The following is a 57,517-nucleotide window of genomic DNA, read 5'->3' on the forward strand; positions in this document are numbered from 1 at the left end:
TTGAATATACGTAATGTCTAATTGTTTGGCATCCAACTGTGGATCAGAAGGATTCTATCCCAATAGTTTTGCAACGATCGAATTCGTATCCATTGTTTCTTTATTAATTTCGACCAAGCAAGTGTCATCATCCATAGCTGGTTCATATCCGATTCTAACCTTCTCAATTGAATACTTGTTCTTAGTATCAAGAATATACTCTATTAATTTCTGAGCTTTTAACTTTGTTTCTGAATTTTCTCCGCTGAACAATTCCTCTTCAGGAAAATTAATTACAAGATCTCCAAATTCCTCATCGAATGAAAATACAATCATCACATCGTTAAAGGTATGACCCAAGCTAAGCTCAGACAATAAAAGATTCCCTGATCCCTTAGGAGAAAAAATCTCTTCAAAGCTCTCTATTTGCTGAAATTCAATATCGTTTTCACTACGGTTATCATAAAAGTGAGAACTTTTGATCCGATCCACCTGAATGTTCAAATCATTTTTAATGAATTGATCCAGATTATTTTTGTTAAAATCAATTAAAATGATTTCTAAACTTTCCAAATTCACAACCTCCATCATTGATCGATAAATCCTTTGAATGAACCATCTTGGTTAAGCCTTGCTCCGCGACAATCAGGTAAATTCTTTTCGAGGAAAGTAATACCTCTATTATTTGTGATTTTCTTAAATTCATCTGGAGCATCAAGTATATCCTGTAAATGCTTTTGAGCTACTTGATTAATTTGTTCAGGCCCACCTCTAACTCTTCCCCATATCTCTGGGTTTCGCCCTGCATGTTTCTGCAAAGCATGTCCTACAACGGTTTCTCCACCTTTTTTGGGAGCAGTAGCAGAACTAATAACGGTATCTCTGTTAAATATCACAGGGTTTACACCATTCAAGTTATCTAGCTTAGACTTTGGAAACTTCAATCCTCCAGTCGGAACCTTATACCCCTTATTATACGTTCCTGTAAAAGCCAACACGAGCTTAGCAGCTGTAAACCTCCTATAGAAACTGCTGCTTGCCATGCTGGTATGGATTCTCCAGTTATGGGATGACGACCTTCCTTAAACGCACTAATCTGTTCATCATATATATCCCCACCGCCAGACTCCGGTTGCTTCGGTCCAGCTCTCATTTCTTCATAGGTGCCACCATTTTCCCAATACTTAACAAACTCTTTTTGCCCTGGCATTCCATCCTCTGCTTCACTGGCAGGCATGTTAACTCCAAACAAAGGATTATATACCATTCGTCGTTGCTCTTCTGGGTTACCTGTATTATGGTTCATCATTGTATGGGCAGCAATCTGTCCAGCAACGGCTCCCAAGCTCACCTGTTCCTGATCTGCTTGTTCGAATCTCTCCGCAATCGCGGACAGATCTTGGGATGACTTAACCATACTTTCCAGTGCTCGATCCAGTACAGGACGTGACTGGTGAAAATCATAGAAAAATCGTTCATGCGTTGCTCCCGCCCACTGAGACTGGATGAATCCGATCCGTGCGGTCAGGTCATTACGTATCTCTTCCAACTGCTGTCTACCCTGCTCAATCTGTTTAGATACATGCAGCAGTTGCTCTGGGGTCACTTTAATTTTACTCATATCATTCTCCACTGTTAGAAATAGGATTTCACTATGTTAGCAGAAGCTTGATGTATATACATCCCTCTAACATCCTGATTTTTCCTTTCCCCAAATAAATAACTTTCATTACTTATAACCCTTCAGTCCCATTCCATATGAAAAGAACCTCCAGGTCATCATGGCACGCCTTATGTCAGGAAAAATTTGTTGAATTATCATTCAATCGAGTGGCTAACTCCTCTAATATGTCTTCCGTTCGTTGATAAAGCTTTTCGATGTTATCAACATCTAAATATTGATCCTCTTGGCGTTCCTCTAAAGATGACATATGTTGCATCGTGCCGATGAACAAAGCGATATCCAATCCGGGTTCAGTGTCCGTATGCACTAGAGGCAAGATTTCATTCATGGTGAGTTCTTTGGGTGGATGAACTGAATGATACTTATAGATATAAAGCGCCTTAATCATGGAGGCTAGAGCCCAATCGCAGAGAATCAGGCAGGTTTTGAACTGATTGTGATTACGCATGATGGCGGCGAGTTTGAGATGATACTTAGCATGTTGGTGATAGGCCATTATTGAGGTACGTAGCATATGGTAAGCAGAAATATGTTTGGATCTAGGTTGTGTGGAGATATCATGGTCTTGCAAACGTGGGGTAAAATCTACTTGGTGATTACATTGTGCTTCGGTTATGGACCAATTTCTTGCCATTGTCATCCCTCCAAAGAGTTAATACCAGTATTATACAATAAAATGATACCTATAGTAATCAAATAAATTATTTGTATTCTTCGTTTGGTGTTTACCTTGAGGAAACTTGTCTACACTTTTGAACATAGAGAGGTGAATACCATGAACGAGGACAGAGAAGTTTTGAAGCTGGTCGGAGCCAGAATTCGCGCACTACGCAAAGAAAGAGGGTATTCACAGGAATCCCTCGGAGAAAAAGGTGGATTTCATTTTTCATACATAGGACAGATCGAACGTGGAGAAAAGAATGTTTCTTTGGTCAACTTGGCAAAGATCGCTGAGTCACTTGAAGTAAACTTAATACAACTTTTCGCTTATGTAGACGAGGATTTTCATTTCACAGAATCAGAAGTAGTTATACAGGAGATTGTAGCCATGTTGAGAGACGCCTCCCCTGACAGTATTCAACTAACCAAAAATGTGATACGAGAGATATTGAAATGAATCTGATAAGATTGTTTATGTAATTACATGAGATCTAAATCTTGCATGTTGACATTAAACTATTAAAGATATTTCAATCATTCCTAAAAAAGAAAAGTACAATTCACATAATATGTGAATTGTACTTTTTTTGAAATCCATTAATATAACATCCATTCCTAAAAAAATCATAAATACATGAAATTGAATATCTACACCTTAAAGTATAGGAATCATTTTTATTTTCCTTTTTGAATATATCATTAAAAAGCAAATAAGTTTTACTCCAAATCAATATCAAATTACAAGTTAAGAATGAAACTAACCTCTCTTTTTAAATCGGATTAAAGACTCTCTGAGTTTAATACTTTCATTTTGGCTTGCTCCCCTAATTTTTCTTAATGTATGGATACCACTCAACTCCCAACCCACAGTTCCACCTAACTCAGCTAAAATATTGTCAACTGGAATTTCTATCCCAGCATAAGAAGAGGTGCTCACAACAATCCACATTGCAGCATCTTTATTTGATACATTGTAGATATTATTTAGTACCTGTTCCATATCTGCAAAATATGAAGAGACCATTCCTGGTATACCTTTGTCCCATAGAATAGAAGATCTCTCTTTTAACATTTCTACTAATCCCTCCACCTGTTGTGATGAAGACTTATCATATGTGTCCCATTTATATTGAACATGGGAGCGCAATGTTTGACTTCGCAGAAACTTCAAATCGTCTTGACTTTTTACAAAATCTCCTAAATATAACTCTGGACGATATACATCTGTATAATCAAAAGAATTTAAATATGGAGGCGAAAAAACTGTCAAATCAAACTTCTTCTCCCCCATAATTTTACTATTGAATGAGTTCAATACACTATTATTTATAAAAGTCTGTTCACTAGTCCCTAAAGGGACTAATGTTACATCTCTAATAACCTGTCTAGCATACATCTCAAATCTATTTCTTAATTCGATTGAACTAAAGCCCATCGAACTCCAATCCCTTTTGTAACGTAAACATTTCCCATCTCTTTTAGCATTAGAGCAATCTGCCATAGCTGAGTACAACGCTAACATGAAAGGAGGAAAACCTTCTGATATGGATTGAATTCCTTGTTTCAGTGACTCAAAGCCTCTCAGAACACTGATATTATACAACCATTTTTTTAGTTCAGGACGGTAAGAAAACGTTGAAATATTCTCAAGTGGACTCTCAACTTCATATGGTCTTATAGAGATTATTTCTTTTAGCTGTTTTAGTAAATATTTTTCAGATCTTTTAGTTGATACTGATTTAGCTCTACTTACATATGCAAGAAAAGGATTCACTTCAATAGCTAAGGAATCAATTGAATTTTCAGCAGCAACTAGTGCAGTAGTACCTGAACCAGAAAAAGGATCTAAAATCACCATCTCTTTATTATTTTCTAGTTTATATTCATTAATGGCTCTTTGCACTAATGCAGAACTATATCCTTCTTTAAAAGAATACCAGCGATGTCTTGAGTGTTCCATATTTACATTAAAATTAGGGATGCAATCTTCTGAATAGTCTTGATGTAGTATAGCATTACTCATTTTTTGCGTTACCTCCGAATCTCACTAGCTGTCTCTGATGGTAAAAATAAAACATAATAATCGCCTTTCATGTGTTTACTTTTCTCATCAATAACACTATTAGTACTATGTTCTCTTTCATGTCTTCCATCATAACAAACTAAAACACCCCTAGTAGCTAAAGGGTCTCTACCTAAATACACAAAAATTTGATCCATTCCTTCTTTTATACGTTGTTCATCAAATTTTGTTTTTGCTGCATTAACGCCTAACCACTTTATTTCAATGACAAAAACTTCACCTTGGAAGGTCTGTATCTCAATATCAGTTCTTTCTTGACTTATAGAATGCACTTCAGTTCTGACTCTACCGTCAATTAAGTTTTGTTCAATCCACCTAAACAAAGAGTTTTGTAATATTTTCTCTGTTTGCCTTTCAGCAATTAATACCCTCTTTCTCCTATCATTCCAAAAGAACTCCATTTCCTTTGGAAGTTGAATTTTATGATGATCTTTTATCAATAATGCATATGATGAACCTGATCGACCATATTTAGTCAATCTTGGTTCACGCGCTCCTGGGGCAAGTACATCTACCTTTTTTCTGATGACACCATTAATAATTGTTTGAATTACTGTGCCTTCAACCCTTATAAAGATCCTCTCATTATCCGCGGAAAAATTACTTATCTTATCTAGATCTGCAACTAGGATGTCGGAGATAGGAAGAAAATTATTTTGCAAATCAATTTTAATACACTCTCTACCACTTTGCCTACAATGCATTATATCCTCTGCTACTAACTCCATATCACTATCGAGTTTTTCATGCAGTTCAAAGCCAAAAACAATATTTCCATTTTCTTCATTTATCCTTTTGACTAACTCCATTAATTTATTGAGGAAATTCTTTACTCTTAGTATATCCGTTTTGAATGCGCCAGCAATTAAAGTTGATGCATCACCTATAAGTTCAGACAACAGAACCTTATCATGTCTCGATAACTCCATATCAATCAATCCAATCATTATCGTCATTATATTGTTTACTCATAGAACGCTGTTCAAGAAATTCTATTAAGAAATCAGCCATAAACCTATCAGACATTTCAATTTTATCCATTTTAAACATTGTTTCCATTTTGATAATAACTTGGATCGTGAGATTTGTTTCATAGTTACTTAAATCTAGTTTATGTCCGTAACCTTTATGCCCAAGGCGAGAATAGGTTGGCTCAGCATATACTAAATCCTTAACTCTATTAAAAGCATTTCGATTAGATAGAGATTCACAAATTGCTTCAACAACATTATGTCTCTCAAAGATACTCTCACTGTTTGAGATGAGTTCTTCAACCCACTCTTCCCCTAAACCAGTAATTTCATAATTAGATACTATTTTACCGTTATTCACAACAATATCAGTTATATTAACTAGTCCCCAAAAACCTAGTAAATCGGCAGCATTTTGTATTTTTTGATCGTACGGTCCATGATGATATGTTTCGTAACCGTTGGTTGCAGATATTATATGTCTACAAACCACCAAAGAATCTACAAGATATAAAATTTTCTGCAATTGTAGTCTACCTAGTTTTTGATTATGACTCTTACTAATTTTTAATACTATAGCTACATCACGAACACGCTCAATCAGCTCCTTTGTGATCATAATTTGCAGCCTCCATAATCTCATCTCTTATATTTTTCAAATCCTCAGAATTTTGTTGTACATCTGATAAATTTCCTATTTCAATTAAATCTAGGATATTAACACTTACATGTTTTTTTTCTTTGCTCTCGACTAACTTGTAAGCTAAACCTAACCTTTGTAGGTTAGTAGATGCAATTATGGAATGTCCTTTTTGAATGAATTCTCGGAACATTGTTGCAGCATTATCAATATAACTAACATCTAGTGCTGATTCAGGAGTTTCACAAATAAATGAATTTTTAGATCCAGTCAATTCATAAGCAAGATGTAATAAGGCTAATCTCATAGCAATATCTAAGAAAAATCTCTGTGCCTCAGAGCAATCCTCTGGACTCTCTCTAACTACGTTATTAAAAACAGGGTTAAAAAGAGTAATCCCTAAGAATTTATCTCCACCTTTTCTTTGTTGCAAAGTGACTTTAGAACCTAAGAATTCATAAGCAAATTTACTAAATAACTCTTCTAATCTGTGTATTTTTTTTTCAGCAGAATCTAAATAGCGATCATATTCATTATCTAGGTTAAAGCTTTCTTTCCGAATTAATATCTCGAGCCCTTCGTACTCTCTAACTGCTCGCTGCAATTCCAATTGTAAATCTTGGGTGGAAAAATCAGTTGGATCTAAATTAATTTTAGTTGAATCTTTAGGTTCGTAACTATTGTATTTATCCAGCTCTAATTTTGTCTCAATTTGAGAAATATCATTCTGTAATCTATTGAAGAGGTACCTTATATTATTTAACTCGTTATCAACAATTAACTTGGCTTTTATCTTTTCTTCAAGTTGGGAATGAACCTCAGTAATATCATTCATTGAAATATTATTACTATGTCTCATCCCACATATAGCACATTTCCCTTCTTTCACACGTTCTATTGCTAATTCTTTAAACTCATTGGACTTTGTACCACATGAAGGACAAAGCCCCAAATCCACTAATTTTCTTAAATATAATTGTGATCCCAAAGTTGAATGTTGAAGAGTGTACGAAATTAGTTCAGCCTCAAATGTTCTTTGTTGTTCTGATAGTTCATAAATGATCATCCTTAAGTTAGCTTCTTTTTCAGATAAACTGTTAATTGTTTGTTCATATTCAGTTCTTTTAGTTATTAATTCTTTAAGATCATTAGTTATTTTCATTATTTCATCATGATGCAATATATTTAGTCTTTCGTCATCTGTTGTTATATCTAACTCCATTATTTCATTATTTTCATCATCTAAAGTTTTACTAGTCATCCTAACTTCGTACTCTTTTTCAAGTTTATTGATTTTAACCTTTAAATGTCTCTTTTTACTGTCTAATTCTTTCAATTCCCCTCTTCTTAATCTAAAATCACCTTCGTTAATGACATCACTGTTAAGTAACATTAGTATCCTTACTTGGGCATCTAGATCCCAAGTAATTCCTCTGCGATTCTCAGCCAGATACAATAATCTATGTACTAAAAATCTAAAATCTTCAAAACTGTTGAAATTCCCCTCTTCACATATAATCTGTTCGTAATTTAGATTAGCATTGTTTGCTCCATATACCTTTGTATCGGAACCCTTAATTACCTTCAATTTTATTACAGATGATTTATTTAAATTTCTAACTACAGTAATTTCTGTGTCTCCTAGTTCAAAGACTACTTCAATATGAGCATTTGATCGATCTGGAACCCTCTTGTTAAAAAAGTTGTTTGACCATCTGAAGTTCGTTAGAGGTTCTATGTTTGAATTATCCAATCCCGATGCTAATCCATAAACTAGTGACTGCAATATCGTCGTTTTACCTAACCCATTTCCTCCTAGTAGTATTGTTAATTGTGAATTAGTATTAATTATTACTTCTTCAATATTAAACATCGGTCCATAACCCGTTAGTGTTGCCTTTTTGATATATGGAAGTCGAACTGTCATTTAATTCACCTCATACATTTATTTTATTCTTCATCCTTCAAAAAATTTTCTATACACATTGAATTTTATGAGATTATGTTATCATTATCCAACAATAAACCACCTTTTACCACTATAAAGTACAATTCTAATCTAAAGAGCCTGCTGTACAAACAGGCTCAGTAACAGCTCAAACAATACACTTATTCGCCACCGCCACCATCCTCGCAGGCATCTCATCCCGTAACCGCCATACAAAGCTCATCGGCTTATTCCCCTCATGACTCACATAATCCGCTTCACCCAGGAAAACAAACGGAGACGTATAATTATGCTCCTCCTTATACTCCCGCACGAATAAGGCAATCCGGTTGCCTGTCTCGCGATGATGAACATACCGCTGTGCAGTAGCCGTATGCTCTGATACCCGGCTCTGAGTCTGCCAGTGGAATAACCGCTCGTTGATCGCATAATCCTCATACAGCGTAGATGGTGAGAAATCTTTGTCCGATTTGTTCAATGTAATGAAGAAAATATCCGTCTGCTCATCGGCAAAATACTTCACGCCTTCACGGAAGGCGGGTGATTGCTCAGCGTTCCAGTAGCCGAAGGCGGCGAGCACTTGGTCGATGGAGTACATACAGTGGATATCCAGTGGACAAGTGTACGGAAACAAATTGCTTTTATCCACAAATCGTAGATGAGCCAAATTATATTTGAAAATATCCACAAGCTCTGCTCGGAATGCCTCAGAAGAAAGCACACGCTGCACACCCTCTTCGATGCTGCTCAGTCCTAGCTTCTCGGGCGCAGCTCGATGGAAGGTGTAATAGAACATAATCAACATGCGCCGTTCATCGGCGGTAGTCGGTTCTTGGCCTTTTTCGATATAGTCGATCAGGAACGTCAGCCAACTTCGTGAGTTGATCGTCAGCACAGATGGTAGTCTGCGGATATATTCCTCGTATTCATCTTTAATGGGTGCTTTTAATCCAGCTTCGGCCAACATGCCACGGAAATATCTTTTCCCTGTACGTCCACCATACAATTCATATAGTGTCATCCCGTGATGCTCTACAAAATGTCCCAAGGTCGGCGGCAGTCCGGTGTCTTGCTGGAACGTTTGCAGCTTCTGGATCAACGCTCTGCGATTACGACTAATTTGCTTCAAGTTGCGCATGATGTATTCCTTCGCTTGCTTTTCCAATTGAATGAACGTGCCACGAGGCAGGTTCGAAAAGCCGTTCTCGACGTAGTACGAGATGGAATGTTTGGTGGCGCCGATCAGGGCGCGGAATTTATCTTGGAACCTGTACTCCTGATGCGCTAGTCCGATGAAGTCGAGCACAGTCAGGCACTCTTTGCCATCCGCCATCCGTAGTCCACGTCCCAACTGTTGCAGGAATACGGTCAGACTCTCGGTAGGACGTAGGAACAGGATGGTGTTCACCTCAGGGATGTCCACGCCCTCATTGTACAGATCCACGACAAAGATCATGCGCAGTTCCCCGTTCACCAGCTGTCCTTTCGCAGAATGACGTTCCTGTTCCCCCGACCCACCATGAAGGGCCATGGATGGAATGCCGGCTTCGTTAAATATTTTTGCCATATACAAAGCATGATCCACCCCTACGCAGAAACCAAGCCCCTTCACATCGTCCAGATCAGTTACGTATTTGTTCAGACTTTGGATGATCTGGTTGGCACGAATTTTGTTATGAGTGTAGAGCTTTTCCAGTTCGTTCAGATCGTAGCCTTTACGCGACCACTTCACCTGAGATAGATCGACAGTATCGGTAACGCCAAAATATTGAAAAGGGCTCAGGAGCTTGCGGTCAATTGCATCGGTTAGACGGATCTCGGCGGCAATCGTATGATCGAAGTAGGCGGTAATGTCTTTGCCATCCATCCGTTCCGGTGTTGCAGTAAGTCCTAGCAAAATCTTAGGTTCATAGTGAGACAACAGCTTCTGGTACGAAGGCGCAGCGGCATGGTGGAATTCATCCACAATGATGTAATCGTAATAGTCTGAGCTGCTGATCTCCGTCAGCTTCATGGAGTTAAGACTCTGAATACTAACAAACAAGTGATCCAGCGCCTCCGCTCGGTAATTGCCCACATGCAGCTCGCCAAAGTTCATATCCTTCAGAATATACCGGAACGTATCCCGGCTTTGCTTCAAGATTTCTTCCCGATGGGCGACAAAAAGCAGCTTTGCTCCCGCATGTCTTGCACGGAATCGTTTGTAATCGAAGGCAGAGATGACCGTTTTGCCAACACCTGTGGCGGCGACGATCAGGTTGCGGGTTCTTCCATACAGCGTACGTTCAGCGTGAAGCTGTTCCAGCACTTCCTTTTGGTAATCGTAAGGTTGGATGTCGAGGTGAAAGTGGTTGGACTGATCTTTTTTACGATTCAGAGCCGCCTTCAACTGCGCCTCATGGCCTTCATCCTCAGCCATATACCGCGTAAATTCACGGTCATTCCAGTAACTCTCAAAGGTCGCTTCAATCTTGCGCAGCACGTCGAGTGAATCCTTCTCCGTCACCTTGAGGTTCCACTCCATACCACTGGTCAGCGCCGGGTTGGACAGGTTGGAAGAGCCGACATAGGCGGTGGTGAATCCAGTATCACGGTGGAAAATGTACGTTTTGGCGTGCAGCCGAGTCACTTTGGTATCATACGAAATCTGGATCTCTGTGTTAGGTAATTTGCTAAGTTCAGTGATGGCCTTCAGGTCGGTTGCTTCCATGTATGTAGTTGTGATGATACGCAGCTTGCCACCGCCCGCGGTAAATTGTTGAAGCTGTTCCAGTAGCAGACGAAGCCCGCTGAATTTGATAAATGACACCAGCCAGTCGATCCGATCGGCGGTCACGATCTCCTTTTGCAACTCCAATAACATACTCGGCTCGGACTTGGCACCTGTGAACAAAGAGCTTTGGGAGATCGGCGTATCTGGACGAACGATCTTGGTATCCCGGACCGCACGAATGCTGTTCAGTTTGGAATACACATGAGTCAAGACTTCCCCCTGCTCATCCAGTTGCAATTCGTTGTACTCTTCTTCCCCAAGCGTGCCTTTCAGGGTAGCAATAATCTCATTACACGTTCGGATCTGCGCCAACACTGCCGTCTTATCTTCCGTCTGTTCCCGCACAATCTTGAGCGCTCGTCGGGTTACCGCCGCCAAATACGTGGACAGCAGCTTGCGCGCTTCCTCTGCATCCAACTTCTCGGTCCCAATGTTATACACATCCGGGTCCAGCGCCGAAATCTCATGCCTGGTGATTGTGTTGATAAGCTGTTCATATATGCCTTGTTTCATGAATGTACCTCGTGTGGGTGTAGGATGGTTGTGGATAACGTATTGTAAACCTCTATATATCCCTATTTATATCCGATAGTATAGAATCCTGCCTTATTCAATTTTCTAGATAAATTCCGATAAATATAACAGACCGTATTTTAATTATACATAATTAGGAGTGTGAGTAGTTTGTGGTATGGTGTAGGTTGTTTGGGTATGATCATTTTTGGATCAATCAGTTTGCTAGGTATCTCCAATGATAGTAAATTTGTTTTTTGGTTTGGAGTAGTGGGGTTTGCCATATTCAACTTCGGAGCTCTTATTCTTGGTGAAGTTAGGAAGAGGAGATTTGCTGAAGATATGGATGGAGTAATGGATATGACTCTTAATCGTACAAGTCAATTCGCTGCTAGTCAGGAGTTTCGTTCCGTAGATTTAGAGAGTATGATTGCAATTGACGAAACGAAGCAGCAAGTATGTTTTATGTATAACACACATGATAACCAAGGGGTTGAACTCTCTCGTACTCTCTCCAAGTTTAATTATGAAACGAAAATATTTCACTATGAAGATATACTCCAGTCCGAGATTATTATTGATGGAGTAACTCACACCAAAACCTCAAGATCTAGCCAAGTCGGTGGTGCCATGATTGGGAGCCTAGTTGGCGGAAACGTTGGTGCGATCATCGGTGGTCTCAGTGCACTTCAAACTTCTCAAACCCATGTTAGATCAATACAATTGCAGGTTGTTGTTAATGACCCTCAAAGGTCATTTTATAGGATTAACTTTGCTTTGTTCGAACAACCTGTCGCTAAGAACTCTTCTTCATTTATAATAGCAAACGACAAAGCTACTCATTGGCATAACCTTCTTAGTTACCTCATTAAAACAGTGGATCAACAAGAACAAACTACACTTATTGAATCTAGAAAAGAAGAAGAAAAAATATTTCCTCACTCTTCTGTAGCAGATGAATTATTAAAACTATCGGATCTACTTGAAAAGAAGCTTATTAGTATAGAAGAATACAACCATTTAAAGAATAAACTATTAAATTAAAAATCAGTATGTGAATAAAAAAACGGAGTACTTTCTATTGCCTCTGAACGGCAGAAGTACTCCACTTTTGGTGCAAAGCATATCTAGATCAACTGTCACTCTTACTCGTCATTCGTACCTTGGATTTAAACCATCTCTCCATACGTCATCATCAACAAATTCAACATCTTTCTCTTGAAAATAAGCTCGAGTCTCTTGCTCCAGATCATTTAAGATTTTGGGCCAATCATTCTCATTAGTTTCCTTGGATTCAAGGTCCCTAACAATGTTCAGCCATCGCTGGTTCAACTGTTGATACTCCTCGATTCTAGACTTAAGTTCAGCTGTTACAGGATAACTGTTTACATCCAGCCTCTGGAACGTCATTCGCATACGGTGAAGCGTAGATGGCAATATGTCATCTCAACCTAGATCGTTTGTAAATATAGCTGCGGGTTTTACCAGCCAGTTGGCTTCTTCACTAAAATTTAGATTCATCAAGTTATACTTATTAATAATCTGCGTAATATCTGTTAAGTTGTAATAGAGCTGGCTGGCTTGTTCTCCATCCTCAACCATCTCGTTTGTTATTTTCACATTCTTAAGTATTCGCTCAAACAAAATATCATTATTTATAATCGCACTTTTCATATCAACGATATCTTGGCGGACATTCATCGTTAGATACTGTTCATACATTCTTTTCTCTTTATAGAGGCTATAAATTAGAACAAGTAAGATCACAAACGCAATACAACATCCAATCATTAAAAATAGTTTTTTTAACATCATGGCAAGCTGTTCTCCTAGATTTTATAGTAAGAAGCACCTCTACGTTTGTGTGGTAGAAGTGCCTTTGAGTAGTATCATTATTTCATTACCTGCTGCTTTTTTTAACTTGATAACTCCTTTTCAATATAAGGACGGTCAAGTAAAAGAAGAAGGCTTGGAGTTAGGTATTTAGTTTGATATTCATCTAACCGATTATTAACCACCAACAGACCATTCTCCATTCTAAGTAGTTGAGTAGAACCATCTTCTAGGAATAAAAGATTACCCTCAGTATGTTTTATTAGCTTACTAATAATGTTGAAAATCTGCTCTATACCTTCAGAAAAAGTACTGCCAAACAATTGAGTTCTAATGCATACATTCACATCTAAGTTATAATGCTGTCGAACAAAAGTGATATCAGAAATATCCTCAATTTCAAGATGCAACGTAAAAAATTTACTGCCAATTACTATTTCCTCTTCATTACTTTCGAAAGAAGCTTTCTCAACAACCGATTCGGTGACATATTGCTCTACCAGTTTCCCCAAAGAATTACGATCGAGCTTGCTTTGTAAAAATAATTCATAGTCCATCTATTAATCCTCCCCAAATACCCGTGTTATGTTACCGTCCTTAACGAATAAAATCTCTTTCAGATTTTTCAAATCTCCGGTTGGATTTGCTTTTCTGATAATTCCTTGACTAAGTTCACTAACTTTTTCAGTGGGAAATTCATCTAGGTTAACAACAATTCTTTCCGCTTGCGTTTTAGTTTTCGTTGCTATGTTTCGAAGAATATTATCTACGTTTGCATCTTCCTTAGGCGAGTAACAGTCAAAAACCTTACCGTGAATTAAAAAGTCAGGATTAGAAGTTGCCTTGATTCCATAGCCATTTCCGCCATTTATTTCGTCTAACATTTTGATTTCATAACCTTGTTCAGCTAAGAAGTCAGCAGTTTCATTTTGTTTCTTTATCCCATGGGAATCACCTACTCCATGATTTCCCGTTGGTTTACTTCCCGGGGGTAGGGTAGGCTCAGTCATATCTCTATTACCTGTCCCGCCTTTTCCCTTCCCTGACTCAGTCTTGCCTCCACCTGATGATCCAATGTCGTCCTTCGAACGAAATGCTTTGCCAAACAAAACATACGCTAGGGCCTGTCCCGTCATCGCCCCACCGTAATACCCTGCACCATTCTCATCGATCTGCTTCTTCTGCTCTTCTACAAATTGCTCTATATCCGACCTCGCCGTTCCCGTACCCCAAGCGCTATCCCATGCAAACTGAATACCACGCCCAACGTCTACAACTTTGCCCACTGTCATGGCATATGCCACACTGCTTAATGTACTGAACGGGTTATCGAAGAGAGCTTCTGCAGTCTGGCCCATTCCCGTTATTGTTTCTCCTATGGATTTATCAAGCAGCCCTACAGCGAAATTTCGCTTTAGTTCTTCTGGAATGTACAGCGCAACCTCGCCTGAGCCGTCCGTTGTTCTGAAGTTCATTGCGATAAACGTAAACTCTTTCTGGATTTCGTCCAACAGCCCGAGTGTAGCCGGGAACACTTCTTTCACCTGCATAAAATCCCAGAAGAAACGCTCTCCTGTCACACTAGACCAATCGGATTGCAACAAATAAATCGATTTCTCCAGTTCTCTGACTATTCGATCGAGTTCCAATTTCTTTTGCTGAACCAATCGAGCTTTCTCGTCCAACACATCCGGATGTACCTGAATACGTTGCATCCCATCTTCACCGCCAACCTGACCGTAGTAGTTATACCTAAATTTTAACAAGTGAAGAGTTCGATTGGAATCAAACGTAGGATTCATTTTCTCGTTAAAGATTCAGTAGGCAGGAAACATTCATGAGCCAGATATGTTGCGTGTTCGTGCACGTTTTTTTAGTAGACTCTTACCTCTTCTTAAAATGCTGAACGATCTCTTCCGGTTCCTGCGTCTCCAGTGTAATCTGGCCTTTCTCGAATAGGATCATGTACGGATATGATTTCAGACCAAAAATCTCCTCATAATTAAACTTATGTTCATCACGGACATTATAAAAGGTTACGTTAGTTATTGGGCCTTCTGCCCTCAAATTCTCGTTATTTACTTCATTTAATTGCGTCTGTAATTCAACAATAAATGGTCGCTCCGAAGGTCGGTCGGTAAATACAATGAGTGATGCATCATTTCTTTGATTTTGCGTTAGATAATCAATGGCTTTCTCTCTATTGTTCTGACTACATCCTGTCACTAAAAGTATCAAAATACATAACACCCAAAGCCTCTTCATTTATATCACCACCCAAAATATGATATAATTGGTTATTAATCATTAAATTCACTTCATTAAAAAATCTATTCGCTGAAAGGATGATGCACATTGAACAAAAGGAATATTATCATCGCTATCATTATTGGTCTTATCATATTGATACTCCCATTTGTGCTTTATTTTTCTGTTACTAATAAAGAAGAATCCGCACTTCCCGATGCAAACAACCCACTTCAAACCAAAACCGTAGATGGGATTACCATCACACATAATGCAACCTATACAGATCATGAAGTGTAGTTGGGTTATGAGATTCAGGGCGGTGGACAGTCAATGCTTTGTACAGATAAAATCTCGATTTTTCACCTTTCAAATAGCAACAAAAACCTGCACAACCAGCCTCTGCTTCACAGTTTTTATTAAGAATTTGCATATGGATACATCTTATTTAAAGCTTAGGCATCCAAAAGGGGTTCTCTTCCTTATCACACCCGGTTAACACGTAAAAAATATTTCCCTGCTCAATCTTCATTGTCCCGATCCCTTTGCAGGTGTCGGTCTTCATTCCCTGTTTGGAGCCATAGGCATCCCTTGAGTTATCGTAAGTCGATTGAATAGCTGTACCATCATAGATCAATTCCTGGATAATGGGCCCACCTTCAATGGTATACATCGTTACACGAACCTGATCCTGATGTTTTTTCTCCACATTTTTCATAAATGTGTTCCACTTATCTTCGTTCCGTATGCCTCCATGAAGTACAACCACATCCCCGCTTTGCTCCGCTTGCTCTGGATTATGGGGCTCGATAATTTCTGGAAAAACTTGCGTAATTCCGGAAGCATCCGTTGTTGGATCATTTGCCTGACAGGCAGTTAACAGCATTAAAGCTAACGATAGGATAAGCATATTTCTTCTCATTCCATCACCTCATGTATGAAACGTTTCAATCTTATCCTTTGTTGCATGATTATGCTTATTTTGTCATTTATCTGTAACTCCCTCGTTGTCCCGAACGTTTAGAATCATAGAAATGTATAAACAGGAACGAAAATTTTAGTGATTTATCATTCAGCAGGGGGTTAATTTAATGACGTTAAAAACAATGCTCGGTGTAGCACTGGCTCTATCTGTACTAATATCCACCCATTCGGCCAATACAGCGACTCTAGCTTCAACGAACGAACGGCAGTCAAAGGGATTAGCCCATGAAATGGAGCGCTCCTTCCCAACATCTACATCTGTTCTGCTCATTGCCCCAACTCAACATGAAGGTCGTTCCGCATACAACGGCAGCTTCACAATGGTTGCTTCGAACGGGACACATGCCAACATATCAATTGAAAACAACAGCAACCACACGGTATATGTGAAAATGTATGTAGATGAAGTAAGTGAACCTATGGAAACATCTATCAATAGAAATAGTGATAAAACGATAAACCTGCTTGCATTACATGACACGGATATTAAGTTGTACATTTATAGCAGAATAGGTCATCACTTAGATCTCTCAGTTGAAGCAGAGCAGTTTCATTGATGTTTTCTCTCACACCTACATACAAGAAAAACCCTTCACGCAAGCGATTCAGATCCACGTTCCCATGAACCGATGCCTGCTTGAAGGGTTTTATATTTCCATCACATTTATTTCTCGAATCGGAACCAACCGAAGTCAAACTGACTGCCTGGCAGGAAGATAAAGCTTACTTTCTGCACACCTTTCACCTGTTCAAGCTCAAACACCCGCTCCTCATATCCACCCGACTGCGTGAACTCAACCAACTGGTTGCTCTGTCCGTCCGCACCTGCGAAACGAATATGAATCGTATTTTTATCAATCGGTGAATGGCCGTAAATCACGAGCTTTGATGTACCTTCTGCCGTAAAGTCCATGTTTTCAAACTCCAGCGAGACATTGTTCCCGATGCCTTCTACTCGATCACCTTCAATTCTAAACGTATCTCCATAGAGATGGTCACAGGATCTAGCAGCGTTCTGTTCAAACGCACGACTCTGACATTCGAAGGAGAAACCTTTAATATGAATCTTCTGCTTCAGTACAAAACAGATCGATGTGATCCCGCTAAGGCGTTTGGACAGATGATACGTCTCCTCCTGGTACACATTCCAGATGGACTCTTTGTCATACACCACATCTGCGATCATCGTGCTTCCTTCTTCATCCGGCATACCTTCCCAGATCTGAATGAAGTAATCCTCAGTGGACAGCGTAAAGATTGGAATGGTAATCGTATCGGAGCCATATGGCCCGAAGTCAATATTACGGAAGCCCACGTGCGTTTCCCCGTCCCGACTTGTCGCTACTCCACGTTCGTTGCCGTTACCCACCTCACCTTTGGTGTAATCGTACAGTCCGCCCGTGATGAAGCTGTATGGATCTTTGTACGCTGTGCCGAGACCGTCCGCCTTGAATTCCAGCTGGGAGATGAGTTTCGTTTTATCCGTACCGTTCGTACTGGTTGCGCGAAGTCTGAACTCCCCGTCACCTATAGCGGATACCTTCACCGCATGTTGATGCTCACCGTTGTCGCCCGTTTCTGCTTGAACAGCTTCCACTTTGGCAATGTTGGACTCGATCCCCGCATCATTCACAACGGCCCACTCGATGTCGCGATAGGAAGTGTTCTCTGGATACAGCTTGGCGGTTACAACCAGCTCCGGGTTGGACGGATCGAGCAACTGTCCTGCATTACTGATGATCTCAATTTTCCGCAAAGGAATTTCCTGAGCATTCCCCGTAAGCACCGGACGTTCTTCATTTTGCATCAACACGGATTGCGCTTGTTTTCCAACAGAACCCGATTGTGCTTGAATACGAGCTGTACTGCTTATTGCACGACTTGCTTCATGTTCCACATCCGCATCCACAACCTGCGATTGGAACTCAGCCGTAGCCCCTTCCAACCCTTCGGAAGAAACTTCAATCCGGAACGTTCCAGGTTCATTTGTCGCTCCGATGATCGCCATCAGTTTGCCGCTGAACAGTCTTCTGCTTAATCCTTTGTATGGATCATAGTCCGTGCTATCCCCGTTATCCAGACCTAGCAGTCGTCCTGCACCAGTCACCTGAACTTGCACACGATTGTTCGCATTGTGAACTGGATTACCCGCTTCATCTTCAACATCAATCTCTACAAAAATCAGGTCTGTGCCATTCGCTTCTAACTGCTCCCGATCCGCTTGCAGACGAATCTTCTTCGCATCCGTATAGGATCTTTGCACATCGGTTGCAATGATCTGACCGTTCTCATCGTAAGCGATCGCTTTCAGCTCGCCCTCTTCATAAGGCACTTTCCACCAGCCTGACAGCTGTGTCCCATTGGCATGATCGATATCGTACGTGCCAATCGTTTTGCCATTGAGTTGTAGCTCAATCTTCGGCGCGTTGCTGCACACGCGTACATCAATGATCTGACCCGGGCTGAAATCCCAATAAGGGAACAGGTGAACCATCGGACTTTTCTTATAATCCGTCCAAGCCGCTTGGTAGATGTAATAGGAGTCTTTCGGGAACGTTGCTGTATCCAGCTGTCCAAAATACGAATTCTTCGTATGATACGGTGTCGGCTCTCCGATATAATCGAATCCGGTCCACAGGAACTGACCCAGCGAATACGGTGTATCCCGCTCTGCCAAGATGCAGTATTCTGCCGACTTCGCACCCCAGCTCGTCGTACTGTTACCCAAAGCCGAGCACTGCTCATCATCATCTGCCAGAATTGGCTGTTCGAATGGGAAATGATAGATGCCACGACTCTGTACCACCGAAGACGTTTCACTACCATAGATAATCCAGTCCGGATGCTCTTCATGATGTTTGTCGTAATATTTTTCCGCGTAGTTGTAGCCTGCCAGTTTCACGATATCCGCACATTTTTGTGCATTTTCCCAAGGCATGTAGTTGGAACCAATCGTCACGCCAGCATTGACTTTCGGATCAAATTCCAGCACATAATCCATCAGCATCCGAGTTACTTCCTGTCCACGCTCATCCGCATGGGTATCATAGATTTCGTTCCCGATACTCCACATGATCAGGCTGGCATGGTTACGGTCTCGCTTCACCCAACTCTTCACATCCGTATGCACCCACTCCGGGAAAAATCTCGCATAATCGTATGGCGTTTTGGCACGTTCCCACATATCAAAGGCTTCCGATACAACCAACATACCCATCTCATCGGCGAGTTCCATGAACTCTTTGGCAGGCATATTATGCGCGGTGCGGATGGCGTTAACACCCATTTCTTTGAGCAGTACGAATCTTCTGCGCAGTGCCGTCAGGTTAAATGCAGCTCCCAGTGCCCCGAGATCATGGTGTTCGCACACACCGTTCAGCTTCATCTTAACTCCGTTCAGGTGGAACCCTTCATTGGCATCCAGCTTGATATCCCGGAATCCAATGCGCTGTGATACCGACTCCACTGTCCGATGTTCCTGATCATCCGAGGTCAATCGCAGCTCTGTCACCAGTTCATACAGATGCGGTGCATCCGGGCTCCACAGGTTTGGATTCTCCACAATCATCTGTTGGCTATCTGCCGGTACAACCGCATTCTCATCCACCGAAGCCGTAACATTCGCTTGGCTGGATGCCATCACCTGACCTTCATACCAGATCGTATGCACCAGCTCTGCCTGCTGATTCTGTTCCAGGTTCAGCTCCGTATCCACTTCCACCTGCCAGCCACCCGGCTGTTGCTGAATAGATACATACGTTCCATCCGTAACAATATGGTTGCGGTCTCTCGTCTTCAGCCACACATGGCGATAGATTCCGGCCCCGGAATACCATCTGCTGTTCGGGTTCTGATGCACCACTTTGACCAAAATTTCATTATCGCCTTCCACCAGTGCATTCGTGATCTCATGTTCAAAATCAGAATAGCCATACTTCCACTCTCCAACCAGCTGCCCGTTCACATACACCGAAGAATCCATGTATACGCCATCAAAACAAAGCAAAAGCTGCTGCTCATCCTTCGTGTAATGGAACGTCTTCCGGTACCAACCAATGCTGTTTTCATACAGTTCAAGCGTATTATATATCAGCCAATCATGGGGAAGCTCCACAGGTTCATACACCAGACCCGCAGGTTCCGTAACATCCAGCTTACTTTTCGCAAATTGCCATCCATCATTAAAAAGTCTCTTCTGATTCATGGTAGATTCTCACTTTCTTGAAGTAAATTATGATTGCGGTTACAACAATAGATATCGCTTTTTACGAAAACCTTTTCGGTAAACTTAAGTATGACTATAACACATAACCCGATTATACCATCAGTCTCTTCGCTGCAACTCTTTTTCATAAGATTTTTTAGCCGTAATGATGAACGTTTTATTCTCTCCTGGCATTCGAACTCGATGACAATAAGCCAAAAAGGCAACCCGTCAACCGGGTCACCTTCTCTGTTCTATAAACGCCACTTCTTCTGTCTACACTCATACACCAACATTACTTAATCTCTATCCCTTGTAAAAAGGGTTCCACCCTATGCCTTTGCCTGATGGCATCGCGCCAGGCACCCCATCCGCTTCAAGCAGCGGACGGACAACTAACTTCACGGGCCACTCTTTGCTCTCGAATATCGTATGAGCGAGCGCGGCCCGGTCGGATTCGGGAAGCTGCACGTGTTGAAGCGCTTCCTTCCAAGCCTGCTCCGTGATCTCCCATAACTTCGTTTCCGGGATGTGATACACTTCGCTAAGTGCCTCCATGATCGCAGCCAGATTCACCTGCGTCCCCAAAGACTGCACATAGAAAATCAGCTTCTGAATCGTCTCGTTATACAGGCTGTTCGAGTAACCCGGGCGAATATGATAGGCAGGGTCTGCAATGCCATGCTTGTCCAGATAAGGCTGATGCAAACGCACGGAATCATGATCGCGGAACAATAGACCTTTTACCTGATTATCCCGTAACACCAGACAGCAGTTCTGACCATGAATCTCAGGTACGACGCCCACCTTGAACAGACGCGTCACGATATCATAAAACGTCGTAGCCATACTGGTATAGAAGTCGAGGACATCCGCGCTGCTCAGGTTATCCCACAGAATCTCCGTTAATAGATGATGCCTTTCCAGATTCACACCCAGTGCGGCCATTGGAATGACTTTGTAATCATCATCCAACAACTCAGAGGGATACACACGAATCTGTGCAGCCAGATGTCGGGGATGATCATCAAACAGTCCCATGGATTCCGGCATGAAGCCCCACCAGTTCTGCTCTTCGCACATATACACCTTTTCCTTTAACGTCTCATCACAGGCAACGGCCTGTCGTAACAACCGTTCTCCAGCAAGACCATTCAGCAGCTTAACTACTGGAAGATAACGGGCAGCACCCAGTGACAGCACGCTAACCGGAAGCTTGAGCATCCGGGTGGACTCGGTTGACGGAGCCATCGAGCGCAGAGAGGATGTTGCCTGTACGTCGCCCACTTCTATGTCCAATACGACAATTCTACCCTCTTCGATCTCTCCCGTGAAGCGAGGCAGAATCACATGCTGCAATTGCCACGGGTGAACAGGCATCGGCAGATATTCGTGCAACGTGATCCCTTTTCGGGCAAACTCAGCTTCCACCACTCCGCGCTGAACATCGTCTAACACGTCCAAAATGGACAGCCCATCTTCACAACCTTGCTGCACGGCATCCAGCCGTATAGCCACCCAGCTCAGCGAAATCGCCTTCCCGAATTCCGCTGCATACCGAGTTACATCTTCTGCGTTGAATCCCACCTTGGCTTTGGACGATGGGTGAAATGGACGATCCCGCAATGCAGCAACGCGCTCACCCTTGATAAACCACTCATAAGCAGACGCCGGGACGTTGGCAGACAGATACTGGACTTGTTCCCATCCCAGAGCGAACTGTTCCACAGCAATGTCCAGACTCGCCAGGAATTCTACCACTCCGGGCTGGGCATAAGCTTCATCCGACAAAGCCTTCTGTAACACCGCACGTCCAACCTCTGCCGGAGAATCGAGGAGAACCCAGCTTCCATCAGTTTTCTCCTCGTAGATCGGTGAACCCTGAACCCACTGAGTCCCCTGTCTTACTCCTGTTTCAACCAGACACAGTACACCTTGAGTGTGCAATCTATAGCGAGAAGCTACATTCTGATTACGCTCTTCGCTGTCATATTCCTTATACAATCGACGGAACGGTGCAGGTGCCGCTGCAAAATCAATGAATGAACACTCCTCCAGTGGGAGTAATTGCTCCGACAAGAATGAATTCATCAGATCCGCCATAATCCGGCGTTCAGCGGCTTGCAGACTGGAACGCTTCATCAGTGTTGACATGATTATTGTCCTCCGTTAGATAATGGAATGCCGGGTGCGGATGCCCCAGAAAATCATGATGCGAGATGGTCCAGCAATAAGCCCCAGACTTTTCAAACAAAATAATATCTCCCACTCGCAGCAGTGCTACCTCCGCATCGGAATGCATACGATCCTTCGGTGTGCATAGCTCACCTACGATATGGACTCGACGATCTCTTACCTCTGGCCGGGCAAATGAATGCTTCCAACGGTCCGTCTCTATAATCTGAAACGGATGGTTATGACCCCATGAAACAGGTAGACGATTGTGGTGCGTACCTCCCCTTAACACGGCAAAATACTGATCATGAGAAGTTTTGATATCCGTAACCTCTGCTGCGTAATACCCATGGTCTGCCACCAGCAGTCGACCCGATTCGAAATACAACTCGCCTCCACATGAGGCAAGGCGTTGTCTGGCTTCACTTTGTTCCAACAGGGCAGTGAATAAAGGCCAGTCGAATCCAGGGCTGCCATCATACGTGACACCGAATCCACCTCCTGCATTCACCACTTCCACAGGTAAATCATACTTGTGCTGCCACTGCTCCACCTTTTGCAAATACAGCTCAATCATCTCGGCATGCAGCCTGGCGTCCATATTGTTGGACAAGGAGTGAAAATGGAACCCGCTTAACCGAACTACACCCGCACCTTCCACACCAATGAGTTCAATGGCTTCTTCCACTGCCTCCTCATCGATTCCAAAAGGACTTGGCCCGCCGCCCATAACGATCTTCGTCCGGGGTAACGTACTGCTCCGCAGATTGATCCGGAGCAAAATGCGTACTTCCTGCGCTTGCTCCTGTTGTTGCTTGTGTTTCGGCTCATGTTCTTGCTCATTTTCTTGATCCTGTTTTTGCTTCTGCTCTTGCATCAGTTCCTCGCCGTACGCTTGCGCATATCTCTGTTCCTGTTCCTGCTCTTGCCTATGCTTGCTCTCGTACGTCGGCTCCGGCTCCAGTTGTCCCCACTCTTGCTTCCGCTTGCTCCCTTGCACCCGCTCTCGCTCTTTCGCAATTGCAATAATTCGCCGCAACTCCAGCAAACTTTCCACATGAATGTAGCTCACGCCATGCTCGATCGCCAGCCTCAGTTCGCTCTCCTTTTTACCCGGACCTCCAAACAGAATCGGAACCTCTCGGCTTACCGCTCTAACCTTGAGCAGCTCTCCGATGGAAGCCACTTCAAAGCCCTTCACGAATGGAAGCAACGCCTCAATGATTCTCTGATCAGGATTTGCCTTGATGGCGTAGAACAATTCTGTGTTTCCCGGCATACTGTCCAGCATCTGACGTACCTGTTCCTGAATGCCAGCCAGATCGTAGACATACGCACATACCGGTTCTTCCATCCCTCGTTGCAGTTCATCTATCGCCTGCCATACACCAGGTTTCATATCTGCCCACCCGCATTCCTGTAGTCATTCCGTTTTTGGGCATATGCCCGAAACGCCGTATTCCGATCATCACCCAGCACGTAAATATGTACTCCCCGCTCAGCCCAGAGCGACATGTCTTCCACACCTCTGGTGACCGTAGCATAAGGTACTCCGCACTGCTGGGCGGTAGCATGCAATTCATCCAGCACACGTCTCACATCCGGGTGCTCCGTCTGCCATGGCACACCGAGGGATTGCGACAGATCCGCCGCCCCTTCCAATACAAAGCTCACCTGAGGATGAGATAGAATCCGTTTACTTTGCCGCACGCCCTCCACACTTTCGATCATCGGCACAACCATCACCTGTTCGTTTGCTTCCTCGATGTATTCCGTAAGCGGATATTTCCCGAACACACCGGGACGACCGCTATTCAGACTCCGCATGCCGACCGGATGATAGTACGCATGACGAACTGCTTCCTCCACCTGCTCCAGTTGCTCGACATGCGGAATAACGATCCCTTGTGCGCCACAGTCCAGCACTTTAAGAATCTCCGCTCGCTCCACCTTGGAGATACGTACCAACGGAGTTAGGCCGACCAGTTCCGCCGCCCGAATTAACTCTTCTACCGATTCCATCGATGTTGCGGCATGTTCCAGATCAATAATGACAAAGTCATATTCCGCATGGCCGATCATCTCGATGATGACCGGATGCGGGATGGATACAAAAAGGCCATACACGGGCTGTTTACGTGCAATTTTTTCCTTCAGCGTGTTAACTCTCATTCGACGATTCCCTTTAATTCAGGTGTTCCTTTTGATTCAAGTGCATCCTTCGATACCTTGAGCGGATTGCTTGCCTTGCGGAAATACAACTCCCCATCCCCATACAGACGGCGCTTGGTCATCTCTTCGATCAGTGCATCTTCGGCAAAAAGGTCAAATGCAACAAACCGCTCTGCGTATTCCGGGCGCTGCTTCTGATAATCCACAATTACACCTGCGCACAGCTGCCAGAACGCTTCCTCCAACAACCCAAACTTCTCCAAAGCCAGCGCAATATCTGTCATGCAGATAAAAAAGAACGCATCATACGTATAGTCACGGACTTCCGACACATCTCTAGCATAGATGAAGGAGTACCGATTGAACTTGCGATGGGTTTCTGGCTCTGGGTTCAGCTTTGGTGCCCGTTCCGGGTGCAACAGTTGATCCGGTACGTAGCGGACACCATCATGCAAGTCCTTGATCATGATTCGTTTCGGCAGATCATCTTCCAGCACCAAAATAATATTCTGGGCATGAGATTCCAGCGCAATCCCGTGTGCATAGAGCAGATGTATAATCGGCAGAGTAACCGTGCGAACAAGGGCCTCGCTCCACTTTTCCACACCATGTCGTTCTACAGCATCCTGGATAAATGGAACACCATCTGGCTGCACCAACATCAACGCATTCAGCGGCCATGCCGTCTCGCCTTGCTTCAGGTGAACCGATACATTCTCCCGCCAGATCGCGCCAAGTGTGCCATAGGCACGTCCATACTGAGTTACAGGCAACTGTTCATAACGGAACGACAGTCCCATCATTTCTTTCAAAATGGTAAACTGCGCCTGCTGCAACAGCTCATCATCACGTACAAGTGTATCCAGCCAATCGCTGATCAGCGGTGCGTTCTGGGTCGTATGCTGTGCCAGTATACGTGTGCTCGACGTGTTGGTAATGCTTAGGGCCAGCTTGATGTAAGGCGCTTCCGGGTTCACCCGATTCGACAGCGAACGGATTGACTGCTGCGCACGATAGGGCGAAGACGATGGACCAAGATACACGATGTCTCTATCCATCAACTGACGGGCATATACCGATTCCAACTGATGCTCCCATTGCCATGGATGAACCGGAATGAACACATATCGATCACCAATATCAGAACCTATTCCTATACCAACCTTGCCGTCTTCCCTACCCGAGCTACGGACTGTTTCGCCTTTTTCACGAACTGCCCCATGAAGCTTCGCTTGGATTGTCTCTCCAACGCTCTCACGAACTTCGGTACTGCTCCCAAGCTGATCTACACTCGCCGCATGTGCGTGTACCACTTCACCCGTGTCCGTACGACCTTGTTGTTGCAGGATCTGTTGAAATCGCTGCATGTCCTCTGCAGTCAGATGTTGCCTCACCAATTCTTCAGAGCTATACCCTGCGGATACAGCGGTCTGAGCAAATTCTTTTTTCACAGCAACCCAGACTAATGAAACCTCCGAGTTAAATTCAGGGCCATAGGCCAGATTGTCTTTCATGGAAAATCCCAGCCTCGACTTATAGCTCGGGTGGTACAGATGACCGTCGGTCATGTGACTTTCGAGCGCATCATAATGCCGATCTTCACTCGGAATGTTCAAGGGTAATATGGCTCGGCACTGACTGTCCTTTGCCATCGTTTCGAGCAGTTCCTGGATAAAAGCCGTCACATTTGCACCCTTCAATGCGTTCAGCACAATTTCCTCCAGAAAAAGATCCAGATCGGTGCAGGGTACGCCTTCCCTCTGAATCGTCCCCTTCTTCACCTTCACCCGGCCAAATGAAAATTTCCGCTCGGCTTCACACGTGTACGCCACAGAATCGCCGGAAGATGTAAGGCCGCTGGTTCGCCATTCGCTCCCACTTACATGACTATCCAGAATGCCTTCGAACCACATCGCCTCCAACGTCTGCCGCATGATCCGTTCCTGTACACCCACGTAGACTGCTTCTGTCCTGCCGCCTGTTTCAGCCCTGTATCCCACAACTCCCACGCACTTCACTCCCTATTCGTTTCATTATATTGCTCACCGGCACGTAGGCCGGGGTCTGGCTGATCCCTCTTAGACAACTCACCAGATTTTGTTTGGCTAGAAATGCGTCCGCCGTCAGCAGATGTTGCACATATGCATTGCCCGTTCGTTCCAGTTCCTCCACAAGGACCTCACGTACCTGCTTCCAGAAATGCTCCTCCGGGACGTTCACATCTCGCGCCATCGCATGAATCAGAGACCCCAGATGATTGACGATAAAATAATACGATGTCCGCGCCCAAGCTTTCTCTCGCGAATAAAATAGTAAATCGGACGCTGCACGATCCTGCTCACGGATAAGTTCCTCATCCACACTGACCCCTTCCAGATCGCGGACGACGAAATCCACAGGCAACCCATCCTTTAAGGTCACAAGGGTATTCTGCAAATGGGCTTCAAAATGAATGCCTTTCTCACCCGCCACCCGTGCAATCGGCAGCAGAGAACATTTCAGATAACATTCCAGCCAACGCTCGGCAATGTCACGTCCACCACCCAGCATCGTCATCAGCCTGGAGCGCAACCCGGGAAGCGGTGCTTCAACGAGACTGGATAAGACATACGTATTCTCGACATCAAACTCAATGGGCCGATAAGCTATTGTAAACAGACTGGTTAACTCTTCATCATCAAAAGCACAAGTCGCTACACCTGTCTCATACGCAATATGCGTGTTCGGTTCAGCACCGAAGCAGTCATGCTTCCTGACGTACTTGGAGGCATCCAGTGTTCTGCGCATCTGCTCAGCACTATTGGTGCGAATCATGTTGGTGATCTGCATATTCAGTGACAGCTTGATATTGCAGTTCCATGCGGGAACATAGACCGTACGGACCGAAGAGGTTGGGTAGACAGTTGGCCCCGCACTGCCGAGTAAGATTAGTTTTTCATCTCGAAAATAGGACTGTATCTCGGTCAACCGTGATATGTACGCGTATTGCCATGGATGGACAGGCAGCAGCCCATACATCTCACTCTTTTCTTTTAATATAGGTTCCACATGGCTCCGCAGGAGATCATACAAATTCATTGCCGCCTCGTCATCGACCCATTCCTGCACGTAGACATCCTGCCTCACGGCGATATAACAGAGTTGAAATGATGTCCGTAACTCCGGACTGTACTTCTGTACATCCTGCTCGCTGAAGCCTTTGGAGTTTTTCGGAAACGGATGGAATGGATGACCAACCAACAGTGACTGTTCAGATGTCCGATAGTCGTGGATGTCGAGACCGGCTGCTTGTTCGATATACAACGTAAGGTTACCCACACTGTTATCTACCTTTTGTGCAAAATCTCTGGCATACGCCGCCTCGACACGATTCGTATTCTCACCCAATGGATGTACATTCTCCAGCTCAAGTGAACTCTTCATCTCCATCACACTTTTCATCATTCCATGTTGATCCGAGCGAGCATCTTTTTCCCCATTCCCACTTAGCTCAGATGTGATCCAACGAACCAGGTCGCCATAATGCACTGTTTCCCCACAAGATTCCATGCTGAGGTATTCATGCTCCCCCATGGCAGAGTAATAAGACAAGCGTCCTGTCACCTTCACCCTACTAGCTTGAAAAGTAACAGTGTACGACAGCGTATTTGGATTGATCCGAATATCGCTTTCCTTCTCTAGCGCAAGCTCACGGATGTAACAGTTCAACAGCAGCTTGCACGAATGTTCATGGGCCTGCTGCTCAGCCTCAGACCGGAGCTTGTTTTCCATCTCGAACAATGATGCCAACCTTCTTTCGGGTTATAAGTAAGACCAGGGGAAGTGTAAGCAGTATGGCGCAGCCAAGTCCGATACAGATCTCTTTGAGTGCCCCCCATTTTGCCATCTCCATGGACGTTCCTGCCCCGGCAAGCCATTGCCAACGCATATCGTAATACAGGGTCATGCCCATCACCGCAAACGAAGAAGCCAGCCGCTCAATCGTGGTTGATAACACCGACCCTTCGTGCATGTCTTCGTCCGGTAATGCTTGCAGACCAATTGCAGAGATACTCATGCCTGACAGACCAACGCCAATTCCCCGACACGCCATGAGTAATCCGATGATCCACATCGATGCTCCCATGGGCAGAACTGCAAACGATAAGATCGATATCGACACCAGCAACGTCCCCCATGCGATATAATGCATGGACCTACCACGATCCAGCAAGCTGCCGCCAATCCACATGAACAGACTTGTACAGATCGACAAGGGAATGAATAACGCACCGGATAGGGCCGGTGACAGGTGGAAGACGTCCTGGAACAATAGTGGCAAGGCAAAGATCACGCCAAACATGACACAATCCTGAATGGTCGAGATCAGCACGGTCAGTGGAAAGACGGCATTACGCCGCAGTAACTGGTACCGGATCAGTGGTTCCTTGCGACGGTTCTCGGTCTGGACAAAACGAATGAGCAACGCCACACCGAGCGCAATCAGCATCCAAGGTAACCATACTGCCACGACAGGACTTGCGTACAACTGTACCCCCAGACTAAGGGCACCTACCGCGCAGATCAGCATCATGACACTGGATGGATGCCATTTTTTCCTACGGGCAGGGATATAGGTCTGAATGACTCGACCGCAGCCGATCAACGAGAATATAGCCAGTGGCACATTGAGCCAAAACAACATTTCAAGCCGTCCATACTGAATAATGAAACCACCCAGCGTTGGCCCGGCAGCCGGAGCGAGCATAAGCAGCAAGCCCCACGCTCCAGTAATTCGCCCCCTTACCTCCGGTCCGTATACATCAAACAGCAACACAAGTGATAACGGAATCATCAGCCCCGCGGCAACGCCATGCATGAAACGAACCAGCAAGAGTACTTCGATGGAGTGATAAAACAACGCACCTGCCACCGAGAACAGTCCATAGATACTGATGCCCAACATATACGTCTGCTTACGCCCCAGTCGGTCCACAATCAGGGAAGCCAGCGGCATCGTTAACGTCATAGCCAGCATGTACAGCGCGATGATCCATCCGCCTGCTGTGGTAGAGATCTGATAGTATTGCACAAAATAAGGCAGCAGCAGGTTAAATGCACTGTTGGTCAGCACCAGCGAAAAAGCACCGATCAGAATCGCGAGTAATACTGCATGCCTCTTCATTAGGGACAGCTTCAGCATGCGGCCGTTGCTAGGGCAATCGCTTCAGCTACCGATTTCTCAAAGATGGCAAGCACCTCGCCCGCCTCCTGCTCCGTTATATTCAGCGGTGGCAGAAAACGAACAACAGCGGAATGACGCCCGCCCAGTTCCACAATTAATCCATTCTTGAAACATTCACGCTGAATTGACTCAGCCAGCGCACCATTAGGCAGATAATGCCCCAGACGATCTTTGCGTCCCGTTGGATCAACTACCTCAACGCCAATCATCAGTCCTCTGCCTCGCACGTCACCAATCTCTGCATACCGCTCTTTCATTACATTCAGTTGATTCATGAACTGCTCACTGCGCAGTTGTACGTTGTGCAAAACATCCTGTTCCCGAATATAACGAAGTGTCGCAAGTCCCGCTGCCATGGCCAGCTGATTGCCACGGAACGTGCCTGTGTGTGCACCAGGCTGCCATTGGTCCAGCTCTTCTTTGTAGATGACAACAGACATCGGCAGACTTCCGCCAACTGCTTTGGAGCAGATGATTACATCAGGTACAATCCCGGCATGTTCAAATGAAAACATCCGGCCTGTCCGTCCGATGCCTGTCTGCACTTCGTCGATGATGAGTGGAATGCTTCGCTCTGCTGTGATTCGCCGCAGCTCCCTCAGCCATTCGATATCTGCCGGAATGGCTCCACCTTCACCCTGCACCGTCTCCACAATGACCCCACACGGTGCCGCAATACCGCTCTCGCAATCATCGAGCAAGTTCTCGATATACTGTGCGCTTAACCGGGCCGTCATGCCTTCACCAACACCAAATGGGCAGCGGTATTCATAAGGAAACGGCAGGAAATGTACATCGGGCAGCAGGCTTTGCAGATGTTGTTTCTTGCTCAGGTTGCCACTCATCGACATCGTCGCTTGGGTCGAACCGTGATAACCTCCTTGAAAGGCAAGAATAGACTTGCCACCTGTAGCATGTTTGACCAGCTTAATGGCTGCTTCTACTGCATCCGCTCCGGTTGGACCACAGAACTGGATTTTGGCTTTGTCTCGCATCTCTGCCGGAAGAATGGAAAACAGTTCTTGCATATATGCAAGCTTCAGCGGTGTTGCCAAATCCAGTGTATGAAGCGGAATCTGCTGATCCAGAACATCGCGAATGGCGTTGACCACCGTGTCATGGTTATGCCCCAGCGCCAATGTTCCTGCACCAGCCAGGCAGTCGTAGAATACGCGGCCTTCCGTATCGGTAATCTTCACCCCATGGGCCTTGTTAATGACAAGCGGGAAATGTCTAGGGTACGATCTTGCATTGGATTCCTTCTCATTTTGCATCTTCAGATATTCCGTCTGCACCTCTACTGACATAGCCCTCTAACGCTCCTTATAATCGATTCAGGCTGAACCTGCTGCCTGTGTTTCTTGTTCTACATTTTGTATATGACATAGTATTGGTTCAAAATCATGGTAAGGTCCGAATTAAATGATGGTATTCGTCATCTGTTATCCGTTATACATTGTCATCTATACGTTGTTATAAGTCTTAGATTCAAGTTGTTCCCGACACAGGTATTCCAGATATAACCGAACCACATCACGAGTTGTCCCACCATGTGGAAAGACGTGGTGTGTCATATCTGGCAAGGCGTTCACTTCCAGAATGCCCCCTTGTTCTCTGGAGATTGGAGTGCGGATATCACGACAACGAACATCAACTCCTGCTACATCGATCTGAAGAGTCTTTGCCGCCTGAATGATCATTCGGGCATTTTCGGGATGAATGATTTCGGTACAATCCTTGTAGAATTCACTGATTTTTCCGGCGGCAGAATTGCGGAGATCATATAGCTCGATTTCTTTTCCGGCGGCAGGAACTTCATCCAGTGTTGTCCCTTGTGCATGTAATACCTCCAGCAGTCGTTCCGTTTCTGCATCCACTTGGGGAAACGCTTCATACTCGCCAATGGACGTCATCTTAATACGATCCTGATTCAACTGCTCAATTAACGCCCGAACGGTTGAAGTTCCGTCTCCCTCGACATAGACAGGCCGATACTGGTTCACAGCCGCCACTTCACCGTTAATGATCAGCACTCTGTAATCGATCCCGGTCACATATTGCTGTAACATAATGCTGCTGCCGTGGATACTCGCAAGATGAATGGCTGCCTCCAGTTCATCTGCGGTACGCACATCCAACGTCACGCCCATGCTACTGCTCGCATCCAGCGGTTTTACTACAATGGAGCCATGCTTTTCCAGAAAATTTGTTGCTTCGCTTCCCATCTCCGGGATCACGATAAATGATGGTACAGGCATTCCCTGTTCATGTAGCAACATATTACATGCCTGCTTGTTCTTCACGAGCAGTCCAGCAATTAACGGCAAACGATGAGATCTGGTTTTGTTAATGATGATCTCTTGGTCCCCTACAGACAGCTTCAGAAAATCTTCGCATCCCTCAAGAAGTGGTTCACAGGTGATGCCCATTTCTCTCGCTTTGCTTATAATGAGTCGGTTTTGCAGATTATGAATCCCTTTCGGAAACACTGAAAATCCTCCTCGATCGAATGAAGGTGCTCGCTCCTATATAAGTTGAATTAAAGATTATTTACGCTGACACTACAATGACAGAACAACCTTCCAATCGCTGTTATCCCCAGATTTTTTGATTCCCTTATACAAAGGGGAAATCCGGAGATAGCCTATGCTTCCGATGCAGCTTTCTTTCAGAAAGCTTTTAGGCGAAGTGTATGCTTTCGGAGTAGCTTTCTTACAGAAAGCTTGTAGCTCCGCTTTTTCAGGTTTTTTCTGTCCTCTCCGTTGCATGTAAATGATGAATTCAACTTATATTGCTCATACGTTCATCAATATTTATTGTAGTTTAATATTGATAATGATTATCAATATCATATAAAATCTATTTTATGGCAATTCGAGTTATATTGTCAATAATAAACTTTTAAGGAAAAATAAGATTGAATTTGATGTTGGTTTGAGTCGATGAAGGTATGCTTTTATCGAATAGTAGGCACAACAAACCGGGCAAGCCTGGGACATGGTTTTACCATCGGCTTGCCTAATTGTCATCTGTATGATCATACAATGGAGTCGATGTGGAGTTTTGGATAACTATTGAACGAATCAAAAGCGGACTTTTTGATCCTCAAGCCAGTTGTGTATAACGCTGTTCTCCATTCAGCTTCCTTCCCCTTCCATGCGGGATAATGGTTGGTGTGCCGGACAGTGGACCGACCGCAATCTCACACTCCGTCTAAAAAACCTTCCGGACCATGTCCTGTGTAACAATATCTTCCGGTTTACCTTCTGCGTAGATGGACTTGTTGTGAACAGCCACAATGTGATGTAACCCGTTTGCCCTTTTCCCTATAAATGATATTGAAACTCATTATCAATTGAATTGTAATGGAGATGAAACCATTACACAAGCATTTTATTTGGAAAAACTCCTCACTCCCTGTCGAACTCTGTAAATTCATCAAACAACATTAAATAAAGATATATTAACTAAAACAATACAATATATATCGATACAATACGCCTCCACACAAACCATATATGTAAATTTTTTCTCTGTAACTTAACATGCACATTTCTCTTCTAACTTCTAGCTTCATCTAATACATGTCCTTTTTGCTGGTGAATCATTATTCATTACTATGTGTTTGACTGATGAATTTACTGTAAAACAATTCCTGTAATTTCTTGTAGCACTATGTTAGATTATCCATTGGAATAAAATCACACCTATAGATAGGGGAATTTAACACGTGAAGAAATCATGGGTACTATCAATCATTATTAGTTTTGTTTTGCTCGGTGGGGTATTCGCACCTGCAGGGTCCTATGCCGCTGCTGCGGATGACTCAACCACTACATATTCGGAAGACGAATACTATGAAGTTGACACGTTGGAAGAAGAACCGGAACTTACAGCCGAAGAAGAAGATTTCCTGAACTACCTGGATGCATTGACTGATCCAGCGGTATACGAGAAGAAAGCAATGGATGCAGTGGGTGGCAATACATACATTACTTCTTCCAATCGCAAGTCCTTTTATTTGAAACTGAACAATACAGCAATCCCTAACTACACCAAGTATGTTTCCATGCTGAAACAGATCAAACCGGAGAATGCTGAACTGAAAAAAATCCATGCCAAACTGATCAAAGGCAGCTATGCTCAGCTTGAAGGATATCAATTGTTCAAAAAGTCTGTTGCCAAAACGAAAGTAAACAGCACGCTCCTTAAACAAGGAAATGACAAGATTGCATCAGGAATTAAAAGCATTCAACAATATCATGCTGAAATCAAAGCCTACGGCGAAAAACTCGGCTACCAAATGTAAAACAGCCACACATGTATAACGTCAGATTGCACTATTCTGGCGTTCACCGTGTGAATGGAATCACCGCTTTATCCTTTTTAAATATTTTGAAATTTAAGGAAAAAAAGTGTTTTCTTTTGCTGAGTTAGTTCGTATAATAACACTATAATCAAAAGGCTATGCTGCCGAAAGGTACAACCTCGTGAACAATTGAGGTTGTGCCTTTTTTGCGTTTAATGGCCACTTTTATCTGAATTTCATCATCTGACGAGGAGTGATTCACATGATTCTTGAAGCCGTTTACCATCGCCCCAAACTCAATTGGTCCTATGCTTATGACCGCTCGACCATGCACCTGCGACTTCGGTCCAAACGCGGCGATCTGGATGCGGTGATCGCCATTACCGGGGACAAATATGCCTGGGATCGCACAATCACACACATTCCCATGAACATCTTTGCCCGGGATGAAATGTTCGATTATTGGGAAGCCGAGACTTCACCTCCCTATCGCAGATTACGGTATGGTTTCCAATTGATTCAGGGAAAGGAATCGGTCTGGATGACGGAGCGCGGATTCGAGCAGGCGCTGCCTGATCATCCACTTGAATTCTTTGATTTTCCATTTATGAATCCGGTCGACATTTTTGAACCGCCTGCTTGGGTTAAGGACGCCGTATTTTATCAGATTTTCCCTGAACGTTATGCCAATGGCGATCCATCCATCAGTCCCCAAAATGCAGAACCCTGGGGAGGGGAACCCACACCGGTGAACTTCTTTGGCGGCGACCTCCAAGGTGTACTGGATCATCTCGATCATATAAGTCAGCTTGGCATCAATGCCATCTACTTCTGTCCGCTGTTCGAGGCCACGACGAACCACAAATACAATACAGGCGATTACATGAAGGTTGATCCTCACTTTGGAACCAATGAGCAGTTCAAAGCGTTCGTGGACGCCTGTCATCAGCGCGGCATACGCGTTGTTCTGGATGCGGTATTTAATCATTCCGGCAGAGAGTTCCCTCCTTTTGTCGATGTCATGAAGAATGGAGCCTCTTCCCCCTACGCAGACTGGTTCTATATCAAAGACTGGCCGCCACGTGTGGAGGATGGTATACCAACTTATGACACCTTTGCCTTTGAACCGCTTATGCCAAAGCTGAATACGGAACACCCTGAAGTGAAGGCGTACTTGCTGGACGTAGGACGTTTCTGGATTGAGGAGATGGACATTGACGGCTGGAGGCTTGATGTAGCCAACGAGGTAGATCATCAGTTCTGGCGCGAATTCCGTCAGACGGTAAAAGCCATCAAACCTGATGCTTATCTGCTCGGTGAGATCTGGCATGATTCGCTCATGTGGCTTCAGGGAGACCAGTTTGATGCCGTGATGAATTATCCGTTTACCAACTCGGTATTGGACTATACGGTACATGACAAGCTCGACGGACTCGGATTTGCCAATGAGATCGGAAAACTGCTTGCAGCCTATTCACAACCTGTAACGGAAGCGGCCTTCAATCTGCTCGGAAGTCATGATACACCCAGACTGCTGACCTTGTGTGATGGAGACGAGCGAAAGATGAAACTTGCCGTTACGTTGTTGCTTACGTATCCAGGTGTGCCATGTATCTATTATGGAGACGAAGTGGGTCTTGACGGGGGATATGATCCGGGTTGCCGCAAGTGTATGGAGTGGGATGAAACCAATCAGAATCGCGAGCTTCTGGAATTCTTCACCCATACCATTGCCCTTCGTAAAGAGCACCCTGCCCTACGCAGCACAGAACTGAAGATTGTATATGCAAAAGCCGGAGACCCTTGTCTTGCCATCGAACGATTGGATTCGCATACGGGAGAGCGCATGCTTCTTGTGCTGAATGCGGGTGATGAGCCGTGTACCCTTGAACTTCCTTTGGCAGATCGTAACGTCTGGCGAAATCTGTTCACATTAAACGCCGTGGAAGCTCGGCAAAACAAACTGACCCTCGATCTGGAAGCATACGGATTCTCCCTGATGCAACTTGAGGTGAAACAACCAGCCGAGGCCTGAGATAAATACAGCTAACAAGGGGAAATAACTTCAAATAGGCTGTCCTCCAGGTGATATGCTCCCCATAAAGTAGACAGGTAAAATAATAAAATCCTGTTACTGTATGGGTAGCATATCAGACCAAGGACAGCCTCTTCTGTATCTTATACGTCATATTCTAACGAACCCAGCACACCTTATTCGCTTCATTATACGCGGGCTAAAGGCCTAACGAATTAGAGAGACCTTATTTGTCCAATACGTCGATTTTCGAGAGCAGAAGCCGTATTTTTGACGCAATAACGTTACTGAGATTCGTTAGGTTTTTACTTTTCTTGATTATCCCCTCAATACGATGTTTGAGGTTCGTTAGCGATAGCCATTCAAGCGAGATAAAACTCTTCGAGGCAGCGCTTTTCCAGATAGGTTAAAGTTGACTACTCTCCCGCCTGATACTCATTGATGACAGCGACCTATTTCCCAGCCGAGGCGAAGGATATCGAAGTCATCGGTTTTCGTATTTTCTTCATTCTTGAACTTACGAGAGCTTCCTGTGTAATTACGATTTTCTGCGGAATCTTGTACGAAGGCAGCTTGTCCTGACAATATTCCCAGATGGATCGCCGCAGATCGGTGAGAGTACATTCTGTAGCCAGCCGGATAGTCACCTTCACCCTCTGACCCGTGATACCACTCTGTTCTCCCGAAACTACGGCCGCTTCAATACATTCCATCTCTTCCAGAACACCCTCAACTTCGGCAGGATACACTTTCCGTCCACCTACATTAATGATCTCGGAACGACGTCCCAGAATACGAATGTACCCCTCTTCCATTACGGCTTCATCTCCTGTTCGCAGCCATCCATCCTCTGTAAAGGGTGATGGTGCATTCAAATATCCGATCATCGCGGTTGCCGTATGAATCTGCAATTCTCCTTCTACCACCCGGTACTTGACCCCTTCGTCTTGAATGGAAAACAGCAACGAGCCTGGCTCTTTGGAACGGGTTGGCAGAATGCCAAGTTCAGACATGCCATAGGCTTGTATCGTCCTTAGTTGTGGAAATCTCCGGTTCCAGGCTGCCAGTACGGATTCAGGCATCACTTCCGATCCGTATGACACAACTTCGAGACTCGACAGATCATACCCCTCATCATTTCTACCCAGCAGCAACAGATTCATGAATGTTGGGGAGACAGGCAGTGCCTGCACACGAAACTTCTCAATCGTTCGGCACACTTCTTCGGGAGATCGATCCGCAATGATACAGAGACAGCCCCCACTGGACAGGGATTGCAGCATGGTATTCACACCGCCGATATGATCAAACATCATGAATGGAATCGTTCGCAAAGGCCGAACCTGCCGCCGAAAACCATGTAACAGCCGATCTGCACGATGCACAGTCGCTTTACTCACTCCGGTTGATCCGGATGAAAAGAGTACTAGTCCGCCTACGCCCTCCTGTACCAGCGAGGATAACAACACAGGAACCTCTCCAGAGGATTCACACGTTTGCCGAATGCACAACTTGCCTTCTTCAACGCCCAAACGCCACTTCACCTGTGCCAGCTGGATATATTCCTCTCGTTTGGCTTCAACCAGGTTCCGATCCATGGGGAGCACGATACACCCTTGTCCGAGCAAAGCAACCAATGCTGCCGCTGCATAGGGGGAATAGTCTTCCTCCAGCGTTACAAGTTGCCCAGTCAGCCCTTCTGCTGTAATCCACTTACTCATGATGCCAACCTGGTCCAGCAGCCACCGATAGCTGTACTCCTGATCTTTCCAGATCAGCGCAGGTTGCTGTCCCTGCTCCGCGAATCGTTCAAGCAAGAATTGGTTCAACATCTTGCATCCTCCTCACCGGCAGGCGCCCATTGCTGTGCGAGATAATCAACAAGTGAACCTACGGTCTGATATGGGCTTTCCGGCATGGAAGCAGCAGCCATCTCCGCCAGTGCGGCTCCCATCCCCGTCCCCCATCGATCTTCAATTCCCTGCTCTACCACTGCAAGCAATGACACGAGTTCCAGCGAATCCAGTTGCCCACTTCGTCCGTACAGTGGAGCATTACCACCCTCACCAAGTGGAATCGTTGTATTATGGTACGCGTTTAACTCCCGGCAACTATCCAATACGATACGGAGCAAATCCTCCCTGTGTTCTTGTCCAATTATCAACACAGCCTTACGTGGGAAGCAATCTGCCTGAGGTATGGACTGTCGAAGTGACTCATACCAGTGCCATTCATCGGTGACCAACATTTTAATTACACTTGTTAGCTGTACTTTCCACTGCTCACGCTGCTTTATCCGACTGACCTGAAGCATATTGTAGGCCTTCTCCCAACGTACAATGATCTCGCTGAATTCTCTCGCATATTGATCAAGTGGAGAACCTAGCCATAAGACAGACTCCTGAAGAAGATCTCGAAGAAAATATCGACTCCATCGCATATCAAACAGCAGACCCGATATCAGCATTTCATTGGCCTGCTCCCCTTCATTCGCCTCATGCAGTGCATCTAAGAGTCGCAGAGACACCGCATGTCCAAAATGAAAATTCTGCTCTCCTTGTATAATCGTCCGGCCTGTCAGAAACTCTTCAATCTGTGTTGTCAGCGATTGGGTCAACATGTCTCGGTACCCGGCAGAGTCAAGCTTCACAGTCGCCCGAATATCCATGGTGCCAAACGTTCGAAGTTCTTCTTTGCGCTTCGCCTGAGCAAGCTCGGGTATGCTTTGGTTACCTTTCCAGAAATCATGAAAGGCCCTTTGAGCAACCTCCCCCTTATACTTGGAGGGCACGGGATCGTAGACGTGAACATGCTCATCTTCCAAACCATATACGGCAATCCAATGGTCTACCAGATGCAATCGGGAGCCTTGCTTCACGTGTTTGCGAATGTACTCGGGATTCTGATAATCCTCACAATAAGGCAGATGATAACTGGTTCCTGTAGCCAAAAAAAGCTCACCTTCGCCAATATGCTGCCGGATCTGCGCCTTGCCTTCCTCGAAGCTGTCCAGCTGTCGCTGACCATACATCTCCCAGATCGGCTCTACATAATCCAGTTTGTGAAAATAAGGCTTCACCAGTCCGTTATCCCCGCACGAAGGAAGACTATATAACCGACTTGCCGCCAGCAGTGCAAGACTTGTGATGGATCCTTGTCGATGGAGCACTTCATGAATCAGAGGGAAATTGCAGGGATAATAATAGGGAATGTCCAGCACTGGAGCGAATGAAGGAATGATCATTTTGGGCCTCCTGTTCCCGTTTTGGCTGACGTACTGCCCCAGGATTGGATTAGGTAATGCACAGACATATCATCTGTCGCTCGAAATACCCGATTGGCAATAGGTTTGCCATCCACATCGGTCTCGAAACGGCGGAAACCACGTGTAAACCGGAAGGAGAACCCACTATCACGTGGGACTCGGTAACTACCTTCATATCGACCTTTACCAGAACGAACAAGCTTCATGCCCATACCACCATATATCGTTTCCTCCGAATTTTCGTCGGGAGCTACCTCTGCACGAATGCAGACCTCTACGTGCGTAGACAATTCAGGAATAACCGTGTAGATGCGTGTAGCAGACAGTTCCCCCATAGTCAGCGTGATGGATGCACTTCCAATACCGACAGGAACCAACTCTCCACTCGAACGAACCTGGATTACATCCGGTTCACTTGAAGTATAATTCCCGTGCAGCAGACTCTGAACCAACCCACTCTCGTAGTGCATTTGTGCATTGATACACACGGTCATTCCACCACGTAGTCCGATGACATCCCTTCCAAGCAGTTCGAGCGAAGAGGGCTTACCCATGTGACCGAACATGTACAGTAACGGGAGGTAAACGCGTGCTCCCCAGTCACCTTCCTGATGACAGGCACCCGGCTGTTCCAGAAATGCCAATTCCTCACCCGATCTGACTCCGCGTTCAAGTAATTGATGAGCTACCCTTCTGACCTGGGAAGGCAGAAACAGACCTTCCGTATCTCCAATATCCATCCACATTCGAACGTCGGGTACCTCTTCTGGCAAGCGATACATAGTCTCTTCCAACAGTCCGCTTTCCGATGTTTCGTGCAGCTGCACATCCACATAGAATGGCGACATCATGATCAGTTTTCCGAAAACATCCGGATTTCGCATCCCCATGTGCAATGTACAAAGTGCCGCGGCAGATGAACCCAACAGCCCGGTATTCTCCTTGTCCGGCAACGTCCGGTACCGATGATCAATGATCGGCTTGAGTTCATGAATGATAAAATGCTCATAGGCGATGCCTGAACAACCCACACTCACGGCCTCTCTCTCCGGAGCGATGTAGTGATAGAATTCGTTGTGCGTGATTGGACGGACATGCGTAATGCCGACAATAATCAGTGATTCAATCTGCCCGGAGGCAATTAGTCCGTCCGCTGCCTGATCCATATTCCATGTTTCATTGCCTGGCCCGGATGGACCAAAAGCCCGCTGCCCTGCATGAACGTACAGAACCGGGTAATACCGAGCTGTCTGCTCATGGTAACCGGGCGGGAGATACACATAAATGTTGCGGATATTGCCCAGCCGTGACGCCTGAATGCCTTCCAAACATTCGATGACAGAATGGGTACTCAACGATCATCAACCGCCTCTCTTCTCCCGATTCGACTGCATAATACAAATAACCCCGCCTCAGAAGAGACGGGGTTGTCCCAGAACACACGTAAGTGTCCCGGGATACATAGCCCTTATATTGTGAATCTGCGAATAGTTTAAATCCCCGGACATGCTTTTGTAAACATAAAAATAGAAAATAAATGCTCCCAAAAAAGTTATTGACATAAGATCCAATATTTCTTACGATAACGTTGTGATCATAACTCGAGGGCCATGCTTTTAAACCTGAGCGGTTTAGGACAACCCCGGTAACTCCCAAAGGAGATGCCGGGGTTGTTGGCGTGTCAAAAGGAGGGAAGTCTTCAATCCACTGCGTAACATTCCGCTGTATTGAAAGCGCTGTTATTCAAGAGCCAGGTTGGTTGTTTATCTAAACTACTATATTCACGAGAAGGGTGGATTACTATGTTTCAAATGGCCAAACGTGTACTCCTCAGCACAACACTGACACTCAGTTTACTTGCAGGGGGCGCACTTCCCTATCTGCCTGCTTCAGCGATCTATGCCGATGCAGATACCGCGGTTACCAACAAGCAGAACTTTAGTACAGATGTCATCTATCAGATCTTTACGGACCGCTTCCTGGACGGCAATCCTTCCAATAATCCTACCGGAGCTGCCTACGATGCCACTTGTAGTAACCTGAAGTTGTATTGCGGAGGCGACTGGCAGGGTTTGATCAACAAAATCAACGATAACTATTTTAGCGATCTGGGCGTTACGGCATTGTGGATCTCCCAACCGGTCGAAAATATCTTCTCCACGATCAACTACGGCGGCGTGATCAACACAGCATATCATGGATACTGGGCACGTGATTTCAAAAAGACCAATCCGTATTTCGGAACGATGGCTGACTTTCAAAATTTGATTACAACCGCTCATGCCAAAGGCATCAAGATCGTAATTGACTTTGCACCGAACCACACATCTCCTGCCATGGAGACCGATACGTCCTTTGCAGAGAATGGCAAGTTATACGATAACGGTAATCTTGTTGGCGGATACACGAATGATACAAATGGATATTTCCATCACAACGGCGGCTCCGATTTTTCCTCCCTGGAGAATGGTATCTACAAAAACCTCTATGACCTCGCTGACCTGAATCACAATAACAGTACCATTGATCAATATTTCAAAGACGCGATCAAGCTATGGCTTGATATGGGCGTGGACGGCATTCGCGTGGATGCAGTGAAACATATGCCTCTCGGCTGGCAAAAGAGCTGGATGTCCTCCATCTATGCACATAAACCTGTATTCACCTTTGGTGAATGGTTCCTTGGATCTGCCGCATCTGATGCGGATAACACGGAATTTGCCAATGAATCTGGGATGAGCCTACTCGATTTCCGCTTTAACTCTGCTGTACGCGATGTCTTCCGGGATAACACATCCAACATGTATGCCCTCGATTCAATGATTACAGGCACAGCGGCGGATTACAATCAGGTGAATGACCAAGTCACGTTCATCGACAACCATGATATGGATCGGTTCAAAACAAGTGCCGTCAACAACCGTCGTCTGGAACAAGCGCTGGCTTTCACGCTGACATCACGCGGCGTACCTGCCATCTATTATGGTACCGAGCAGTATCTGACTGGAAACGGAGACCCTGACAATCGGGCCAAAATGCCTTCCTTCTCCAAAACAACCACCGCTTTTAACGTGATCAGCAAGCTGGCCCCTCTTCGCAAATCCAATCCGGCAATTGCCTACGGCTCCACGCAGCAACGCTGGATCAATAATGATGTGTACGTTTATGAACGCAAATTTGGCAAAAGTGTAGCTGTTGTTGCGGTGAACCGTAATCTCTCCACACCAGCAAGCATTGCGAATCTAAGCACTTCACTGCCAACAGGCAACTACACCGATGTACTGGGTGGTGCACTGAACGGTAATAACATCACTTCCACCAATGGCAATATCTCTTCGTTCACACTGGCAGCCGGAGCAACTGCGGTCTGGCAATATACAACGAGTGAAACAACACCAACGATAGGGCATGTAGGTCCGGTGATGGGCAAACCGGGTAATGTCGTTTCCATTAGTGGACGTGGATTTGGCTCCACCAAAGGTACCGTATACTTCGGTACAACAGCCGTTACCGGTGCTGCGATCACATCGTGGGAAGATACACAGATCAAAGTGACGATCCCAGCTGTTGCCGCAGGCAATTATGCTGTGAAAGTAGCTGCGAACGGCGTTAATAGCAATGCGTATAACAACTTTACCATCCTTACGGGTGATCAGGTCACTGTACGATTCGTCATTAATAATGCTTCTACCACACTGGGTCAGAACATCTATCTGACAGGTAACGTGGCAGAACTCGGCAATTGGAGTACGGGCACAACAGCTATTGGACCTGCATTCAATCAAGTTATCCACGCCTACCCAACTTGGTACTATGATGTAAGCGTGCCTGCCGGGAAACAACTGGAGTTCAAATTCTTCAAGAAAAATGGTGCCACCATTACGTGGGAAGGTGGTTCCAACCACACATTCACCACACCAACCAGCGGTACAGCCACAGTCAATGTAAACTGGCAATAAGACAAACAGTCTACAAGCTAACCCGGAGTTACGCTAACGCAGCGTATGCTCCGGGTTTTGCTGTACCTAGCCAGGTTGCTTAGATTGCTTCTATCCTCTCTCTGATGAATGTGTAGTGCGGGGTTCAATTCATATCATTTTGATGTATCATAAAATGTCATTGATAGGTTCGGATTGACTTTAAGGTTGTAGCGGCCAGAATACCTGTCGCCAGCAGTAATATGCCCACGCCTTGCAGTACAGAAGCTGCCCCCCACTGATCAGCCAATACGGAGACCACCGTCAACCCCAGAATGGGTGCCGTACTGGTAATAGTGCCGACCACGCCATAGACTCTTCCTTGCAGCTCGTCCGGAACGGCTGTCCTCAGCATAATCTGGGTGAGCATCGTACAGCACGCAAACATCGCTCCACCTCCTACGATTAACGGCAGTGCCATGATTGGCGAGGATACGTTCGATAAAAAAATATATATCGGTCCTAACACAATCAGACCGATAAACACCCATCTCCCTCTTCGCTTCAATCGTTTTCCCGAAGCAATCAACAGCGCAGAGCCAATCATATATCCCAGCGGAATACAGGTCTCAATTAATCCAAACTGCACCGGATTCGCCTCCCATACCTTGACCGCCATCACTTGAACCAACATCATCGCCGACATGAAAAACAAAATCAGTACGGGATTGAGTAATACAATGGATCGAATCAGACGATTCCGATAGATGTAGCCAAACGAACTACGCCACTCCTGAGCAAACGTAGTCTGGTGACTAACGGATCGCTGTACCTCTGGAAAGCGGCCCGCAATCAGTACACAGACTGCGGACATCAGGAAGGTTGCCCCTGTAATTAATATGGCAACGAATCCGCCAAATGCAGCAACAGCAACCCCAGCTGCTGCTAGTCCACTGATTCGGGCAAGATTATCCACCATATGAATGGTTCCGGTCGCTTGTTGAATATGTTCTCTGCCAACCATACTTGCTACAGAGGCGTGGAATGCAGGTGCCTGAAACAGGCTTGAAAACATGGAGAGTGAGAGCAACAGCAGCACCACTGGGAACGGCGCATGCCAGCCGAACAAGCTAATCGCAATCAGTACAGCCATTACGCCCCGAAATACATCCGAGGCAAGCATCAGCTTCCTGCGATCCAATCGGTCTGCAACCGTACCTGCCACCGATCCAAACAGAAAGCTGACGGCCATATTGCAGATCTGTACGGCCGCCATGCTCTTCGCACTGCCTGTGGTCTGTAACACCCACAGACTGATCGCGATCCCATTGAAGCAATCCCCAAAAACCGAGATGCCATAGCCGTACAATATCCTCCGAAAGGTAACATTACGCCAAAGTGTTCGCGGAGCTTTGGTATTATGCAATGCAGCTTGTCCATCTTGGTATCCCATAATCTCGGGCTCACTGGACGGGTTCATGCCCATACATCACGTTCCTCCCTAATCATGATTCGAGCCCATACAGAATCAGGCACTTCCGCAGCAGTGCCAGTCGATAAAGACATGACATCACGGAAGTGCCTGAGTTAAGTGAGTGTTACGCTATCGAGGCTAATCATGCAGTCGTTAGCTTAGCTGATGATATTGTCCCTAGTCCTATAATGTTTCTTCCTAGAGTCTGCGTTTACCCTTTCGAAGCTCCTGCCGTCAGACCCTGAACCAGGAATCGTTGCAGGAAAACGAACAGCAGGGTAATTGGAATGGCGATCAGTACCGCCCCCGCAGCGAACATCGTAAAGTTACTGTCCTGATAACGGTTGACCAGATCCCACATGCCCACCGCAAGCGTCCAGTTCTCTTTCGTCCGCAGCACCAATCGAGCGAAGATAAAGTCCATCCAAGCCCCTGTAAAGCTCGTTAACGCCACATAAGTCAGCATCGGCTTGGATAACGGCAGGATGATGCTGGTGAATACCCGCAGGTGACTCGCACCATCCATGCGGGCCGCTTCATCCAGACTGCGGGGAATCGTGTCAAAGAAACCTTTGACGATAAATCCGCCCAGTACCGCGCCTGAAGAATAAACCAGAATGAGCGCAGCGTGGGTGTCGAGCAATTTAATTTGCAGCAAAATGATATAGATTGCAATCATGCTCATGAAGCTCGGGAACATGCCAAGGATCAGCATGGTGGAGAGAATCGTTTTACGTCCACGGAAGCGGAAGCGGGACAGTGCATACATCCCGAGAGTCACCATCAATGTGGAGAAGATCATCGTGAAAAAGGCAATTTTCAGCGTATTCATATACCATCTGCCGTACATAAAGGACGGGTTATTGAACAGCTCCCCGTAATGGGTAAGCGTAAAAGCTTCCGGCCATAACCGTTCACTGAACAATGCCGCACCAGGTCTCAGAGAAGAGAGAAAGATCCAGAGCACCGGGTAGATGGAGACAACGGCGATGATCAGCAACAGCACATAACTCAGGGCCAAACGCAGCGGATTATTACGTGTCTTCATTGAATCATGTCCTCCTCCTTGAATGATTTGGAGCGGCGGAAGTTCCAGATAGAGAATGAAGCGATAATGAGGAAGATAATAATCCCTACCGCTGAAGCCATATTGAACTTGTTATTGTCGAGCGTGAGCTTGTAGAGCCAGGTTACCAGCAGATCCGTTGCCCCTGCGTACTGGTAGTCTCCCCGCAATGGATTTCCGTTGGTCAGCAGGAAGATGACATTGAAGTTGTTGAAGTTTCCGGCGAACTGCATGATAAGTACCGGAGTTGTGGCAAAAAGAATGAACGGCATCGTAATGATCCTGAACTTCTGAAACGCAGATGCTCCGTCCACTTCGGCAGCCTCGTAGAGATCACGAGGAATGGCTGTCAATACACCCAGAATCAACACCATACTGACCGGAATACCGATCCACATGTTGACAACAATGACGGTAACCTTGGCCCAGAACGGATCTGTCAGCCAGGGTAATCCCTCCAGCCCAAATGCTCTCATGTACGTATTGATTGGACCAAACTGACCATTGAACAGATTACGCATGAGCAGCAAGGAGATAATCTGTGGGATGGCATAAGGCAGAATAAAAATCGTCCGCCACAGCTTCTTGAAGCGTATGCCCCGCTGTTCAATCAACAGTGCTACAAGTACACCACCAAAATAGGTGGTGACTGTAGCCAGGATGGCCCAGATGACCGTCCAGGTCAGCACGCCGTAGAATGTCTGACTCCAGGATTTCAGCTGGATCAGATCACTGAACGTCTTGAAGCCCACCCAGTCCACGAGTTTCGCTGGCGGAATATGATCCGGGGCTGAATAGTTGGTAAAAGCAATCGTGATCGTAAACAGGATGGGCATAACGGTGAAAAAAAGAATGCCCAGTGCCGGGATGGACAGAAATAGATATGGAAAGTTTTTGTCCATCATGTTCCGAAGCGAAGCCGCTGCGCCCAAGGTCTGCTTCCCTTCCTCCCTGGCGAGCCCCGTGACGTACGCATCCCGGATATTCAGGATATAAATCAGGATAAACACAAAAAACACCAGCAGTACGATAATGCCATCCAGCAGCAAAAAGATGGAATGGTCTCCCCTTTGAAGTATAGTGGACCCATTCACTTTGACAAAACGCTGTGTATTTTCCCCCAGTGTCCATATGCCCCATACGGCCTGTGACAGCCGAGGAAGCAGGTAAGCAAGCCCTGCCCCCTCCAGTAACAGTAGACAAATTCCCTTAATCCATTGTCGATTGTACAGCTGTCCAAGACCTTGCAGTATGATGGAACATATAGCCGCTGTCATCCGATGATGTCTTTCCCTGTTCGGTCCAACGGGCACCGGGACATGCTGCTGTTGCATTTGCTCTCTCCTCCCCGCCTCTTGCTAACCTGTATATATTGAACAAAAGTGTACTTACACTGACCACTCCGATGACAGAACAAGCTTCCGATCGGTGATAAAGGCGAGCATATGCTTCCGAAGTAGCTTTCTTCTGTCCTCTCCGTTTTTGTGTAAATATGAAGTTCAATCTATGCAGCCTTATGCATATCTTCGCACTCGTCGTTCGTCCTTATTGGACGGTTGCAAGGCTTTCCTGGATCTGTTTCACGGCATTGTCCAGCGATGCCTTCACGTCCTTATCGGTATCCCAGATATCCGTAATGGCCGACGTAATTGGTCCCCATACGCTGTCCATGGCAGGAAGCGAAGGCATTGGGGTAGAGTTGTTGAACTGTTCCAGGAACGCCTTATTGATCGGGTCCTCCTGCAACTTCGGATCAGCAGCTACGTTCTTGTTCGCAGGAAGTGTACCATTCAGGTCAAAGTTCTCCATCTGAGCTTCTTCATTGGAAAGGAACGCTGCCAAGAGCTTCGACGCATTCGGGTATTGCGTAAATGCATTCACATAATAGGCTTTAACACCTGAGAAGGAGGTCATCGGTTTGCCATCGATTGCCGGAAGCGGAGCAACGCCAAAATCAATACCTGCATTGCGATAATCGGCAATGGTCCACGGACCGTTAATGTCCATAGCCAGCTTACCGCTGGAGAATAATCCTTTTTTGATATCATAGTTCACGTCACCCATCTTGAGCGGCAGCACCTCCGACTTCAGCGTCTGCAAGAACTGTCCACCCTTCTGGGCACCTTCGTTATTCAGACCGAGATCCGCGCTATCCATCCCGTTGTCCCCAAAAATATAACCGCCCTGTGAAACCAGGAACGCATAGTTATAGTAAAATTGCTGCAATTCCCACATCAGCGCATATTGATTGGACTTCACATTATTGAACGTCTTGGCGAAACTGATAATCTCATCAAAGTTTTTCGGAGCTTCTGGATAGAGTGCCTTGTTATAGAAAAGGGCGTAGGTCTCCACGCTGTACGGATAGCCGTACAGGATATCCTTGAACGTCACTGCCTTCAGTGCGTTGTCGCTGGTGTTCTCTGCGGTCTCTGCTTCGAATATGTCATTGGGCAGAATAAGTCCCGCCTCTGAAGCGCTACCAATCTTATCATGTGGGAAAACAACGACATCTGCCGCCAGACCCGCCGGGCCATCCGTCGTCAGCTTGGTTACCTGATCGGTTGGAGGTAATTCCTCCATTTTGACTGTTACCCCATATTTTTCTTCGAATTTTTTGACCCTTTGCTCAATAAAGCTGCTTTGATTTTTATCCTCCCAGATCACCAGGGTTGCCCCTTCTTCCGGTTGAAGGTTCTCGGATGTCAGCTCTACAACTTCCTCCGGATTCTCACCTGCCGTAGTTGTAGCTGAAGATGGACTTCCGCCTCCAGCCCCGCACGCAGCCAGTGTAAAAGCCACCATGACGGACAATGTTGCCCCTTGCCATTTTCTCATGTAAAATGTCCCCTTCCCTCTGCTTGGTCCAACAAAGTTCGCGCTTTTCACCCTTTTGTATGCGTATGTTGTCAGGTTTTGCATCCCATATCCCCTTTTGTGCAAACGTTTGCTCAAATGGAAGACAAGATGACCTCTCCGTTCAATATTTAGGGGTAAACAAGTCAGGAAGTATGTAAATCCACCGATGTAAGCGCTACAATAATAATCACATCATACAATAACAAACTTTATTTGCACAAACGTTTGCACAAGCCATATTTGCTCAATTTTAACCAATTTATCTCTTTTACCTACAGTAATCTCCTGTTTCCTTGTTCAGACTCTTTCTTCCTTTATTTTACTTCGCATGCATCCCTTATTCGGCAGTTAGCAATTGATTTCTCGTATCCTTTGGATTACCATAGGAGAATATTTATACGATTGTTCAGAAGGGATTTTTTCACATGATTACGATCAAGGATATTGCCAAATTGGCGGGTGTTTCCCCTTCTACAGTTTCACGGGTGATTTCCAACCATCCTAGAATCAGCACCAAAACATCTCTCAAAGTGAAGCAAATTATGAAAGAATTGAACTACCATCCCAACATCATCGCGAAAAGCCTGGTTTCCAAAACAACACATACCCTTGGCATTATGCTTCCACGTCCTGCAGAAGAGTTGTTTCAGAATTACTTTTTCGGGGAACTGCTCCGAGGTATTATTACACATGCCACCCGTATGAATTATGAATTGCTGCTAACAACCGAAACATCATCAGACAATGAACTACATGCGATATCACGCCTTGTGCATGGCCGTAGAGTGGATGGTATTTTGCTGCTTGGGTCTAAGCGAGACGATCCCATCATTTCATTTTTGGAAGCGGAAAAGTTTCCTTTTGTGTTAATCGGTCGCAGTGAAGCTCATCCAAATGCCCCCATGGTGGATAACGATAATGTGCAGACCGCTTATGATGCGACTCATCATCTGATCGCCCAAGGACATACGCGAATCGGATTTGTCAGCGGTCCTCCGGACATTACGTTATCGCATGATCGCATGTTAGGATACCAAAAAGCACTCGCTCAAGCCGGGCTGGATGCGAATAGTGATTGGATTGTGGAAGGCGAATTTCTACAGGAAAGTGGATTCAGAGCGATGTCGCTGTTCATGTCCTTGCCGGACAGACCCACCGCAATTGTTGTCATCGATGACAATGTGGCCTTTGGGGTATTGAGAGCTCTTGCCGAGCTTCATTATCTGGTGCCTGAAGATATCAGTGTGGTCAGTTTTAACAATATTGCATTATCGGAACTGGCTTCACCCCCACTAAGCTCTATAGATATCGGAACCTATCAGCTTGGCTACACAGCCGTTCAGGTATTGTTAAAAATTCTTAGTGGGGAACCACAGCTTCATAATCCGGTTATTATCCCCCATCGTCTGATCGTGCGTGAATCCTCACTCTTTTCCAAGCCAAAGCCACCCTCAGATTGATTCCTTTCAAGTATCCGTGTAGTAATGCAAACGTTTGTCCTATACGGAATGTGATGCTGTTATCCACCGTACGTAGGTGCATAGGTGCATAGGTGCAAAAAAAGAAGCCGCATATACTCATGCGGCTTCCTTAATTTACACAATTTCCGTACTCCATGCTCGACTGTACTTGAATGGATTAGTAAGAGCTCCAGCCTGCATCCGCTGTAACGACGGTTCCGTTCACGAAGCTGGACTCGTCCGACCCGAGGAACAAGGCTACCTTGGCGATCTCTTCGCTCGTCCCAATGCGTGGGTTGATTGCCATGCCCAGCTGTTGCCGACCTGCACCGTATGGGCTAATGCCAGCCATAGATGCGCTGATGTTGGTTGCCACGGCTCCTGGAGCGATCGCATTACAGCGAATGCCTTGCTCAGCATACATGTATCCTGTATTTTTGGTGAATCCCACGACCGCATGTTTGGAAGCTGTATATGCTGCTCCCGCACGTCCGCCGTGCAATCCACCTGCTGAAGCAATGTTCACGATAACACCTTTTTGTTTTTCCAGGAAGATCGGCAATACCTTACGCGTTGTCCGCATCACACTGGTTGTGTTCACAGCAAACAATCTCTCCCACTTCTCATCCGTTACATCTGCTGCCGGCTCCATGCCATCCATAATTCCTGCATTGTTAATCAGAATATCTACTGTACCGTATGTGCTAACTGTCGTATCGATCAGGTTTTGCACATCTTCTTCTTTGGCTACATTAGCCAAAACGACAATCGCTTCTCCACCCTGGGCTTTAATATCATTCACTACCGCTTGTGCGGATTCTTCGTTAATATCCGATACGACGACTTTCGCGCCTTCTTGAGCATACAACGTGGCAATTGCTTTCCCCATACCTGAACCAGCACCTGTAACAACTGCAACTTTATCTTGAAGTTTCATTCCATGTATCCTCCTTTGTGTATTCGTTTACAATAAGTTAACAAACAAATGTTCATTAACTCTTATCCTTAGTATAATAAGTCATAGCGTTTCGCTTCAATCAGTAAAAGCTTGTCCAGTTGTACGTTAAACAACACTATTAAGTCTTTTTGTTCTTTAACTAATAAAGTGAACTATATAAATTAAACTAAACATTTACACGAAACGGAGAGGACAGAAATAACCTGAAGAAGCGCAAGCGTTCGCCTTTATCCCCGGATTTACCATTTATAATAGGAATCAAAAAATCTGGGGATAACAGCGATCGGAAGGTTGTTCTGTCATCGAAGTGGCCAGTGTAAATATTCTTTAGTTCAACTTATATAGCGAGGAGGAAAATAGATGTCTGAAACTATGAATTCAATGGACCGAAGAATTAAAAAATCAAAAGCTGCACTGAAGGATGCACTCATCCATTTGATGCAAAAACATCCCTTTAAAGAAATATCGATTACGGATATTGTGCAGCGAGCCGACCTGAATCGGGGAACTTTCTACAGGCATTATCAGTACAAAGAAGACCTGTTCAACGAGATTATCGATGATGTGATTCAGGATCTGGTAACTTCTTTCCGCAAACCCTATCAGGATGAGGAAGAGTTCGAAGTCAATCTGATGCCCTCTTCGGCGATCACTATATTTGAGCATGTGCACCAACACGCACAATTCTACACACTGGTTGTGAAATCTGAGGCCTCCTCCAACTTCCAGCGCATGATCTGTAATGTTCTTCGGGATCTGGCCTTACAGGATCTGAACCACATCTTCCCGCAGCACATCAACCATGAAATATTGGCAAGCTACCAATCTCATGCGATATTTGGCATGATCATAGAGTGGATCAGACAAGATTTCAAGCACAGCCCCGCCTACATGGCCGAGGAATTATTTAAGATCATTCATTACAAACCTGACAATGTCGTGTTGAGAGACTGAAATTTTGAATCGCCTTACTTCCCTTCCTATAGTGGGGTGATTGAGAGTAATTTTAAGAAAGCTTCACCACCAAAATTATGTAAATACATTCCTGTAATTTCTGGTATTGATATGATAAATTATGCATTGGAATACAAACAAAAGGAGGATGACATTACATTTGAAGAAGTCGTGGATTATATCATTGATTACCAGTTTTGTTTTACTAGGCGGAATGCTTCTCTCTCCAGCCGCTTCTGCTGATGCAGCCAAAGTAGCAACCTCTACATATTCAGATCAGAGTTATAGTGAAGATGATTATTTGCACGAAGAACTTATTGACGAATTAGAATTAGATGATGCAGAACAGGAGCTCACTAAAGATCAAAAGGATTTCGAAAAATATCTTGAACAAATATCTCGTCTGGTACCTTATGAGAGTAAAGCAATCGACACGTTGGGTAGTGTTGGAGGTGAGGTGAATTCAACCAATCGCAAGTCCATGTACCTCAAACTTACGAATACGGTGATCCCTAATTATACAAAAACGGTCTCCATGTTAAAACAAATCAAACCTTCCAATCCTGAACTTAAGAAAATACATGCCTATTATGTTAAGGGGAGCTACCTTCAGCTGGAAGGATACTTGTTGTACAAACAAGCCGTTTCTAAAAACAAAGTGAATTCTAAGATACTGCAACAAGGTCGTGCCAAAGTACGTGCGGCTGGCGTTCTCCTCGACCAATACAAGCAACAGATATACCCTTATGCACGGAATATCGGGTATCTAAATTAGTACCAATCTTCATAGAAGCCCAAAAAGCGACCACTCCCCATGCTTAATGAGGAACGGTCGCTTTTTCCAATTATAAAAAAGATAACAATTTAATACGTAAATTTTTTATTTTTCTCTTCTGAATTACAGCCCCAGCTTCTGCCCTTTCTCCAACCGCTGAATCTGCTGCTCCCCGGTATCCGCAAGTTCACGGAACTGGTTAATCGTCTCGCGCATTCTTGGCAGAGCTTCCTGCTTATAAAGACTAATCGAATCGAGCGCAGACAACACATCGGTAAACGCCTGTTTCATCGTATCCACGGAGATGCTGGCTTCATATGCCTGCTTCTGGATAGCAATCCCCTGATCCTTGAGCATCTTGGATGTTCCTGCGATCAGATCATTAGTTGTCTGGTTCAGCAATTCAATTTTCTGCAATACAATCTTCTGGTTATACAAAGCACTTGCTACCGTAACGGCAATTTTCAATGCCGAGATCGTTACATTCTTCGCACGGTCTACGCCTCGGATTAGTTCCTTGTTGTTGCGGATGACCACTTCAATCGCCATGATGCCCTGTTGGTTCACGACCAGCATTTGTTGCAGGTCCATGACCCGCTGACGGAGTGGGAACAGCACTTCTTCTGTAATAAAACGAACTTTCTCGGGGTCCTCATTGCGGACCTTGGCGGCTTCAATCTGCGCGTCGATAGACTCATCCATGAGCACGCCAAGCTGAATTTCCTTTTGCAGTCGTTTGGTAAGTTCCCGCAGGTTCTGCTGTTCAATCTCCAGCGTTGTATTATCGTTACGGAGTGTGGATCTGCCTTTATCCAAAGAGGTTACGATGTCAGCGATGACTGCGTCAGCCTTCTGGTATTTTAGGAAATAGGCGCGAAGCGGATTGAACAGTTTCCCAAGGAAACCGGTCTTCGCAAAGTCGACCACGCTTGGGTCGAGATCCTTCAGTTGCATATGCAACTCGGTCAAGCCTTTGGCGACCTGACCGCCCTCGTCTCCCGTCTTGGACAGATGTCCAACGGAGACTTGAAGCAAGGCGTTTTTCTCGGAAGAGGATCTCATCGTGTTCATGCCAAAACCGTCAATGGATTGCAGAATCTCTTTGCGTTTCTCCAAGGATTCGAGATCCAGTGTCATGATCATTTCTACGTTGGCATTTGCCACTTGTTGAAGCTCCGCGACCTCGGCGGGCACGGGTTTCACCTCTTCTTCAATCACCTTCTGAATTTCCTTCTGGCTCGGTATTTCCATTGAAAATGACATCTACAGTTCCCCCTTTTATATACGTGCTGTAAAATGATTGATATTCCACGCGAGTGACTCCGATTGCAGTACCATCCTCCGATCGCTGTTATCCCCAGATTTCTTCATTTTCCTCATTAATCGGTTGAAATCTGGTGATAAAGGCGACTGCTACGCTTCTTCAGATCGGTTCTGCACTCTACGTCTTCGTGTTAATAAACTTACATCTGGACGTTAAACAGGTTTCCGATCTTGTACACGACATCGTCGGTATCGGCATTGATGCTTGCCGCTTCGTTAATGCTGGAGATGCTCTCCAAAGCCTTGATGTCCGCGTTGTACCCAATCGTATAGATTGGCACTTTGTACGTTTCGACCAGATCACGGATATCCTTGAGGGTATGACCTTCGTTGGTCTCGCCATCACTCAAGACAAATATCAACGGCTTCACGTTTGGATCAGCAGCCATATAATCTTCCAGCATCTTCATCGCCACCACGATCCCGTCAAAGGTCGCCGTACCACCGCCAGCTTGCAGACTATCGACTGTCCCGACAAACATGGACTGCTGGTTCGTATCATACTTGGCAATCGGCAGATTCACAGTTACCCCGCTGGAGTAAGAGACAAGCCCAATACTGTTGTCTGTACCCAGGTACTTCTGACCTTTGCGCAGGGACTCCTTCAGTCGGTTAAGCGGTTCGCCGTCCATGCTTCCGGATACATCGGTTACGAACACAGCTGCAATCGGTTTGCTGCCGTTCTTCTTCTCTTTCCAGACTTTCTGCGCGGACAGTAACGTGCCGCCATCCACGGTAGCCAGTTCGGATTTGTAATCCTGTAACCCGTTGAAACCAAACTCTTCAGCCGATTGTTGGTACTTCGCCTGGGTTACGAATTCCGCAAACTTTTGGATGATCTCCTGTTTGTTCTGCGGCAATTGTCCCAATGCATACAGCGGGCTATCATGTCTCACACCAAACGGTGTAAAGACGTATCCACTCTTCAGATCAGCGGTATTCACATACGTCTGGTATTCGAGTACAAAGGCATCCAGTCTGCCTGACTTGGCAGCTTCCCGCATCTGAATGGTTGTCGAGGCTGTAAACGGTACATTCGTCTGGAATTTCTCAAATCCCTCAATAGCCTTCTCTCCCAGCGGATTGGCGCTATCATACGTATTCAGTGCAGTCACCAGGAAGTTTAGTCCTGTGGAGCTGGCAAATGGATCGGTATATCCCATCGCGAGTTCATTGTTCGCAATGGCTTCGGTTACGGTTTTCACATTAACGGAGCCGTACGTATCAACCAGTGCATCATATTTGGCTTTGGAAATGACAATACCCGGAACATTCCCGACCAGTCGCTCGGACACCATCTGCGTCTTCACCCCACTGGCCTCAACCATCTCGCCCCACAGTTCATTGGAAGGTGTGAATGCATCCGGCACATACTTGCCCGATTTGATATAATCGGTAGCCGTTCCTGAGGCGATATTGCGGATATTGACCGATACCTGTTTGCCTCCAACGGTAATGTTCGCTTTGTTGAATTCCTCCCCCACCTCAGTTAACCAGCCGTCTACCCCGCTGCCTGACTTCTCTGGGGAAGAGAAGATTTCGACGTAATCATTTGTTGTATTCTCTACGGCAATCGCGAATTTGGAGATATCCGGCAGTGATTCTGCCACGTCGACCGGATCGAGATCAATCTGTCCTTTGACCGGTTCTGCCGTTGCTGGTGCAATGTCCGCGTACAGTTTCCCCAGTTCCTTACCTGCATTCTCTGTGCTCACCTGTGTGGTCGACTTGCCAAAGTTCGACGTCAGTGTAATCCCTGCATAGACCAGACCAAATACGAGCACCAGCATTACAATCGATATGAAAAAAAACTTTCCCTTCTTGGCCATACGAGCAACCCCTCACTGTCTGTATAATTTGGTGTGCTTGATTAACTGATCAATCTCCTGCATACAAGGCATCTGTTCAATATCTCCGGCTTCAAAGCTGTCGAGGCGTGAAATCTCCAGTAACAACTGATCGAGCTTGAGCAAAATCTCCTCATTGGTGTGTAGTGCATTCTTCACATAAGACAGATAATCGTTGTATACCTTGGTTTTTTCCTGAAAAAGTTTCTGGGGAATGCTTTCGGATTTGGATTTCATCATGTTGGCATAGTCAGCTTCATCGAATACATTTAACCGGTTCAGCACACTGCGGATGTTCAGGTACAACAGCTTCTCCACTTCCAGTGTGACCGAGGCGAATTTCTTGTAGCTCAGTTCCCCCGGATCAAACCGTTGATGAAGCACATTCAGGAGGGTTTCTTTCTTCTTTTTCATCCGGCTAAGTTGGGACAGTCCCAGCGTAATATCTTCTTCGAGAACTTTGATTCGTCTATAAAAAGATAAGGCTTCCACATAATCTTCATGTGTTTCGATATGCTTCACGGGCAGGACTACCGGTTGTCTGAGCAGCAAGGTGTAACTGCCATATAAGAGTGCCATTGCACTTCCGAACAGAAGGGTAACGGATAGCGCAGTTGTGAATGCACCCTCCCCGAAATTCAGCCCGATAAAGCCGGGTGAGAATGCCAGAACATTCACAGCCACAATACCGATAATCAATCCAAACAATTTTATGTACTTGATCATGTTCAATCATCCGACCTCCTTTCATGTTATATATTGAAGCTTTATGTCGTTATTTTCTTGTTAAGCTTATTCTTATTGTACATGATGTTAACGCTCTCAGGTGGATATGATTGGATATTTGGATACTCATAATATACGTGGTTTGGGCTTATCCCATTTCATATTTTCAGGGACAACGTGGAACTTGGCAGGAAATTTTGTGGTCAATCCATAAAAAGTGAGTTTTACGAGACAGCAGATTGTAGAGAAGAAATGTTATCAGGTAATACGTGGAAAATAGCTATGCGTGTCATTTTTTATATAAGACTTGTCTGAAAAAGGAGCAAAACAAAAAGGACGAATCGGAGATCATCCGGTTTCGCCCCTTATGCGTTGGTTCATTATGTTTCGTGTTCTTATTGAAATTTTGATGCCGTTTTCTACATCTAACGAACTGAGGTGACGCTATTTGGTGCATTT

The 57,517-nt window shown here is 45.2% G+C and carries 45 protein-coding genes; 10 read left to right on the plus strand and 35 right to left on the minus strand.

All coding sequences use genetic code 11. From position 1 onward, the window contains the following. Positions 1 to 54: 54 nt before the first annotated feature. The 4 genes from D829_RS0118650 to D829_RS31490 all read right to left on the minus strand — a co-directional run bounded on the left by D829_RS0118650 (position 55) and on the right by D829_RS31490 (position 2,297). Positions 55 to 558, minus strand: a complete 504-nt coding sequence (locus D829_RS0118650; protein ID WP_346773283.1) for a hypothetical protein — start codon at positions 556 to 558, stop codon at positions 55 to 57. A gap of 8 nt (positions 559 to 566) precedes the next feature. Further along, positions 567 to 923, minus strand: a complete 357-nt coding sequence (locus D829_RS31485; RefSeq protein WP_017690440.1) for a hypothetical protein — start codon at positions 921 to 923, stop codon at positions 567 to 569. Next, positions 920 to 1,600: a WXG100 family type VII secretion target gene (locus D829_RS0118660; RefSeq protein WP_017690441.1), complete on the minus strand. Its 681-nt coding sequence runs from the start codon at positions 1,598 to 1,600 to the stop codon at positions 920 to 922. Before D829_RS0118660 ends, D829_RS31485 begins: the two co-directional genes overlap by 4 nt. A gap of 175 nt (positions 1,601 to 1,775) precedes the next feature. Continuing rightward, on the minus strand, positions 1,776 to 2,297 hold the full coding sequence (locus tag D829_RS31490; RefSeq protein ID WP_017690442.1) for a hypothetical protein: 522 nt from the start codon (positions 2,295 to 2,297) through the stop codon (positions 1,776 to 1,778). A gap of 141 nt (positions 2,298 to 2,438) precedes the next feature. Here D829_RS31490 and D829_RS0118670 point away from each other — a divergent pair, with 141 nt between their 5' ends. Beyond that, on the plus strand, positions 2,439 to 2,780 hold the full coding sequence (locus tag D829_RS0118670) for a helix-turn-helix transcriptional regulator (protein WP_017690443.1): 342 nt from the start codon (positions 2,439 to 2,441) through the stop codon (positions 2,778 to 2,780). 300 nt (positions 2,781 to 3,080) lie between these two features. On the opposite strand, the gene D829_RS0118675 is transcribed toward D829_RS0118670, so the two are convergent. From D829_RS0118675 to D829_RS0118695, 5 genes are all read right to left on the minus strand, one after another. Continuing rightward, on the minus strand, positions 3,081 to 4,346 hold the full coding sequence (locus D829_RS0118675; RefSeq protein ID WP_017690444.1) for a DNA methyltransferase: 1,266 nt from the start codon (positions 4,344 to 4,346) through the stop codon (positions 3,081 to 3,083). Between the two features lie 8 nt (positions 4,347 to 4,354). After that, complete coding sequence (locus tag D829_RS0118680; protein ID WP_017690445.1) at positions 4,355 to 5,362, minus strand: hypothetical protein; 1,008 nt, start codon at positions 5,360 to 5,362, stop codon at positions 4,355 to 4,357. Continuing rightward, a complete protein-coding gene (locus D829_RS0118685) occupies positions 5,337 to 5,996 on the minus strand; it encodes a hypothetical protein (protein WP_017690446.1) in 660 nt (219 codons plus the stop codon). Before D829_RS0118685 ends, D829_RS0118680 begins: the two co-directional genes overlap by 26 nt. Beyond that, positions 5,974 to 7,944 carry an AAA family ATPase gene (locus tag D829_RS0118690; protein WP_017690447.1) on the minus strand — a complete coding sequence of 657 codons (1,971 nt, stop codon included), beginning with the start codon at positions 7,942 to 7,944 and terminating at the stop codon, positions 5,974 to 5,976. Before D829_RS0118690 ends, D829_RS0118685 begins: the two co-directional genes overlap by 23 nt. Positions 7,945 to 8,113: 169 nt before the next feature. Beyond that, on the minus strand, positions 8,114 to 11,251 hold the full coding sequence (locus tag D829_RS0118695) for a DEAD/DEAH box helicase (protein WP_017690448.1): 3,138 nt from the start codon (positions 11,249 to 11,251) through the stop codon (positions 8,114 to 8,116). A gap of 198 nt (positions 11,252 to 11,449) precedes the next feature. Here D829_RS0118695 and D829_RS0118700 point away from each other — a divergent pair, with 198 nt between their 5' ends. Next, complete coding sequence (locus D829_RS0118700; RefSeq protein ID WP_152417083.1) at positions 11,450 to 12,295, plus strand: SHOCT domain-containing protein; 846 nt, start codon at positions 11,450 to 11,452, stop codon at positions 12,293 to 12,295. Positions 12,296 to 12,403: 108 nt separating this feature from the next. Here the strand turns inward: D829_RS0118700 and D829_RS0118705 are convergent, their stop codons facing one another. The 5 genes from D829_RS0118705 to D829_RS0118725 all read right to left on the minus strand — a co-directional run bounded on the left by D829_RS0118705 (position 12,404) and on the right by D829_RS0118725 (position 15,349). Next, positions 12,404 to 12,583 (minus strand): hypothetical protein, encoded by a 180-nt coding sequence (locus D829_RS0118705; protein ID WP_017690450.1) that lies wholly within the window; start codon positions 12,581 to 12,583, stop codon positions 12,404 to 12,406. A 114-nt stretch (positions 12,584 to 12,697) separates the two neighbouring features. Then, complete coding sequence (locus tag D829_RS0118710) at positions 12,698 to 13,066, minus strand: hypothetical protein (RefSeq protein ID WP_017690451.1); 369 nt, start codon at positions 13,064 to 13,066, stop codon at positions 12,698 to 12,700. Positions 13,067 to 13,167: 101 nt separating this feature from the next. Beyond that, a complete protein-coding gene (locus D829_RS0118715) occupies positions 13,168 to 13,641 on the minus strand; it encodes a hypothetical protein (RefSeq protein WP_017690452.1) in 474 nt (157 codons plus the stop codon). A gap of 3 nt (positions 13,642 to 13,644) precedes the next feature. After that, a complete protein-coding gene (locus D829_RS32535; protein ID WP_017690453.1) occupies positions 13,645 to 14,799 on the minus strand; it encodes a WXG100 family type VII secretion target in 1,155 nt (384 codons plus the stop codon). 169 nt (positions 14,800 to 14,968) lie between these two features. Continuing rightward, positions 14,969 to 15,349 (minus strand): hypothetical protein, encoded by a 381-nt coding sequence (locus D829_RS0118725; protein WP_017690454.1) that lies wholly within the window; start codon positions 15,347 to 15,349, stop codon positions 14,969 to 14,971. A 90-nt stretch (positions 15,350 to 15,439) separates the two neighbouring features. Here D829_RS0118725 and D829_RS0118730 point away from each other — a divergent pair, with 90 nt between their 5' ends. After that, positions 15,440 to 15,631: a hypothetical protein gene (locus tag D829_RS0118730; protein WP_017690455.1), complete on the plus strand. Its 192-nt coding sequence runs from the start codon at positions 15,440 to 15,442 to the stop codon at positions 15,629 to 15,631. A gap of 148 nt (positions 15,632 to 15,779) precedes the next feature. Here D829_RS0118730 and D829_RS31495 read toward each other — a convergent pair whose 3' ends face one another. After that, the gene (locus tag D829_RS31495; protein WP_017690456.1) at positions 15,780 to 16,253 is read right to left on the minus strand and encodes a DUF4362 domain-containing protein; all 474 of its coding nucleotides are present in this window, start codon (positions 16,251 to 16,253) and stop codon (positions 15,780 to 15,782) included. Between the two features lie 169 nt (positions 16,254 to 16,422). Here D829_RS31495 and D829_RS0118740 point away from each other — a divergent pair, with 169 nt between their 5' ends. Continuing rightward, positions 16,423 to 16,872 (plus strand): hypothetical protein, encoded by a 450-nt coding sequence (locus tag D829_RS0118740; protein WP_017690457.1) that lies wholly within the window; start codon positions 16,423 to 16,425, stop codon positions 16,870 to 16,872. Between the two features lie 107 nt (positions 16,873 to 16,979). Here the strand turns inward: D829_RS0118740 and D829_RS0118745 are convergent, their stop codons facing one another. The 9 genes from D829_RS0118745 to D829_RS0118785 all read right to left on the minus strand — a co-directional run bounded on the left by D829_RS0118745 (position 16,980) and on the right by D829_RS0118785 (position 32,579). Then, the gene (locus D829_RS0118745) at positions 16,980 to 20,519 is read right to left on the minus strand and encodes a glycoside hydrolase family 2 TIM barrel-domain containing protein (protein ID WP_017690458.1); all 3,540 of its coding nucleotides are present in this window, start codon (positions 20,517 to 20,519) and stop codon (positions 16,980 to 16,982) included. A 306-nt stretch (positions 20,520 to 20,825) separates the two neighbouring features. Then, positions 20,826 to 22,673: an IucA/IucC family protein gene (locus D829_RS0118750; RefSeq protein WP_017690459.1), complete on the minus strand. Its 1,848-nt coding sequence runs from the start codon at positions 22,671 to 22,673 to the stop codon at positions 20,826 to 20,828. Then, positions 22,633 to 24,093 carry a type III PLP-dependent enzyme gene (locus tag D829_RS33760; RefSeq protein WP_017690460.1) on the minus strand — a complete coding sequence of 487 codons (1,461 nt, stop codon included), beginning with the start codon at positions 24,091 to 24,093 and terminating at the stop codon, positions 22,633 to 22,635. Before D829_RS33760 ends, D829_RS0118750 begins: the two co-directional genes overlap by 41 nt. Continuing rightward, positions 24,090 to 24,866 carry an aldolase/citrate lyase family protein gene (locus D829_RS0118760; protein ID WP_017690461.1) on the minus strand — a complete coding sequence of 259 codons (777 nt, stop codon included), beginning with the start codon at positions 24,864 to 24,866 and terminating at the stop codon, positions 24,090 to 24,092. The genes D829_RS33760 and D829_RS0118760 overlap by 4 nt, the downstream gene beginning before the upstream one ends. Continuing rightward, a complete protein-coding gene (locus D829_RS0118765) occupies positions 24,863 to 26,875 on the minus strand; it encodes an IucA/IucC family protein (protein WP_017690462.1) in 2,013 nt (670 codons plus the stop codon). Before D829_RS0118765 ends, D829_RS0118760 begins: the two co-directional genes overlap by 4 nt. After that, complete coding sequence (locus tag D829_RS0118770) at positions 26,850 to 28,637, minus strand: IucA/IucC family protein (RefSeq protein ID WP_241230795.1); 1,788 nt, start codon at positions 28,635 to 28,637, stop codon at positions 26,850 to 26,852. The genes D829_RS0118765 and D829_RS0118770 overlap by 26 nt, the downstream gene beginning before the upstream one ends. Continuing rightward, positions 28,615 to 30,030, minus strand: coding sequence for an MFS transporter (locus tag D829_RS0118775; RefSeq protein WP_017690464.1), 1,416 nt, complete (start codon positions 30,028 to 30,030; stop codon positions 28,615 to 28,617). The genes D829_RS0118770 and D829_RS0118775 overlap by 23 nt, the downstream gene beginning before the upstream one ends. A gap of 11 nt (positions 30,031 to 30,041) precedes the next feature. Beyond that, complete coding sequence (locus D829_RS0118780; RefSeq protein WP_017690465.1) at positions 30,042 to 31,397, minus strand: diaminobutyrate--2-oxoglutarate transaminase; 1,356 nt, start codon at positions 31,395 to 31,397, stop codon at positions 30,042 to 30,044. A gap of 156 nt (positions 31,398 to 31,553) precedes the next feature. Next, the gene (locus D829_RS0118785) at positions 31,554 to 32,579 is read right to left on the minus strand and encodes a hypothetical protein (protein ID WP_017690466.1); all 1,026 of its coding nucleotides are present in this window, start codon (positions 32,577 to 32,579) and stop codon (positions 31,554 to 31,556) included. 1,241 nt (positions 32,580 to 33,820) lie between these two features. On the opposite strand from D829_RS0118785, the gene D829_RS0118790 reads away from it, so the two are divergent. Both D829_RS0118790 and D829_RS0118795 read left to right on the plus strand, forming a co-directional pair. Further along, a complete protein-coding gene (locus D829_RS0118790) occupies positions 33,821 to 34,399 on the plus strand; it encodes a hypothetical protein (protein ID WP_017690467.1) in 579 nt (192 codons plus the stop codon). Positions 34,400 to 34,661: 262 nt separating this feature from the next. Beyond that, the gene (locus D829_RS0118795) at positions 34,662 to 36,434 is read left to right on the plus strand and encodes an alpha-glycosidase (protein WP_017690468.1); all 1,773 of its coding nucleotides are present in this window, start codon (positions 34,662 to 34,664) and stop codon (positions 36,432 to 36,434) included. Between the two features lie 452 nt (positions 36,435 to 36,886). Here the strand turns inward: D829_RS0118795 and D829_RS0118800 are convergent, their stop codons facing one another. From D829_RS0118800 to D829_RS0118810, 3 genes are read right to left on the minus strand one after another with little or no spacing between them, the layout of a single operon-like run. Continuing rightward, positions 36,887 to 38,266, minus strand: coding sequence for a fatty acid--CoA ligase family protein (locus D829_RS0118800; RefSeq protein WP_017690469.1), 1,380 nt, complete (start codon positions 38,264 to 38,266; stop codon positions 36,887 to 36,889). Next, on the minus strand, positions 38,260 to 39,678 hold the full coding sequence (locus D829_RS0118805) for a hypothetical protein (protein WP_017690470.1): 1,419 nt from the start codon (positions 39,676 to 39,678) through the stop codon (positions 38,260 to 38,262). The genes D829_RS0118800 and D829_RS0118805 overlap by 7 nt, the downstream gene beginning before the upstream one ends. Beyond that, a complete protein-coding gene (locus D829_RS0118810; RefSeq protein WP_017690471.1) occupies positions 39,675 to 41,054 on the minus strand; it encodes an alpha/beta hydrolase-fold protein in 1,380 nt (459 codons plus the stop codon). Before D829_RS0118810 ends, D829_RS0118805 begins: the two co-directional genes overlap by 4 nt. 447 nt (positions 41,055 to 41,501) lie before the next feature. Here D829_RS0118810 and D829_RS0118815 point away from each other — a divergent pair, with 447 nt between their 5' ends. Continuing rightward, on the plus strand, positions 41,502 to 43,658 hold the full coding sequence (locus tag D829_RS0118815) for an alpha-amylase family glycosyl hydrolase (RefSeq protein WP_017690472.1): 2,157 nt from the start codon (positions 41,502 to 41,504) through the stop codon (positions 43,656 to 43,658). 157 nt (positions 43,659 to 43,815) lie between these two features. Here D829_RS0118815 and D829_RS0118820 read toward each other — a convergent pair whose 3' ends face one another. The 4 genes from D829_RS0118820 to D829_RS0118835 all read right to left on the minus strand — a co-directional run bounded on the left by D829_RS0118820 (position 43,816) and on the right by D829_RS0118835 (position 48,994). Then, a complete protein-coding gene (locus D829_RS0118820) occupies positions 43,816 to 45,102 on the minus strand; it encodes an MFS transporter (RefSeq protein WP_017690473.1) in 1,287 nt (428 codons plus the stop codon). A gap of 199 nt (positions 45,103 to 45,301) precedes the next feature. Continuing rightward, positions 45,302 to 46,138, minus strand: coding sequence for a sugar ABC transporter permease (locus tag D829_RS0118825; protein WP_017690474.1), 837 nt, complete (start codon positions 46,136 to 46,138; stop codon positions 45,302 to 45,304). Continuing rightward, positions 46,135 to 47,490 carry a sugar ABC transporter permease gene (locus D829_RS0118830; protein WP_017690475.1) on the minus strand — a complete coding sequence of 452 codons (1,356 nt, stop codon included), beginning with the start codon at positions 47,488 to 47,490 and terminating at the stop codon, positions 46,135 to 46,137. Before D829_RS0118830 ends, D829_RS0118825 begins: the two co-directional genes overlap by 4 nt. Before the next feature lie 211 nt (positions 47,491 to 47,701). Further along, positions 47,702 to 48,994, minus strand: coding sequence for a maltose ABC transporter substrate-binding protein (locus D829_RS0118835; RefSeq protein ID WP_017690476.1), 1,293 nt, complete (start codon positions 48,992 to 48,994; stop codon positions 47,702 to 47,704). A gap of 446 nt (positions 48,995 to 49,440) precedes the next feature. On the opposite strand from D829_RS0118835, the gene D829_RS0118840 reads away from it, so the two are divergent. After that, entirely contained in the window at positions 49,441 to 50,475 is a 1,035-nt protein-coding gene (locus D829_RS0118840) for a LacI family DNA-binding transcriptional regulator (protein ID WP_017690477.1), read from the plus strand. Positions 50,476 to 50,653: 178 nt separating this feature from the next. Here the strand turns inward: D829_RS0118840 and D829_RS0118845 are convergent, their stop codons facing one another. Then, positions 50,654 to 51,412 (minus strand): SDR family oxidoreductase, encoded by a 759-nt coding sequence (locus D829_RS0118845; RefSeq protein ID WP_017690478.1) that lies wholly within the window; start codon positions 51,410 to 51,412, stop codon positions 50,654 to 50,656. Positions 51,413 to 51,793: 381 nt separating this feature from the next. Here D829_RS0118845 and D829_RS0118850 point away from each other — a divergent pair, with 381 nt between their 5' ends. Next, on the plus strand, positions 51,794 to 52,387 hold the full coding sequence (locus tag D829_RS0118850; RefSeq protein ID WP_017690479.1) for a TetR/AcrR family transcriptional regulator: 594 nt from the start codon (positions 51,794 to 51,796) through the stop codon (positions 52,385 to 52,387). Between the two features lie 160 nt (positions 52,388 to 52,547). Then, positions 52,548 to 53,162 carry a hypothetical protein gene (locus D829_RS32545; RefSeq protein WP_017690480.1) on the plus strand — a complete coding sequence of 205 codons (615 nt, stop codon included), beginning with the start codon at positions 52,548 to 52,550 and terminating at the stop codon, positions 53,160 to 53,162. 123 nt (positions 53,163 to 53,285) lie between these two features. Here D829_RS32545 and D829_RS0118860 read toward each other — a convergent pair whose 3' ends face one another. From D829_RS0118860 to D829_RS0118870, 3 genes are all read right to left on the minus strand, one after another. Further along, positions 53,286 to 54,425: a toxic anion resistance protein gene (locus D829_RS0118860; protein WP_017690481.1), complete on the minus strand. Its 1,140-nt coding sequence runs from the start codon at positions 54,423 to 54,425 to the stop codon at positions 53,286 to 53,288. 200 nt (positions 54,426 to 54,625) lie between these two features. After that, positions 54,626 to 56,314, minus strand: coding sequence for a VWA domain-containing protein (locus D829_RS0118865; protein WP_017690482.1), 1,689 nt, complete (start codon positions 56,312 to 56,314; stop codon positions 54,626 to 54,628). Positions 56,315 to 56,326: 12 nt separating this feature from the next. Beyond that, entirely contained in the window at positions 56,327 to 57,058 is a 732-nt protein-coding gene (locus tag D829_RS0118870; protein ID WP_152417086.1) for a hypothetical protein, read from the minus strand. Between the last annotated feature and the right edge of the window lie 459 nt (positions 57,059 to 57,517).

It is taken from the genome of Paenibacillus sp. PAMC 26794, assembly GCF_000316035.1.
Taxonomy (GTDB): domain Bacteria; phylum Bacillota; class Bacilli; order Paenibacillales; family Paenibacillaceae; genus Paenibacillus.

What these genes read in the sequence shown, in the direction of transcription:
- D829_RS0118745 (WP_017690458.1), bottom strand. Translation starts at nt 20,519, where the DNA reads ATGAATCAGAAGAGACTTTTTAATGATGGATGGCAATTTGCGAAAAGT.
- D829_RS0118835 (WP_017690476.1), bottom strand. Translation starts at nt 48,994, where the DNA reads ATGAGAAAATGGCAAGGGGCAACATTGTCCGTCATGGTGGCTTTTACA.
- D829_RS0118660 (WP_017690441.1), bottom strand. Translation starts at nt 1,600, where the DNA reads ATGAGTAAAATTAAAGTGACCCCAGAGCAACTGCTGCATGTATCTAAA.
- D829_RS0118680 (WP_017690445.1), bottom strand. Translation starts at nt 5,362, where the DNA reads ATGACGATAATGATTGGATTGATTGATATGGAGTTATCGAGACATGAT.
- D829_RS33760 (WP_017690460.1), bottom strand. Translation starts at nt 24,093, where the DNA reads ATGAAACCTGGTGTATGGCAGGCGATAGATGAACTGCAACGAGGGATG.
- D829_RS0118700 (WP_152417083.1), top strand. Translation starts at nt 11,450, where the DNA reads ATGATCATTTTTGGATCAATCAGTTTGCTAGGTATCTCCAATGATAGT.
- D829_RS0118870 (WP_152417086.1), bottom strand. Translation starts at nt 57,058, where the DNA reads ATGATCAAGTACATAAAATTGTTTGGATTGATTATCGGTATTGTGGCT.
- D829_RS0118740 (WP_017690457.1), top strand. Translation starts at nt 16,423, where the DNA reads ATGACGTTAAAAACAATGCTCGGTGTAGCACTGGCTCTATCTGTACTA.
- D829_RS0118840 (WP_017690477.1), top strand. Translation starts at nt 49,441, where the DNA reads ATGATTACGATCAAGGATATTGCCAAATTGGCGGGTGTTTCCCCTTCT.
- D829_RS0118775 (WP_017690464.1), bottom strand. Translation starts at nt 30,030, where the DNA reads ATGAAGAGGCATGCAGTATTACTCGCGATTCTGATCGGTGCTTTTTCG.
- D829_RS0118780 (WP_017690465.1), bottom strand. Translation starts at nt 31,397, where the DNA reads ATGTCAGTAGAGGTGCAGACGGAATATCTGAAGATGCAAAATGAGAAG.
- D829_RS0118760 (WP_017690461.1), bottom strand. Translation starts at nt 24,866, where the DNA reads ATGAGAGTTAACACGCTGAAGGAAAAAATTGCACGTAAACAGCCCGTG.
- D829_RS0118795 (WP_017690468.1), top strand. Translation starts at nt 34,662, where the DNA reads ATGATTCTTGAAGCCGTTTACCATCGCCCCAAACTCAATTGGTCCTAT.
- D829_RS0118825 (WP_017690474.1), bottom strand. Translation starts at nt 46,138, where the DNA reads ATGAAGACACGTAATAATCCGCTGCGTTTGGCCCTGAGTTATGTGCTG.
- D829_RS0118695 (WP_017690448.1), bottom strand. Translation starts at nt 11,251, where the DNA reads ATGAAACAAGGCATATATGAACAGCTTATCAACACAATCACCAGGCAT.
- D829_RS0118675 (WP_017690444.1), bottom strand. Translation starts at nt 4,346, where the DNA reads ATGAGTAATGCTATACTACATCAAGACTATTCAGAAGATTGCATCCCT.
- D829_RS0118725 (WP_017690454.1), bottom strand. Translation starts at nt 15,349, where the DNA reads ATGAAGAGGCTTTGGGTGTTATGTATTTTGATACTTTTAGTGACAGGA.
- D829_RS0118750 (WP_017690459.1), bottom strand. Translation starts at nt 22,673, where the DNA reads ATGTCAACACTGATGAAGCGTTCCAGTCTGCAAGCCGCTGAACGCCGG.
- D829_RS0118770 (WP_241230795.1), bottom strand. Translation starts at nt 28,637, where the DNA reads ATGGAAAACAAGCTCCGGTCTGAGGCTGAGCAGCAGGCCCATGAACAT.
- D829_RS31490 (WP_017690442.1), bottom strand. Translation starts at nt 2,297, where the DNA reads ATGGCAAGAAATTGGTCCATAACCGAAGCACAATGTAATCACCAAGTA.
- D829_RS0118865 (WP_017690482.1), bottom strand. Translation starts at nt 56,314, where the DNA reads ATGGCCAAGAAGGGAAAGTTTTTTTTCATATCGATTGTAATGCTGGTG.
- D829_RS0118860 (WP_017690481.1), bottom strand. Translation starts at nt 54,425, where the DNA reads ATGTCATTTTCAATGGAAATACCGAGCCAGAAGGAAATTCAGAAGGTG.
- D829_RS0118820 (WP_017690473.1), bottom strand. Translation starts at nt 45,102, where the DNA reads ATGGGCATGAACCCGTCCAGTGAGCCCGAGATTATGGGATACCAAGAT.
- D829_RS32535 (WP_017690453.1), bottom strand. Translation starts at nt 14,799, where the DNA reads ATGCAACGTATTCAGGTACATCCGGATGTGTTGGACGAGAAAGCTCGA.
- D829_RS0118710 (WP_017690451.1), bottom strand. Translation starts at nt 13,066, where the DNA reads ATGATGTTAAAAAAACTATTTTTAATGATTGGATGTTGTATTGCGTTT.
- D829_RS31495 (WP_017690456.1), bottom strand. Translation starts at nt 16,253, where the DNA reads ATGAGAAGAAATATGCTTATCCTATCGTTAGCTTTAATGCTGTTAACT.
- D829_RS0118815 (WP_017690472.1), top strand. Translation starts at nt 41,502, where the DNA reads ATGTTTCAAATGGCCAAACGTGTACTCCTCAGCACAACACTGACACTC.
- D829_RS0118845 (WP_017690478.1), bottom strand. Translation starts at nt 51,412, where the DNA reads ATGAAACTTCAAGATAAAGTTGCAGTTGTTACAGGTGCTGGTTCAGGT.
- D829_RS0118685 (WP_017690446.1), bottom strand. Translation starts at nt 5,996, where the DNA reads ATGATCACAAAGGAGCTGATTGAGCGTGTTCGTGATGTAGCTATAGTA.
- D829_RS0118805 (WP_017690470.1), bottom strand. Translation starts at nt 39,678, where the DNA reads ATGATCATTCCTTCATTCGCTCCAGTGCTGGACATTCCCTATTATTAT.
- D829_RS0118830 (WP_017690475.1), bottom strand. Translation starts at nt 47,490, where the DNA reads ATGCAACAGCAGCATGTCCCGGTGCCCGTTGGACCGAACAGGGAAAGA.
- D829_RS0118715 (WP_017690452.1), bottom strand. Translation starts at nt 13,641, where the DNA reads ATGGACTATGAATTATTTTTACAAAGCAAGCTCGATCGTAATTCTTTG.
- D829_RS0118670 (WP_017690443.1), top strand. Translation starts at nt 2,439, where the DNA reads ATGAACGAGGACAGAGAAGTTTTGAAGCTGGTCGGAGCCAGAATTCGC.
- D829_RS0118850 (WP_017690479.1), top strand. Translation starts at nt 51,794, where the DNA reads ATGTCTGAAACTATGAATTCAATGGACCGAAGAATTAAAAAATCAAAA.
- D829_RS0118690 (WP_017690447.1), bottom strand. Translation starts at nt 7,944, where the DNA reads ATGACAGTTCGACTTCCATATATCAAAAAGGCAACACTAACGGGTTAT.
- D829_RS0118800 (WP_017690469.1), bottom strand. Translation starts at nt 38,266, where the DNA reads ATGTTGAACCAATTCTTGCTTGAACGATTCGCGGAGCAGGGACAGCAA.